Raw genomic sequence first — 57,671 nt, 5'->3', positions numbered from 1 at the left:
TTCGGCCTTGATGTCCACTTCGCTAAAATATTCATGGTTATTTTTAGCTGTAATTTTGAGTCGGTCCACTTGCTCCATATGTCGAATTATTATCTCACCGGCTTGCCGTGCTGCGTTAACTGCTATATTTAAAAGTGGTTCCATGAATATACTCTTTAATCTACAAAACCGGTGATTCTATCATATTTTTTTTGTGCAAATAGAGTTAAATATGAAAAAAGCAAAAATCGTAAAAAACGAAGTTCAATGATATGATATAGAGATCTCAATGTATTAATGAAAGTTTTGTATATGAAGTTAAGTTCAATTCGCATTATATTAGTTGCAACATCTCATCCCGGGAATATAGGTTCTACAGCAAGAGCGATGAAAACGATGGGATTAAATTCACTTTATCTGGTCAATCCCAAATCGTTTCCTGATTATAAAGCAAAAGAAATGGCGGCTGGTGCCGATGATCTTTTAGAGCGTGCGGTGGTAACAGAGACTTTAGATGAAGCCTTGATCGGTTGTCAGCTAATTTTAGGAACGAGCGCGAGACCTAGAGGTCTGTCTTTGCCTGGCTTAATTCCTGCCTCCTGTGCCGATTTGATAAGTCAGCAAACAGAAGATACACAAATTGCAATCGTTTTTGGGCGAGAACATGCAGGTCTTACTAATGAAGAGCTGCTAAAATGTCATTATCATATCCATATTCCTAGCAACCCTGAATATGGCTCGCTCAACCTGGCACAAGCAGTACAGATTGTTGCTTATGAATTGCGAATGAAATTATTAGCGCCCAAAGCAGAAGTTTCATTACGCCAGGATGAATATGCTACGGCAGATGAGATTGAGCAATTTTATGAACATCTAAGAGATGTTTTTATTGAGATTCAATTTTTAAAAGCGTCAAATCCTCGTCGTTTAATGCAACGCGTACGACGATTATTTAATCGCGTAAATTTGGAAAAAATGGAAGTTAATTTATTACGTGGGATGTTAAGCCAGGTACAGAAATCACTGGAATGGGCAAGCAAAAGGGGCGGGAGTGAGCGAGATAATTAAAATACCAATCTATTTTGATTATATGGCGACTACACCGGTAGATCCGCGTGTAGTAGATCACATGATTCGTTACTTGGGCCCAGATGGGGACTACGGTAATCCTTCTTCAGTAACTCACGAATACGGTCGAGTTGCAGCTCTTGCAGTAGAGCATGCCCGTTTGCAAATTGCAGATTCAATTCATGCCTCGACTCAAGATATCGTATTTACTTCAGGAGCTACAGAAGCGAATAATTTAGCAATAATAGGCGCCGCTCACTTTTATAAAAATAAAGGGAAGCATGTAATTACTATGAGCACAGAACATAAGGCTGTGCTCGATAGTTTTAGCCGCTTGGAAAAAGATGGCTTCGAAATAACTTATTTACCCCCTGAAGCAAATGGTTTGCTTGATATTGAAAAACTAAACCTAGCATTAAGACCCGATACTATTTTGGTATCCGTCATGCATGTGAACAATGAAATTGGAGTAATCCAGGATATTGAAAGCATTGGTACTTTATTACGTGATAAAGGAATTATTTTTCATGTTGACGCAGCGCAAAGTGCTGGAAAAATTCCTATTGACCTCACTCGTCTTTCTGTAGATTTAATGGCATTATCAGCACATAAAAACTATGGCCCCAAGGGTATGGGTGCACTTTATGTGAGGCATAAACCCCGCATCCGTCTTCAACCTCAAAGCTTTGGCGGAGGACATGAAGGAGGTTTACGCTCGGGAACATTGCCAACTCATCAAATTGTGGGAATGGGCGAAGCCTTTGCATTAGCTGAACTTTTGCGAGAAGAGGAGCAAGCACGACTTTTAATGTACCGCCAGCGTTTATGGAATGGCATTAAGCATTTGCCTGGGATACAGATTAACGGAGACGAACAAAAACGCATCGCGGGTAATCTGAATATAAGCTTTGCCGGTTTAGATGGGGACTCATTACTGCTGGCACTAAGTGATTTAGCTGTATCTACTACGTCGGCCTGCAGTTCAGCTAGTATCCAACCCTCTTACGTATTAAAAGCTTTAGGATTAAGTGACGAATTAGCACAAAGCACCATTAGATTATCCCTTGGGCGTTTTACTAAGGAAGCAGAAGTGGAGCATGCGATAAGTGTTATTTGTACCCAAGTAACTCGGCTGCATGAAATATCACCATGATGTATAATAAAATTGTACGAGAATATTTCTTTTCTCCGAAACATGTGGGGGTACTCGACTTAAATGATCATTTTGCAGTAGGTGTTAAAAACAATCAAAAAGGTCAGGGGATTATTGAGCTCTATATGCAGTATATTCCAGATGGTACAATGGTTCGAGCTTGTTTTAAAACTAATGGTAATCCTTATGTAATAGCTAGCCTGGAATGGTTATGCAGACAGCTGGAAGGTAAGACTATTGATGCTGCACCACAAATTGATTATCAGTTCATTGTGAAAGAATTAGATATCCCTGTCGCCCAGTATCCTATAGCATTAAGGATTGTTGATGTCTATAGAGAAGTATTGCTTTTATTGAAGAAGATAAATCGAATTGAGAGGTAACAAATGAGTGTAGTAGTGCATCATGTAGAAGGTACAGTGCCTGAAATCAATTTTACAGAAGCAGCAATAAAACACTTGGTGTCTTATTTGCAGAAAAATTCTGAGTATACTGGGATTCGTTTATCAGTAAAGAAAACTGGATGTTCGGGTTTATCTTATGTAGTGGATTATGTGCTGGCTCCTCAGGAAGGTGATTTAGTGCTCGCTTTGACGGATAACTATAAGGTATGCATTGATAAATCCAGTTATCCTTTCTTAAAAAATATGAATGTTGATTATGTAAAACAGGGATTAAATTATAAATTTATTTTCAATAATCCCAATCAAACCGGACAATGTGGATGTGGAGAAAGTTTTACAGTAGATTAGGATGTAACCCCGGTCGAAGTGAAACCGGGAACCCATATAATTGACTGATCATCCCTTGCAACGTTCTGGAGGAGAGCGTCAATTATTAGAAAAACGAAAGCTGGACTGGTGTTCTTTAAGTTGCTTTCTACTTAATTGCTCCTTATTTGCAAAAAAACTGAGTAATCGATTAAATTCATCTTTGACAGAACCATCAAAAATTAGCTCATCATCCGTCCCCAGAACTATTGGCTCGCTTAGATCTTGATAAATCGATGTAGCCGGATGAGGCTCTTTTTCGAGATGCCAATTCAGTTTGCTGTGGCAGCTGGGACATACTTCAATAGGTATTCCCAGCTTTTTGATACGATCTTTTTGTTCCTGGGTAAGAAAAATACAATGACCTAAGCGTACTTTACCATGCAATGGATTCTTGTCTTCAATAGAATGCAGAGATTTCCACTGTTCTAACGCAGTTAAAACTGCATCGGTGTCTTGCCGCTCTCGAGCACTATCAGATTCCCCTACATGGATGGCAATAGCAATTCCTTTATCTAAAGCCAGATGAACCAACTTAGTTAGATCTTCGCCTGCGAGCGTTCTATTGGCTACGGGGTTTCCTGAAACATCCAAGCCTACTAATACTTTATTAGGACTTTTTAATATACGATCGATAAAGTAATTTGCATCCTCTAGAGTATGAATGGTTCTGTCCAGACTCAATAATCCAACTGCTTTTTTATGAGTTATCTGTTGGTTTGCTTGAGTTAGCCCCGAGACGAATGCATCGATATATTTATCTCGTGTTTGATGTTCCATTTCTTTGGGTGTTGTTCTTATTTCTAGGTACTTAGCTTTTGAGCTCCTTACTACATCAACTACACCATCAGAAATATCAGCAAGTGTCTGGATAATTTTATGAACGAGACCAAATTGTTTCCAAATGACGGCGATTAACTCATTAGAATAACCACTTTCTGGCTGTTGAATGGTATTTTTTAGGTATTCTGAGCGTACACGAATTAATTCTTCATAGAGTTCAACGCAATTATTTTTTTTGGCTATATGTTCTAGAAAAGCCAAACTAAAACTACCATTAAGATGACAATGTAAGTCACCTGTATGTTTATTTGTCATATTTTGCCCTTAATAATCAAATCCTGTCTTTCGAATCATTCTAAAGCAAAAGAAAATTACAACTTTTACAGGAAAAAATACACAAATTTCGAGAATATTTTAGTCATACAGTCAAGAAACTGCTGAGATAAGCCAATTAATTAATAAAATCGCCTTGTCGATATAACTTGTAAAGTGGTAAAATTTTTTTTCTTAATATTTCCTTAAGAAATGAATATCATTAAAACAATATTTACACTCTTTGAGATGTTTGATACTATATAGGCCATAGTGTTCGGTGAGTGTAAGTACTGGGCATAATTTTATTTAATTTATTTGTACTAGGAGACTTAAATGAGCACAGATACAATGGTGCAAAGCAGCGAAGCACTTACTCATCAAGTAATTCATGCTGTTAAGGGTTATTTAAGCAGTGTCAATAATAAAGATTCTAACTTAAACTTATATCAATTAATCGTTGAAGAAGTTGAAGCGCCGTTATTTCGTACAGTAATGGAGTTAACTCGTTACAACCAATCAAAAGCTGCACGTGTTCTTGGTGTAAGTCGTGGTACTTTACGTACTAAACTAAAGCGTTATTTCGATGACGAATTTATAGGAACTCGTGATTTCTAATTGATAAAAGCAATCTTTTTTCACTGTTTTTCATATTAAATTCTCAATATAGTGGTCTTTGACTAGGCACTCTGCTACTATTGATAACAGAGTTGGTCAGACAATCGCTCTTTGTTTTACAAAGGGAGGAAAGTCCGGGCTCCAAAGGGTAGAGTGCCAGGTAACGCCTGGGAGGTGTGAACCTACGGAAAGTGCCACAGAAAATATACCGCCTCTTAGAGGTAAGGGTGAAATGGTGCGGTAAGAGCGCACCGCGCGTTTGGTAACAGACGTGGCAGGGAAAACCCCACTCGGAGCAAGACCAAATAGGAGTCCATTTGACTGAAAAGTCATGACGTGTGACCCGCACGGGACTCGGGTAGGTCGCTTGAGGTATGCGGTGACGCATGTCCCAGATGAATGATTGTCCGTGACAGAACCCGGCTTATCGACTGACTCTTTTACCTCTTCTTTATCTAATCTTTAATCCGAAATTTCATCTTTTCTTTTAATCAATTTTCACAACCCGCAGCTTTAGCGTACCCATAGTAGCTTATTTAGCGGGATGATCTTTTATTAATTTTAGTGGTAAATAAACACCCATTCAGATTAAATGCTGTATAAATTATTGACACATTAGTTTATAATATAATCATATTGCTTTATCTATGATGCTAATATGACAACCCAACTACGAGCCATTTATACTGAACCTAGTAAAATATCTCCTAAGCAACCGCTTTTGAGACAAATTAAGGAATTCTCTGAAATAGGGTTTAATAAAAAATTTGAAACATTCATTAAATCGAATGAAAATAATCTTCTCTTATACATGGATCTCAATTCTGAAGATTCAGAATATACTGAAAATCATTGGAATTTTCTGAATGACCTTATTAGAGCCTTGTCATTAGCTAAAAAAGATATCAATACCGTGATTATCCGTCAGAAACGTGATGATATTTTATTCTTATCGAGACAAGGCGGAGCTAAAAACAGATTTAAGAAAATTGATCCCATAGACGATTCGGAGCTTGGTAGAAACGTTATCAAACGAGTGGACGCATTTCAACAGGTGCTAATAAGTCAAAAGCTTCTCCTCGAAGCCAAGTCTCTAGTCTCATGGGCGAAGAAGGATATCGTTGACAAACAAAACCTTTATGTTCAGTTGATTACTGATTCGAACTATTCTCTTAATTCAATTGCTGAGTTTGATGAGAATCTTCAGCTTTGGTTTGATAAGCTTTCCTCCGTACCCGCACAACTTGAGGAAAAAAAACGTAGCATGGATGAAATCATAAAAAAACATGGAGTCAGCCCTACGATAGAAAAAATTCAGAAGGAGCTATCGGAGCAAGAAATAAATTTTGAATCGATTAAGAAACAAGCAGAAGAATTAATGAGATTAACGACACTGCTTAAAAAAATACAAACTATTGAGGCTTTGGTCATAGAAAAAGCTGAAGAGTTACTAATCCCTTCAGATGCGGATAAACTTCAAGAGTTGCTTAAGTTTATTTCAGAAAAAGAAGAGGAAATAGTGCTTTTAAAGCAAGAGGTTAATGGTACTTCCAAAACTCATACGCAAACGCTCCTGGTAATTGAGAAAATAGAGCAATCCATTGGGGACAAAAAAAAACAAGCAGAGTCTTTGCAACAAGATTTAGTTCGAAATCAACAATTGGTTCTGAAAGCAAAGTCTATAGTAAAATCAGCACATGAAAATTTAGATGCTAATCAAAGACAATTCGATTTAATACGAAAAATTTACTCTAATCTGCTGGAAGTTCCGGACTATTCACAAGAAAAATTTAACGAGTTCGATCGGAATTTTGATTCTTGGTTTGACGATAAATCTATTTCAACATTGAACATGATTTTTAATGAAAAATGGGCCCTGAAGGAAATCTTGGAGGGTTGTGAAACCTCTGATGTAAAAGAGATTAAAAAGGAGCTAAACGAACTTAAAGGCCTACAAGACAATGTTGAATCGATTAAGGAGCAAGCACAGGATCTAAAGAGCTTAAGGAGACTTCTTGAAAAAATAAAAATTATTGCACAAGACGTAAATAAAAAAGAGGGCGAGCTAATTACTGATAATGCTGATAATCTTCAAGCTTTTATTCAATTTATTGCTGAAAAGAAAGAAAAACTTCATGAGATTAAAAAAGCTATTGATGGCAAGTCAAAAATGCATCAACAAACTGTTCATGCTATTGAGCGACTCGAAGAGACCTTTATGCAAAAACAAGTAGAAGCCGAGTTTCGTTTACAGCAAATTAAAATGAAAAACATTGAATCTCAACCTAAAATTGAAGATTACTCTGGTAATGATTCCGGTGATAACAAGGAGAAAAAAAAGGCTCAGGATGAACCAAGTAAGCCCGAAGGTGAAGCGCAGCAAAATAGGGGAACAAATCCTCCAGACCAAGGCTCCAATAGAGAAGAAGAGAAAAAAAGTGAAGAAGACAAACTCGCAGAGGACAAAAAAGAGAGACTAACAAGTAAACTGCGTGAAGCAATCTCATTGATACAAATATATAAAAACACACTCTCTGAGGAACAGCAAAAATGTTCGTTCCTATTTTTCTATAAATTACGCAATCAAGCGAAGCTTGACTATTGCCAGAAATTAGAAGATAAACTTAAATCAGAAATTAGAAACATTGATGGTAAACGTACGGTACACGATATTATTAATAAGGCGCATGATAGTGTGCTCACCCATATGAACGATAAGGCTAAGGTGGAAGTCACCAAAGGCGGTAGTTATTTGGGTACAAGTCGCATGCTTAGCTTACAACGACTTTTGGGTATTGATGAGGCCTGGAAGAAAGGACATTCCAAAATATTTGGAGATGATTATCATGGGCTTAAAAAATCCGGTGTAGTGGGTGAGAAAGCACAAGAGATCGTAAATGAATTCTATCGGGCAGCAAATAATAAGAATGATAAAGAATTTCAAGATCTAAAAAATAAAACGTTTCCTTCTGAAGTCACTAGTAAGAAACAATCGAGTCCTTAATTTTATTTAAACTCATGAGCAATTGTTAATGCCTAAAGCATAGCTCTAGGGCTATTCACCGAGATTAGCAAAAATTATTTTCACAATGTGGATCCTGGATGAAGTCGTAGCTATAATCCGGGTTGCTTGCCGTTATCTCGAGTACAACAAGAGATTTCTCTATCCTAACACGGTGCTATAACGTGGATATCCCACCTTGTACATGGGTTGACGAGGGTTCCTGAATAGTAACTAAAATCCTTCTAATGTAAATTATCCATTTCCTGCTAGATGTTTTTTTAGTAGGGAATTGATTTGTTCAGGATTAGCTTGTCCTTTGGTTTGCTTCATGATCTGCCCTACGAAGAATGCGAGCAATTTCTCTTTTCCTGCCCTGTAATCAGCGGTTTGTTCAGGATATTGTTGAATTAATTGAATAATCATGTCTTCCCAAAGAGCGCTATCATCTACTTGTCCGTATCCTTCACGTGCTATTATGGCTTCAATATCTTTTTCTCCAGTCCATAATAAAGCGAAAATAGATCGTGCGTTATTTAAAGAAATCACTGAGTCATGTAATTTATTAAGAAGATCAGCCATGAGCTCTGCGGATACACGTGGAGTCTCAAACGTTAAACCCTCTTCATTTAAAGCGGCAGCATATTGACCTTTTAACCAATTAATAATCATTTTCTCAGAAGCGCGACATTGAGCTTTAATTGATTTAAAAAACTGATAAGTTGCTGGAGAAGAAAGAATAAAATGAATGTCTCCTTCATTGAGAGAAGGTATGTTTTTCAACTCAGCATGAATCTTATCCGGTAAGTCTGGTAACTTATTCTTTACTTCAGCAATGAAGAATCGGGTAATTTGTATGGGTAATAAATCCGGATCCGGAAAGTATCGGTAATCGTTTTCATTTTCTTTACTGCGCATCGGCTGTGTTGTATGCGTGTCAGGGTTATAAAGTCGTGTTTCTTGGACTATTTGCTGCCCTCTTTCAAGGATATCCTGATGTCGTGCTTGTTCATATGCTATAGCTTTTTCGATAAAACGGAATGAATTTAAATTTTTCAATTCAGTCCGTGTGCCTAAAACAGAAGAACCTTTGGGCTTTAAGGATAGATTCACATCACAACGGAAACTACCTTCTTGCATATTACCATCACAGATACCTAGGAATTGGACTAATTGATGCAATTTTTTAAGGTAACTTACTGCTTCATGGCTCGAAAACAAACAAGGAGCGGTAACTATTTCCAAAAGAGGTGTTCCTGCACGGTTAAGATCAATTCCACTAAAGCCAGAATGTATTCCATGTAATGATTTACCGGCATCTTCTTCCAAATGGGCGCGTACGATCAAAATCTCTTTTTCACTGTCGTCATTCAAAGTAATTGTTAATTTACCATTACTCACTATAGGTTTTTGAAATTGGCTGATTTGATATCCTTTGGGTAAATCCGGATAAAAATAATTTTTGCGCTCAAAAACAGATTGATCATTAATGTCAGCTTGAATAGCCAAACCAAACTGAATTGCCATAAGCACTGCTTCCTGATTCAACACCGGCAAAACACCAGGAAATCCTGCATCGATAAAGCAGGTTTGAGAATTAGGATCAGAACCGAACGCAGTAGATGCGCCAGAAAAGAGCTTTGATTTTGTTTTTAGCTGAGCATGTACCTCAAGGCCAATGACTGTATCCCATTCCATAATTCACCTTTATTGCTTTGGACTGGCTAAATGCCAGTTGGTCTGTTGTTGATATTGATGGGCAATCTGGAGTAAACGACTTTCACCAAAATGTTTGCCCATGAGTTGCATACCTATAGGTAACCCTTTAGCAAAGCCTGCGGGTATGGAAATTGCCGGAAGTCCAGCAAGATTAGCAGCAACCGTAAAAACGTCAGCCAAGTAATTTTGAATTGGATCAGTAACTTTCTCATCCAATTTAAACGCACAGGTTGGGGTTGTTGGTCCGAGAATAACATCAACGGATTTCAGTGTAGTAACTAACTCTTCTTGAATAAGTCGACGAATCTTTTGTGCTTGCAAATAATATGCATCAAAATAACCCGATGAAAGTACGTGAGTTCCTGTCAAAATTCGGCGTTTTACTTCGATCCCAAAACCTTCACTGCGTGAATTACGAATCAGTTCGGTTAATGTGGTTGCATTATCACTACGATAGCCAAAACGTATGCCATCATAACGTGATAAGTTGGAGGAGGCTTCAGCGCACGCAACTACATAGTAACATGGTACCCATAAAGGCTGGAGCTCCAAATTTAAATGAATAATTTCAGCTCCCATATGTTCAAAAACTGTGACTGCTTCCCGAATCGCTTCCTGTATTTCTTGCTCTACCTCAGGTTGAAAAAAGCACGAAGGCAAACCAATTTTTATTTTAGACAAAGGTTTATTCAGGTCCCCATAATAATCCGGAATTGATGTCTCCACAGAGGTAGAGTCTTGGGAATCAAAACCCGCAATAGCTTGCAGTACTAAAGCAAGATCTTCAGCGCTTCGAGCTAATGGTCCCGCTTGATCCAAGCTGGAGGCATAAGCAATCATGCCGTAGCGAGAAATGAGGCCATAAGTGGGTTTAATTCCACTAATCCCACATAAGGCAGCAGGTTGTCGAATTGAACCACCCGTGTCAGAACCTATAGCGAAAGGAACTAGACCAGCCGCTACAGCAGCTGCTGACCCTCCAGACGAACCACCTGGAACCCGTGTTCTATCCCATGGATTTTTTACAGGACCAAAGTAACTATTCTCATTGGAGGAGCCCATTGCAAATTCGTCCATATTGGTTTTACCAATCAGAATGGATCCATGCTCGCGTAATTTACCCACTAAGGTTGCTTCATACGGGGATTGGAAATGCTCCAATATTTTTGAAGCACAGGTCGTAGGCATACGTTTGGTACAAAATAAATCTTTCAACGCCATAGGTATCCCAGTAAACGTTTTTCCATGCCCTTTTTTTAATTCTTGATCGGCTTGTTGCGCTTCAAGAAGAGCATGTTCTTCATCTAAACTGATGAATGCATTTAAATCATTATACTTTTGGATTTGCATTAGATAATGTTGGGTTAATTCCACACTTGAAAGTTTGCCCTGATGTAAAGCCTGCGATAATTGTTTTAAGGATAAATTTTCCATGTCACTTACTCTGGTCTATAACTTGAGGTACTAAATAAAGATCCTGTTCAAATTTTGGTGCAAGAATTTCTAGTTCCGAAAGATATGTTCCTTCAGTAACCACATCAGTTCTTAAGCGTTGACTTAATTCAAGCGGGTGAAAAAGTGGTTCAACATCTTGAGTATTAACCGAGCCCAGCTGATCGACAAAATCCATTATTGCATTAATATCTTTAATGAGTTGTGGAGAGTGTTCTAAATCTAGATAGGCTAGTTGAGAAATCTTCTCTAAATCTTTTACCGAGATGGTCATAAAAGCTACCTCAAAGTGTTAACATTTTTATTATACCGAGGATGTGATAACTAAAAAATATAAATTATAACTGAAGTATAAATATAAATAGATTCTATTGGAGCAATACTCCTCATCTCATGGTAATTATTTACTAGGAAAAATATTTTTGCATTGATCAAGGGACTCTTTTTTAGCGTGAGTTTTGGCTTTAAAAAAATCACTCACTAAAGCTTTGACCAGTGGAGTAGGCGAGGTAGGTGATTTTACAAGAAACCCATGCCCCTTTATAGGAAGAATTCCATCTTTAACCGTTCTTAACTCGCGATCGTTGATCTGCATTGCTCCAAAATGAAACAATTCATTTTTGTTACCGACATAAACAGTATGATGATCTGCCGCATCGAAAAAACTCACCTCGGAAGCAATGCGAGTAAATCCTTTGCTGGTTTTATTGGGACCTAATTGTCCTTTCGTGTTTAAACCACAAGCAATTAATGAATTATCATGGGTCAGTATCAAACAACCTAAAGTAGTGGCTTTAACTTGTATTGCTCTAACATCTGGCAATTTAGTCCAAGTATTAATAAATAAATTTTCAGGGGGTAATTCCAATAATCCGGATTCATTATCTCCGCATACATAGACCTCTCCTTGAGTAGTTAAAAGAAGTGCATGGTTACCAGCTACTGAAATTTGTGCAACGTCCAATTCAGTCGGAGGAATGGGAGTCCATTCAGGTAAAAAACTTATGGTGCATCCAAATTGATAACATTTTAATTGATTCCCCATTATTTGAGGTTTAACGGATGAATCACTATAAATTAAAGCGCTTGTATGATTTACAGCAAAAATATTTTTTACTGTTGATTGCACTTCTATTGGCATGGGTATGTTAAAACTTGAGGTATTAGAGTCAGGTTTTATTTGCTGTTCGTCATTTCTACCCATAGCAAAAACTTTACCCGATCTACTTAATAGCAGTGAGTGTGAGAATCCACATGAAATATGATTAATACGTTCATTAAGAGGAATCTCGGTTAATACAGAGGCTTGTTTTATTTCTAAACCAAGCCCAAGTTGTCCCCGTGAATTATCTCCTACAGCTAAAACACGTCCTCGACTTAAAAGAACCAGAGTGAAGTCTTGACCACAACTTATTTCTTTTACGGTTAATTCATCGTTTAAATAATTTGAGGCCAAATTGCTAAAGGCTTTTGACACATTTTTTAGTTTTAGTATGTCAACTAATGTGAGTTGATCAAGAATTTGAAATAAAATTTCCCTTGGAAGAGTCATGATGTCCATGTACTGCAATAGATTTACATTTAAACTAGGTATACCCATAAAATTTACTCCAAATATTTTGTTACAGGTATGCCATATTCAAAGCTAAATTTTATAAGTTTTTTGGCTATCTGCAGAAAATGAATGTTCCTCATTTCCGTCTAAAAAATCAACAATTTTTTTCAAAAAATCCACGTCAATTGTATTGAGGGTCTCATTAGAGCTCATAACACCATGTTTTTTTAAATAAGAGGTCCAAAATCCTATGGATTTATCAAATGCAGGTAATAGAGAAGATAAGGATTGCTCACTTTTATTGAATACAACACCTTTCCAGAGGAAGTTGTTGGTATTTCGCTCAATAGAGCGTGCAAACATTGATTGAGTCGCTACTTTCATTGCTATTTCAGGAGTAATCTCGTTTTGTTTTACTTGAGTAGTCAATAGATCAATTAAATCGAGTTTTAAATGGTTTTTTGAAGTAGTTTTTATAAATTCTTTTGCATAATCTAAAAATGTGACAGCTACTTGTTGTTTTCGATTCAGTTTTTCATTTTGATTTGTGTGCGAAGTGGAAAAGAAATTTCCTTTGGTAGAAGATGCTTTAGCCAGTTGCTGAATAAATGAAAGACTCGAAGTAGCGGTTTCTTCGGATTTGTTGACGTTGACTTGCTGCGAGTCATAACAACAAACCAAATTAGTTGTCATATCGGGGTATGGGTAATTACTCATTAAAAATGCACCATAACCTTGCTTGGTATAACCCATAACCACAGCCCAAAGATCAACAATGGTGCATTGAGATAAATCGGTTAAGTCATCAGAATTATGATCGAGAAGAAGATAGGTATGAGAACCTAAATCGTTTTGATGACTTACCATCTTAATATGTGCTGGAGGTAATAATCCTTTTTCTATTGCAACTAATAAATGATCTGCTGCCAACTGAGCAAATGTATGACAAGCTCCCATACCCATATGTTTTACCATCTCGGCTGTTTTAGCAATGGAGCTTCGATCATAACTTACAAGGGCCCCTGCTAATCCAATAACAGGTGGACCCTTTATGTTTTGTCTTGATTTTGCCAAAACAAATTCTCTTGCAGATGGTTCAATGCATTGATCAAATCGAGCTGCATCCAGGGAACCATATTGGCTAATATTTAATTGCCATAATTGAGTAGTTAAGGGCGAAGAAATAAAAACGCTTGGGTTGTGTTGGCGGTTAATTGAAGGCAATTGACTAAAAGCTGGATCATTGATCACTATTTCCAGAACTTGTAATTCAAAAGAAGATAATTTTCTATTGTTATCGTTAATGTATTTTTGTGGATTGCTTAAAAATGCATTCAACTGTTCGTCAGTGTCTATTATTTTAAAAAAGTCAGGCATTGTGGATGAGAACGTAGAATATTCAAACGTTTCGCTTGAAATAATTTTTATTAATTCCATTATTAAATTTTCAACGGTTCTATCTTTGTTTTTTAAAAGATTTAACAAATTGGTTTGGGATTCTTCGTATTTAAGACCTTCATAAACCTCTAAAACCAGTTCTTTTACTTTTTCTGAATCATATTCGCCCTTTACCCAGCATCGTTTTTTTATTTTTTGAAGAATCGCCTCATTATAATCGCTTAACTCCTTCATTTTTACTGATAGAAATTCGGCTCTCAATTTAAGGATTTTTGAATTGGAGTTTTTTGTTACGGTGACCGTTTCAGATTTTGTTTTCATGCTAAATTAGTCCAAGATAAATAAGACTTCAGACTCCACTATAAAGGGTATTTATTAAGGAAAAATTACTGATTTATTAAGGATTTATTAACAAAAAAGGAAATTTCAATAGTTACAATGGCTTGCGCTAAAATATACAAAGTGAGAAAAATATATTCAGCGCCTTTTATTGTTTTCAAGGTTTGCCGTTTGAAGAAATCTATAAGAAAAAAACAGGGCTGTTTTAGATAAGATGTGCCGTTTTTAGGGAGTAAAAAAGAACCGAACCCAGAAAAAATCTGGGAGGTTAAGGTTTCTAACTTAATTACTTCTTTAAATAAGGAAATTCATCATTTAAGAGTTGAACTACATTAAATAATTGCTCCTTACTTTTTACGATAAGAAGTACAGTATCATCGCCAGCAATTGTGCCTAAAATGCCTGAGTTTTGTGTGCCCTGAGGCGAGTAAGAGACAAATTTACGGTCAATAAAAAACGCGAGACTATTCGCATTTCCAGGGTGGGTATGAAGTACAATAAGTCCATAATCTGAAATTTGCATGTTCAATACTAAAGGTAGATTGGGCATACTGAAATCCACAACTTGGTACGTACCGCCAATTTTGGCAATTTTTAGTTTTTTTAATCTTCGCGATAGAGTGGCTTGGGGAATGGTATAACCTCGTTCTTTCAAGCTATTTTGTAAATCAACTTGTTCTGCAATGTTCTCTGTTTGCACAATGTTTAATATATGCCCATCTAGAGCAGCATCTTGACTCATGCCTACCTCCGCTTATTTTATGATTAAGTGAATACAAAACCACTTCAAGTGAAATTATATTCAAAATATCTTGACAGGGCAAGTTGAGATTGTTAAATTTAATAAACGCATAAAAACTGGATGTATATTCAAATGAAACATATTTTTTATATTTTTTTAGCAAGTCTAGCTCTGTTGGTTTCTCTTTGTTATGCCAAGGTGTCTAATGAAAACATTCAATATATTCATTTTGCTGTAGCGGCAGAATATCCACCATTTGAATATAATGATCATGGGGAAATCAAAGGTTTTGATGTAGACCTAGCGCGGTTAATTGCAAAAAAACTTGGAAAGGACGCATTTTTTGACACCATGCAGTTTAGCAGTATTTTACCGGCTTTAAGTTCGGGACAAGTTGATGCAGCGATTTCTACGATTACCATTACCGAACAGAGAAAAAAGAATTTTGATTTTACTAATCCCTATTATTTCGAAAGTATGGCGGCTGTTTTCCCTGAGGCTAAGCCCATTAACGATGTGACGCAATTAGCTGATAAAAAAATTGCGGTGCAACTCGGGAGTACGATGGAAATTTGGTTAAAAAAGAATATCCCAAATGTCAATCTTCTGGTTATGGATAATAATAATCAAACAATCGCTGCTCTAAAAGCCGGCCATGTTGATTTAGTTCTAGTTGATGGCGTTCAAGGTGCAGTATTTAGTGAAAAAAATCCTGGGTTATCCTTTGCTGTGATTGCTAAATCCGCAGATGGTTATGGTTTGGCACTGAAAAAAGGTTCTAAGTTAACTCAAAAAATAAACCAGGTTTTAAACGAATTGGAACAAAATGGTGAGTTATCAGCACTTAAGAAGAAGTGGCTGGAGGGCACAAAATGGAAGAGTTAAAACAAAATGTACTGTACATAGGTGAAGGTACTTTAGTGACTTTGACATTATTACTTGGTGGTTTATTGATAGGGACTTTACTAGGAACTCTAATGGCCTTACTAAGATACCAAGGAATTATGAATCCTATGATAAATGGATTTATTTCGGTGATGCGAGGAACCCCAGTAATTTTGCAGCTTAGCTTCATATATTTTGCTGTCCCAGCCTTAATCGGGGTCAAAGCAAATATTTTAGTGGCAGGACTTTTAACTTTTGGATTGAATAGCTCAGCCTATATTGCAGAAATCCTAAGATCAGGAATAGAGCATCTGCCCAAAGGCCAGTTTGAAGCAGCAAAAACGTTACAAATTCCTAGTTTTTATTTGTGGAAAGATATTGTATTGCCACAAGTAATTAAAAATATTTTCCCTGCGTTTATTAATGAAATGATTGCATTACTGAAAGAAACTGCATTGATCGCGACCATAGGGGGAATGGATTTGATGCGCAGGGCACAATCGGTTGCAGCAGAACAGTTTACCTATTTTGTTCCTTTATGTATTGCAGGTTGTTTTTACTACGGCATGGTTCTCTTGATTGAGTACCTGGGCAAAAAATTGGAACAAAGGAGGCTTTATGTTAGTAATTAACCAAGCCAGTAAATACTTCGGTTCGCTATCGGTATTAAATAATGTCAGCATAACGGTACAAGCCCATACGGTGCTGGGTTTAGCTGGACCATCGGGAGGCGGAAAATCGACGTTGTTGCGTTGCATACAACAACTCGAAACATTAGATTCAGGCACGATTCAGGTAGTCGGTCACAGTGGTTTTATGTTTCAGGATTTTCAGCTTTTTCCACACATGACTGTGATGCAAAATTTGGTTTATGCACCTCGTTTACAAAATAAAACAGTAAATTATGAAGAGCAAGCACAAACTTTACTGCTAAGTTTAGGAATTAGTGATAAAGCATCTGCTTATCCTCATCAGTTATCTGGTGGACAAAAACAACGCGTCGCTTTAGCGCGAAGTTTAATGATGAAACCAAATTTATTACTGTGTGATGAACCTACGTCAGGCCTTGATCTGGCAACAATTGATGAAGTGATTAGTTTATTAAATTCAGTTAAATCTTTAGGCGTTACAATGGTTATTGCGTCCCATGATCTAGATTTTCTCAGTAGAGTCTCAGATCGCTTGGTTGTTCTCAAAGGGGGCCAGTTAGTCGCAGACGTGATACCTAAGGAATTAGCGGAACCCATTTTACATTTAAAACAATACTATCAGGAGTAACCCATGACTGAATCGATTAAAAAAATTGTGCTAGCCTATTCCGGTGGCCTGGATACTTCAGTAATGATTCCATGGCTTAAAGAACATTACCAGCATGCAGAAATCGTCGCCATGGTGTGTGATTTAGGACAAGATGAGGATTTGGAGGCCATTAAAGAAAAAGCATTAAAAAGTGGTGCCTCAAAAGCATATGTGATGAATGTTCAAGATGAATTTGTTGATGATTATTTATGGCGATTAGTCAAAGCCGGAGCGCTTTATGAAAATCAATATGTTTTAGGTACTATTTCGCGACCTTTAATCGCTAAAAAATTGGTTGAAATTGCCATACTGGAAGAGGCTGATGCTATTGCTCATGGAGCTACCGGAAAAGGTAATGATCAGGTTCGTTTTGAATACACAATAAAAGCTTTAGCGCCTGAACTTAAAATTATCGCACCCTGGAGATCCTGGAAGATTAAGTCCAGACAAGAGGCAATTGAATATGCGAAATTGCATGGAATCGAAGTACCAGTGACACCTAAATCACCTTATTCTCGAGATCATAATCTTTGGTATATTTCACATGAAGGAGGGGTTTTAGAAGATCCAACACAACCGCAACCCGATGATTTATTGCTGATGACTACCTCCTTGGAACACTCGCCAAACCATTCAGAATTAGTGAGTATTGAGTTTGAGAAGGGTGTTCCTGTTGGGCTGAATGCAAAAAAAATGAGCTCAGTAGAGTTACTTACAGAACTCAATAAGATAGCTGGCTCTCATGGAATTGGCGTGGCTGATATTGTTGAAAACCGATTAGTGGGAATGAAAATTAGAGGTGTATATGAAGCTCCTGCTGCTGCAGTGCTTTATAAAACACATCAGATGCTTGAAAGTTTATGCCTTGATCGAGCAACATTGCATCTAAAACAGTCCTTACAACAAACATATGCCAATCTTGTATATGAGGGGCGATGGTTTTCTCAAGCAAAGAATGCATTGGATGCTTTGATTGATGTGACCCAAGAGCATATGACTGGAACTGTCACAGTTCAGTTATATAAAGGGAACATAATCCCTCATGGAATGCATTCGCCATTCAGTTTACATGATCCTGCTTTGGCTACCTTTGAAGAAGATGGAGTTTATAATCAAAAGGATGCTGAAGGATTTATCAATTTATTTTCATTATCAGCACAAGTTTATGGCAAGGTACATAAAGGAGAGAAATAATGGCGCATAAAACCTGGGGAGGGCGGTTTAAAAAAGAACTCGACCCTAGAGTCATGCATTTTAATGCTTCTTTGGCTTTTGATAGAGTGCTCTATGTTCATGATATAGTGGGCAGTCAAGCGCATGCAAAAATGCTTGCTCGGCAAGGGCTGATTTCTGAGAGTGAAGCGAGTTTGATTTGTAAAGGATTAGAAGAACTAAACTTAGAAATCGAACAAGGTGTCCATGAGTTTGATGCGTCTTGTGAAGATATTCATATGTTTGTGGAACAATTATTGATTGCTAAAATTGGTGAAGTCGGTAAAAAACTGCATACAGGACGCAGTCGTAATGATCAAGTTGCCCTGGACTTAAGATTATATTCCCGTGATGCTGGTTTGCATATTAATACACTTTTACACAATTTAAATCAGGTATTAGAAAAGCTGTCTAAACTTCATGCCGATGATAAAATTCCAGGGTACACTCATTTGCAACAAGCTCAACCTATTTATTTAGGGCAATTTTTTGGTGCTTATTTAGCAATGTTCCAGCGTGACTTAGAACGGTTGTATGATTGGCAAGTGCGAATGAATCGTTCTCCTTTGGGTGCCGGGGCATTAGCAGGAAGTGCCTTGCCATTGGATCGTAAGTGGGTGGCAGAAACTCTCGGTTTTACTGGAGTAATTGAAAATACTCTTGACGCAGTAAGTGATCGCGATTTTATCATTGAATTTTGTGCTGCGGCATCAATCATTATGATGCATTTATCACGTTTAGCTGAGGATTTAATTCTTTGGGCTACCCAGGAGTTTGGTTTTATTACTCTCGATGATTCTTTTGCAACAGGTTCATCTTTGATGCCTAATAAGAAAAATCCTGATGTTTTGGAGTTAATTAGAGGTAAGAGCGGTCGCGTTTTTGGACATTTAATGGGGATTCTAACAGTAATGAAAGCGCTACCCCTTGCTTACAACAAAGACATGCAAGAAGACAAAGAATGCTTATTTGATACCGTAAATACATTGTCCGTTTGTTTGGAAATTATCACTCCTTTTTTGGAGAGCGTGCAATTCAATACAAAGGTAATGGAACAAAAAGCCAATGGGGGCTATTTGAACGCTACAGCCATATTGGAATCTTTGGTATTGCAAGGAATGCCTTTTAGGGATGCGCATCATCAGGTTGGTTTATGGGTGCAGGCCGCCATTGATCAAAATTGTCCTCTTGATGAGATTATGAAAAGGAAACATGAATAATTTTGCCTTGGTGGCAGCGAAGCGTCCCGGGAGCTATGGCCTATTATTCCCGGGTTCCACTTCCTTCATCCTATTGCTACCAGAGAAACGAGATTCTTGCAGAACACCATTTTTAAAGTAGAATGGAGGACATCTTAATTATTCTATTGAGTTAGTTATTCATGTTGCATTACACAACCCAAGGGGGCGTTGAAATTGAGTGTTCTCAAATTACTCTAGATTATCAACAAGGCATAGAGAATCTTCTCGAGCATTTAGATTCACAAAGAGGAGCCTTATTTGCATCAAGTTTTGAATATCCAGGACGTTATACATGTTGGGATATAGGTTTTTATAATCCGCCTTTGGCTTTTATTTGTAAGCAGAATCTAGTTCAAATTGATGCTTTAAACCAACGTGGAAAAATCCTCTTAACGTTCATTATTCCATTATTGGAAGATGAACAGTTTTTAGAAGTTGTGTCGCAAAGTGATGCATTGCTGCAAATTAAAATTAAAACTTCTCGTGAAATTTTTAGTGAAGAAGAGCGTAGCCATCAACCCTCTGTATTCACAGTGATTCGTCTGATACTGGCTTTTTTTAAATTAGATGATGAGTCTTATTTGGGACTATATGGCGCTTTTGGTTTTGATTTGATTTTTCAATTTGAAGATTTACCGAAACATAAAAAAAGAGAACTGTCACAACGGGATATGGTTCTTTATTTACCTGACGAAATCTATGTAGTGAACCATCGCAAAGAAGAAGCATTTCTTCGCCGTTATGATTTTGATTTTCAAGGTCAATCAACGAAATCATTTACCAGAGAAGGTGTATCTGCAGAATACCAATCGCTTAATAAACCTGAAATAGTATGTGATCATTTACCCGGGGAATATGCTCAGGTTGTAAATAAAGCTAAGGAGCGTTTTGCGTGTGGTGATTTGTTTGAAGTGGTTCCAAGTCAGACTTTTTACACCCATTATGAGGATCGTCCTTCTGCTTTATTCAAACAAATGCGTCAATTAAATCCATCGCCCTATGGTTTTTTTATTAACTTAGGCGATGGAGAATATTTGGTTGGGGCCTCTCCAGAAATGTACGTACGGGTCCAAGGAAAAAGAGTAGAAACTTGTCCAATTTCCGGAACTATTAAGCGAGGTGCCGATGCGATTGAGGATGCGGAGAACATTCAGATTTTATTAGATTCAAAAAAAGAAGAATCTGAATTGACCATGTGTACTGATGTGGATAGGAATGATAAATCGCGGATTTGTGAAGCAGGCTCTGTAAAGGTAATAGGTCGCAGACAAATTGAAATGTATTCACGAGTGATTCATACCGTAGACCATGTTGAAGGCCTTTTAAGAGAACATTTTGATGCTGTAGATGCTTTTTTAACTCATATGTGGGTCGTTACAGTCACCGGAGCTCCTAAAATTTGGGCTCTTAACTTTATTGAAGAACATGAAAAATCCCCACGAAAGTGGTATGCCGGGGCTGTAGGTTGGTTTGGTTTTGATGGAAATTTAAATACTGGTTTGGTTTTAAGAACTGTACGTATTGAAAAAGGCGTTGCCGAAATTCGAGTTGGAGCCACCTTGCTTTATGATTCAGTTCCTGAATCTGAGGAACAAGAGACACGCTTAAAAGCCTCTGCTTTTTTAGATATGTTGCAAAAACGGGACCCTAACCCTCAACGCAAAATATTACAATTGCCATTAACAGGAAAAGGAAAGCACGTATTACTTATCGATCACCAGGATTCTTTTGTACATACTTTGGCTAATTACCTTCGACAAACCGGCGCCGAAGTAAGTACAGTTCGTTTTGATAAAGCCCTACAATATTTACAGAATCAAAAATATGATCTTGTAGTTTTATCTCCAGGCCCAGGCAAACCAAGTGATTTCAATTTATCCCAAACAATCGCAACGGTTATCTCTCTGGGTATTCCTTTGTTTGGAGTGTGTTTGGGCTTGCAGGGTATTGTGGAGCATTTTGGTGGAATTTTGGATATTCTAAATTATCCCATGCACGGGAAACCATCAATCATCAAAGTGGTAGACAATCCGGAACTATTTTCTGGTTTGGAAGCCAATTTTAAAGCAGGAAGATATCATTCACTTCATGCACGACTCAATGCGGTGCCAAAAGAATTAAAGGTTACTGCTCTAAGTGATGACGGTATTGTTATGGCCATTTCGCATCAACAACTACCCATTCATGCGGTTCAATTTCATCCCGAAACCATATTATCTCTAGTGAATCAAGCGGGGCTAAAAATTATTAATAATTTAATGAGGATGGTTTAAGACAATGCGCAATAAGATATTGACGCTATATGCTGTATCTTTTGTTTTGGGTATTGTAGTTGGTCTTGTAGGATCAACATTTCGATTATCAATCGATGTACTTGTTAATCTGTTGAATAATTTTTTTCGGTTGCTTAGTATCCATGGATGGCCATCCGGTTTGATTTCAGGATTGGTCTCTATGGTTATGGTTTATGCTGCTTATTTTGCTGTAAAGCATTATGCTCCTCAAGCATCGGGCAGCGGGGTTCCTGAAATTGAGGGTACTTTACTTCATTTAAAAACCATAGTTTGGCATCGATTATTACCTGTAAAATACTTCTTTGGAATTTTAGCTCTTTCTGCCCAGATGATTTTGGGTCGAGAGGGCCCCACAATTCACATAGGTGGTAGTTTGGGGGAAATGCTCGGGAGTTTATTTAACCTAACTCGCCGTAGAAAGGACAGTTTGATTGCTTCAGGAGCTGCTGCAGGATTGGCGGTTGCATTTAATGCCCCTTTAGCAGGGGTTATTTTTGTCATGGAAGAAATGCGCAATCAGTTCAATTATTCTTTTACTAGTTTTAGTATGGTAGTAATTTGTTGCCTTACAGCTACCGTTATTCTCGATTTGATCATTGGTCCACAACCCACGATACCCATGGATGTATTTGAGTTTCCTCATCTCGATTCTTTATGGTTGTTTGCTTTATTTGGCATCGTGGTAGGTTTTGTAGGCCTTTTATTTAATCTTTCTCTAATGAAAACCCTAGCCCTCCTGGATAAGTTTAATTCAAGACAGAAATCCTATTATGTTTTAATCGTAGGTTTTCTGATTGGTTTTTTGGCTGTATACCATCCGTCCGCAGTAGGGGGGGGAATGCACATTATCCACCAGGCCTTAACCTTATCACCTGGTTTTAGCTTTTTATGTTTTCTTCTAATTGTTCGATTCATAGGAACGATGGCGTGCTACGGGACATCTGTACCTGGAGGAATTTTTGCTCCAATTCTTTCGATAGGGACACTTCTTGGTTTGGCTATATTCCATGTTTTAGAAATGTTGCATATTGATTTCTTAACTCAGCCAGGAATGTTCGCAGTGGCCGGAATGGCTGCGTTGTTTGCTTCATCCACTCGTTCTCCAATAACTGGAGCAGTATTGGTTGTGGAAATGACGCATAATTATTATTTAATTTTTCCTGTAATGATGGCCTGTATTACTGCAACAATAGTGCTACAGCTTACTCCGAATGCGCCGATCTACGAGCAATTATTAAATCGTGCTCTTCGTTTGGATGCTGAGAAAGTTAAATCCAAGAAATAATGGTCCCATGATCTTTGCCATGCGCAGCTTAAACTATCCCCCTCTGGATGAGGGGGAGGAAAATCAATCGACATGCACAACAATTTTACCGAAATGAGTGCCTGATTCCATATGCTGGTGCGCCGCTTCAATTTGTTCCAGTTTAAACTCCGAATCGATAATAGGAGTTAATTTTTTTGTCCTAAGGTCTTCAATCCATGCTTTATGCACTTCGGTCCACAACTTGTTTTTCTCTTCAAGAGCTTGAGAGCGCAGCACAAAGCCAATAATTTGCAATCGTTTACGCATAATCAGAGCGAGGTTGCATTCCACGCTGCTTCCTTTGAGGCAGGCAATCTGGATGAGTTTACCTTGAGGTTTTAATAAATGCAGATGTTTATTGAAATAATCTCCACCCACAAAATCTATAATTAAATCAACACTATGATCTTCAATTAAGTCTTCAAAATCTTGCTTACGATAATGGATGACTTGATCTGCACCGAGCTTTCGCGCTTTTTCCAATTTATCATCAGTTCCTACTGTAGTGATCACGTGTGCCTGGCTTAATTTTGCCATTTGAATTGCCAAGGAGGAGATTCCACTTCCTGCACCATGAATCAGTAAGGTTTGGCCTGGTTTAAGCCTCCCTAGATCAAACAGAGTGGCATACACGGTGGTTAAGGATTCAGGAAGTGCTGCAGCGAGTGCATAATTCCAAGTATCTGGGATGTGCTGAGCTAGTGAAGCTTCTACAGGACAAAATTCAGCGTAGGCACCACTACCCACTAATCCATAAACCTTATCACCAGGTTTAAATTGGGTTACATTCGCACCCACCTCGACGATGTCTCCTGAAACTTCTAGGCCAAGAACTTCAGACTCTCCGGGTGGTGGTGGATATTTACCATATCGTTGCATAATATCAGCGCGATTGAGTGCAGTTGCTTTCACATGCACTAAAATTTGCGACTTACTGTATTCAGGTGTAGGGCCGTTTTCAATAATCAATCGATTGTGTGGTCCTGGATTTTCAATATGTACGTAGCGCAAAATATATTCCTTAATCAAGAATTAATTGGAGCTTGGTCCGGCGGAATGGAACTAAGGAATTTCAGTAACAAGCATACCTTAATTACCGTGCCCTCTACCTAGGCTATTTTTACTACTTTACTTAAACATCCATACCTATATAATGCTTATACAGACCCTCTTATATATTGGGCAATGGCTAAATTCAATCACCAACGTCTTTCTGCTTGGCTTTTTATAATTCCACAACTTGTTGTTACTCTGATGTTTTTTATTTGGCCTGCATGTAATGCATTATTGCAGTCTTTTTTTTATACGGATGCTTTTGGCCTCCATAAAAAATTCGCAGGATTTTCCAACTTTGTGGATCTCTTTCTCGATCCAGGTTACAGCAAAGCAATAGGGGTAACTTTTATTATCGCCTTTAGTGTGACTTTTTTCACGATGAGTTTAGGCCTCTTTATGGCCATATTAGTGAATAATAGAGGTAGGACGCAAGGGTTTTATAAATCTTTATTAATTTGGCCTTATGCTGTAGCGCCTGCAGTAGCAGCAATTTTATGGCGCTTTTTATGCCATCCAACTTTAGGATGGTTGACTCATATTTTGCAATCTGTTGGTATCAATTTTGATTATGTTAATAATGTAAACCAGGCATTTGGAGTGGTTATTCTCACAGCCAGTTGGCAGCAATTCAGTTATAATTTTTTATTTTATCTCGCTGCACTTAAAGCAATTCCTTCGTCTTTAATTGATGCAGCAATTATCGATGGGGCTTCGGGTTGGCAACGTTTTTGGCAAATTATTGTTCCACTTCTATCACCCACAACTTTTTTCTTACTCATTATGAATTTAATGTATGGTTTTTTTGATACTTTTGGCATTATTCAAGTGATGACGCATGGCGGGCCTGGTAATAGTACAACTAACCTAATTTATAAAGTCTATCAGGATGGGTTTGAAGGAATGGATTTGGGAAGTTCGTCAGCCCAATCTGTATTACTAATGCTTATTGTCATCCTTGTTTCTTTAGTGCAATTTAAATACCTCGAAAAAAAGGTTCATTACGCATGAAATCATATGTAGCTCGTATTTTATCACATGGATTTTTATGTTTTTTTGTTTTTTTGATGTTGTTGCCTGTGTATTTGGCATTGGTCGCTGCCAGTAATGAAGGCAGTGTTATGATGCAATCTCAAATACCTATAGTTCCAGGTCCATTGCTATTTAAAAATTTAAAGGCAGTGATGACTGAGGGTTTGTCAGTTACCGGTGGGGAACCTATTACCTCCATGTTATTAAACAGTTTTTTTATGGCCATGGCTATTGCTTTGGGAAAGATTGTTTTTGCCCTAGGTTCGGCTTTTGCATTAGTTTATTTCGACTTTCCTTTTAAAAAATTATGTTTTGCTTTGATCTTTACTACTATGATGTTGCCTATAGAAGTTAGGATCGTGCCTACATTTCAGGTGGTTGCTTCTTTTGGATTATTAAACTCTTTTACCGGCTTGACATTACCTCTATTCGTATCGGCCACAGGAACTTTTTTGTTCCGTCAATTTTTTAAAACCATACCCCCTGAACTTGTGGATGCAGCTAAATTAGATGGAGCAGGGGCTGTTCGTTTTTTCTTTCATATTGTTTTACCATTATCCAAAACTCAAATTGCATCATTATTTGTTATTTTGTTCGTGTACGGTTGGAATCAGTACCTTTGGCCATTAGTGATTACTACAGAAACAAAAATGGCTACAGTAGTTATGGGCATTCGATATTTAGCAGGAGTGGCGGATCAAGTTCCACAATGGCATTACATTATGGCTGTTGCATTGATCGCTTTGATTCCACCTTGTATGGTGGTGATGTTAATGCAGCGCTGGTTTGAAAAAGGGTTAAAATAAGCATGGCAACAGTCAGTCTCATTGAAGTTTCGAAGAATGTTGGATCAACCACGATTCTTGATAACATAAACGTGAGCATTAAAAAAGGTGAGTTTATGGTAATTGTTGGTCCGTCGGGATGCGGAAAAACCACCTTATTACGTTTAATTGCAGGGCTAGATGATATAAGTTCTGGATCTATTCTAATTAACAATCAATGCGTTAATGAGATACCTCCAGCAAAAAGAGATATGGCTATGGTTTTTCAAAACTATGCCCTTTATCCTCATATGACTGTATTTGATAATATGGCTTATGGATTAAAAATGAGGCGTTTTAAAAAAGCAGACATTAAACGTCGAGTACACGAAGCAGCCCAATTATTGCATTTAACTCCTTATTTAGAGCGAAAACCTCAAGCTCTTTCGGGAGGGCAAAAGCAACGAGTTTCTATGGGAAGGGCTATGGTACGCTCCCCGGCTGTTTTCTTATTCGATGAACCCTTATCGAACCTTGATGCAAAATTGCGTACAGAAATGCGCCATGAAATTCGCCGCCTACACCAACAACTAAATACTACCAGTTTATATGTAACCCATGATCAAACGGAAGCAATGACTATGGCGGAGCGGGTTATGGTCCTTAATCAAGGTATTGTTGAACAGATCGGAACACCCCAGGAGTTATATCAAAAACCAGCTACTTTATTTGTGGCAGGATTTACAGGACAATATCCTATGAACTTAATATCAGGGATCTACAATAAATCGAGCCACACTGTAGATACAGAGTACGGAGTTCGTTATCCTGTTCCACAGCTAAAGCAAATTCTTGAAGATAAGGATGAATTAGTTTTGGCGATTCGAGCGGAGCATGTTTTGCTTAGTTCTGAAAGTAATTCACAAGCCATTCCTATTGAGATTGAATTTGTAGATGATATGGGGGCAGATAAGCTCGTGCGCGCAAAATGTATTAAAAACGCTCCATCATTAAATTTGCGCATTTCAGCAGATCAATCGATCTCAAGTGGACAACTCTGGATAGAACTACCTAAAATTAAGTTACATCTTTTTCATAGTAAATCGGGAAAACGTATTGGAGAATGGAGTGAGTAAAGAAAAAAACAAACTAAAACCAATTGATACTCGAATTTACCGCTATTGGTCTGCATTGTATATGTCCTTCTATTCACGACTTCTTTACGTCGATGTTGGAAAACGATGGAAGGGACTTGGTATAATTTATTTCTTGTTAGCCATCGCTGTATTTTCTATTCCATTCTCTTTAAGACTGAGTTTCAGTTTAGATCAATCGTTTAGAGAACAGATTACTAATCCTTTGTCAAAAATCCCAGTTTTTTATATACAAAATGGCGAAGTATTTCTTAATAAGCCTATGCCTTATTTTGTTAAGAACGATAAAGGTGAAGTCGTTGTGATTATTGATACTACAGACAAAATCAATGATTTTACTACGGATTATCCTTACCTTACGATTTTGATCAACAAAAATAAAATTTCTTTGAAGGTGCCGAGCTTGACGTTGTTTAATATGCCCGAATCCAAGCCTAGCAGGGGGGCTCCAATCGTTCAATCCTTTGATAAAGGAACAAATGCCGTTTTTGATGGTAAAAAATACGCTGAAAATAGCTCAGTACAAAAATTGAAATTTTTTTCAGAACTATTGATTTACCCGATGGTTGTTGCAATGTTTTTTTCCATGTTTTTGGTTATTTACCTTGTCTTAGGATTTCTAGGACAAGTTTTTTCAAATGTATTCTTTTCTTTTAATGTAACCTTTGCGCAATCATGTAGACTTTTAGCTGTTGCCTCAACCCCTATGCTATGTTTCTTGTTCATTTTGTTAATTTTTAATTTTCTTTTCCCTGGTTCTGGATTCATTTTATCGGCATTACTTGTCATATATTACAGCTTCTCGCTGTATTCGTTACGAGCAGAAAGCCGAAGAATGGCTCGTGTATGAGAGTAACAATAGTTTGTAAGGCGAATTGAGGACATTATGAAAGAGTTGATTCATTTTGCACATGGAAATGGCTTTCCCGCTTTATGTTATAAGCAAATGCTAAATCATCTCGAGAAAGAATTTGATTATTGTTACATTGACCGAATTGGTCATGACCCTTTATTTCCCGTTTGTGAAAACTGGCACAATCTGATCTCTGAGGTATTAAGCAGTATTAAAAGACAGGCCAATCGTCCGGTTATTGCTGTTGGACACTCTTTAGGTGGTGTTTTAAGCCTGTTGGCGGCAATCGAACAACCTGAATTATTTAAAGCAGTTATTATGCTGGACTCCCCTTTAATTGGTACGTTTAAATCGAGTATGGTTCGCTTGGCGAAAGCGCTAGGTATTATTGATCGAATTACCCCGGCATTTAGAACCCGGGGTCGTAGAATGTATTGGAAAGATCATGATCAATTAATGGACTATTTAAAGACTCGCGATTTATTTAAGACCTTTACGGATGAGTGTTTAAATGATTACATTAATTATGGTCTAGAATATAAAGATGATGGTTATTATTTACGCTTTGATCGACATATTGAATATCAAATTTATCGCACCATTCCACATGTCATTCCAAATTTTGAAGGTAAGTTATTAATCCCCGCAGCATTAATTTATGGTGACAAAAGTACTGTGGTTGGTAAAATGGATGTGCGCTACATGAAAAAATACTTTAATGTAACAAGTATGAAAACCAAAGGGACCCATTTATTTCCCATGGAACACCCGTATGTCGTGGCAAAACAGATTATAAAAATTGTGTCTGGTTTAAACTGAAATAGTACTAGAGGTCAGAAGACCTAAAATAATTAAGGAGAATAATGTGCTAAATGCTATTTTAACGCTCATGGTCATTGGAGCTGCAGGGATATTGCTCACCAGGCAAGCCGCAATTTCAGTGTGGGCTATTAGCTTTGCTCTATTTACTGCTCTTGTCTTTACTTATGGTTCTCCAGGGTTGGTGACTCAAATAATACTTGTTTTGATTGAGTTGATTTTAATTGCTGGTGCAATAAAGCCTCTAAGACGAATATTATTATCCAAACATTTTTTTAAAACAGTAAGTAAAGCGATGCCCGCTATGTCTGCAACGGAGCGAGAGGCTCTGGAAGCAGGTACTGTAAGTTGGGAAGGGGATTTATTCAGTGGCGCACCAGATTTTTCAATATTAAGAAATGCTCCTACAGTTCGATTGACCGATGAAGAGCAAGCTTTTCTTGACGGCCCTGTAAATACTTTATGCTCCATGATCGATGACTGGGATGTAACTCATAACCTTACTGATTTGCCTCCAGAAATCTGGCAATTTATCAAAGAAAATCGATTCTTAGGTATGATTATTCCGAAGCGCTATGGCGGTCTTGAGTTTTCTGCTACAGCTCAAATGTCGATTTTAGTAAAAATCTATGGGCGTTCCATAACGGCGGCCACAACAATTTCTGTACCTAATTCATTAGGCCCAGGGGAGCTATTGCTTAAATATGGAACCGAAGACCAAAAAAATTATTATTTGCCACGATTGGCCGATGGCCGAGAAATTCCATGCTTTGCTTTGACTGGACCTAATGCAGGCTCTGATGCAGCATCTATCCCAGATAAAGGGGTAGTATGTCATCAAGAAATAAATGGTGAAAAAGTATTAGGCATCCGCTTAAATTGGGATAAACGTTATATTACTTTATGTCCTGCAGCAACAGTAATTGGATTGGCCTTCAGATTATTTGATCCAGACAACTTATTAGGTAAGGGTGAAGATGTTGGAATTAGTTGTGCGTTGATTCCCGCCAATACCCCAGGAGTTAAAAAAGGGCGTCGCCATTTTCCATTAAATACTGGATTTTTGAATGGTCCAACTCAAGGTAAAGATGTATTTATTCCTATGGACTATCTCATCGGGGGAGTCGCCATGGCTGGATGTGGCTGGCGCATGTTGATGGAGTGTTTAAGTGCTGGTAGAGCCATATCTTTACCTTCGAGCGCGAACGGGGGTGCCCAAGCTGCTGCTCTAGCATCTGGCGCTTATGCTCGCATTCGCAAACAATTCAATCAACCAATCGGTAAGTTTGAAGGGATTGAAGAACCTTTGGCCAGAATTGCAGCGAATACTTATATTATTGATGCGGCTTTAACAATGGCTGCAGCTGCTATTGACAATGGAGCCAAACCCTCTGTAGTGGGTGCTATATTAAAATACCATACCACTGAGCGTGCAAGACAAGTCTCCTGTGATTCTATGGATATCCATGGCGGGAAGGGTATTTGTCTTGGCCCTAATAATTATTTAGGTAGAGGTTATCAAGGATCGCCCATCGCAATTACCGTTGAAGGGGCGAATATATTAACTCGTAGTTTAATCATTTTTGGTCAGGGAGCAATTCGCTGCCACCCTTATGTATTTAAAGAACTTGAAAGTATTAGACATAATGATTTGGTCGAATTTGATAATGCGTTTTTTGCTCATGCTGGATTTATTCTTGCTAATTTTACCAAATCAGTCATTTTTGCATGGACAGACGCGCACCTATCCAAAGCCCCTGTGAGTAGTGTGAAGCGTTATTACCAACTCGTTCATAAATACAGCGCTAATTTAGCATTTCTTGCTGATTTTTCAATGACTGTTCTAGGTGGTGACTTAAAGCGAAAAGAGAAATTATCTTCACGACTAGGGGATATGTTGAGTGCCTTATATTTGGTTTCAGGAGTTTTGAAGCGTTTTCATGAAGATGGAGAGCCAAAAGTAGATTTACCCTTAGTTGAATGGAGTTGTCAGCAATTATTGTACGAATGTGAGACAGCAATGCACGGTGTCATTGTGAATTTTCCATCGGGTTGGGCACGAATCTTTTTACGCTTAATTATCAAACCTCTCGGTAATTTAAGAAACAAACCCAACGACCAATTAGGTCATAAATTGGCTCGAATTCTAATCGAACCTGGAGAGACCCGTACGCGTTTAACTCGTTTGGTTTATAGTAAGGCTGGAGACAATTGTCCTTTAGGACGTATGGAGGAGGCATTCCATAAAATCTGTGCTGTGGAGGAATTAGAAAGAAAAGTAATGCGAGCTGTCAAAGATAATGTTTTAAAATCGCTGACCTTGCTTGATCAAATCAACGAAGCGTTATCTTGTGGATTATTAACTGAGGTAGAGGCAAAGCAATTAAAAGAAGCCGAGTTGGCCCGACAAGATGTAATTAAGGTAGATGATTTCAATGATGAGGATCTGCGTCGACCTCACCCAATAAAATCTATCAAAGGCAAAAAAACTATAGTTAATAAAGACGATATAGAATCCGAGATGATTGATTCCTAATTTCTACGATGAGCGAGTAAATTAATTGCTGTAATTCATACCTATTCCTTGTGGGGGCCTTAGTGGCTCCTCTTTTTTTATAGAATATGCTAAAGACCTCCTACTCTTTTAATTATAAACATAGACTATACTTAGAAAAGGCTATTTATGCATCATAAATATGCTTGTCTGCAAGCTAAACTCCTTAAGTATTAGGGATAATATAAAGTACGGAGGTAGCATGAAACTAGGGTCGATGGATGACAATCTCATGGTAGCCTGGCTAGTGGGTTTATTTATGTTATTAATATCCACGTTGACCTTTGCAGATCCTCCAAATCAAGTCGCTCGATTAAGCTATATCAATGGAGCTGTGAGTTTTGTCCCTGCTGGGGAAACCGAGTGGGTTGAGGCCGCCCTTAATAGACCCCTTATCACAAACGATCAGATATGGTCAGATACTGGAGCTCTTGTTGAAATGCAATTGCCAGGAGCTGCTGTACGGATGGGGAGTCAAACGAATTTAAAGATTTTGAATCTAGATGATGAAACAGCACAATTTCAGATTACCCAAGGGACTCTTGTTTTAAGCATCAGACGTATCAATGGAAATCAAACTTATGAAGTTGATACTCCAAATTTAGCCTTCGTCATTACAGAACCTGGATATTATCTTTTCGATGTGACCACAGAAGATGATACGACTACAGTGAGTGTGAGAATGGGGCAAGGTGTAGCATATGGAGAAAATGCATCTAACACGGTAGGCGTTGGTTCCTCATGCAGTGCAACAGGAACTGATCTAGAAAATTTTCAGTGCACTACGCTTGCAGAAGCCGATGATTTTGAGCGTTGGAGTTTAGAGCGTGATAAAATGACAGGTACAGTATCAACTCAATACATTTCTCCAGACACCATTGGATATGAAGACTTGGGTAATTATGGATCTTGGACTGAAGATAAACAGTATGGACCAGTTTGGTATCCAAATAATATAGAAGAAAATTGGGCTCCTTATCAAGAAGGGCAGTGGATATGGTTAAGTTCTTGGGGATGGACTTGGGTAGATAATCAACCTTGGGGATTTGCGCCATTTCATTACGGCCGTTGGGCCTTTATTGAAAATAGATGGTGCTGGGTTCCAGGACCAATAGGGGCTCGTCCTATCTATGCACCTGCCTTGACTGTATTTATTGGGGGTAATAACTCAGAATTTATGCTGGATGGTGGATATGGCATTGGTTGGTTTCCTCTAGCACCAGGAGAGCCTTACATTCCTCCTTATTATGTTAGTCAAAATTATTTTAATCAGATCAATCTGAGTAATACAGTAATTAATATTGCTTACATCAATAATATTTATAGAAATCAACATATGAAAATCAATTACAAAAATGCAAAGATTGCTAATGCAGTTACTGTTGTACCCACTAAAGATTTCATCGATTCCAGGATGGTGAATAATCTTCGTTCACGTATTCCTCATCAACTACTTTTTAATGCAAAAAAATTAAATGTTCCTCCTGTAGTACCGCAACCTAATAGTATCTATGGAGGCAAAGGCTTGAGTAAGGCAATACCTCCTGCCCAAGTACTATCAAGGCCAATTATAGTTAAAACCCAACCTTCTTCGGCCCCACCTCCTTTCTCAAAAGTTCGACCTCTGCTTTTGAAAAATAAAGGTAAACCCCTTACTCCAGCTGAGATTCAGAATATAAAGCCCGGGAAAAATTTCCAAGCTGTTCAACCATCAGCCCCGGGTAAACCAGCTATTATTAAGCAATCACCACCCGTATTGGTTCATCCAGTTCCTGGAGCTTATCAAACTCCAGGAGGACAGCCAGGGACGAATGTACAACCTGGGACAATTCTTCATCATGGCAAAAAAATTCATCCATACCCTAATGTTCAACCAGGTACGAATATACAATCCGGCCCCAAAGTAAAACCAGGTACAAATGTACAACCTGGAACAATTATTCATCCTGGTAAAAAAGTGCATCCATATCCTAATGTACAGCCAGGACCGAATGTGCAACCCGGGTCTAATGTCCAGCCTAATCCAGTTATTCCTCAGACTAAAAAAGTACGTCCGTATCCTAATGTACAGCCAGGACCGAATGTGCAACCCGGGTCTAATGTCCAGCCTAATCCAGTTATTCCTCAGACTAAAAAAGTACATCCGTATCCTAATGTACAGCCAGGACCGAAGGTACAACCAGGCCCTAATATCCAACCGGGTCCAACTTTTCAAAAAGTGTATCCAAATTCTAATGTTCAACCTGGACCAAAGGTTCAATCTGGACCAAAAATTCAAATACAACCCGCGGTAAGCGCTCCACCTGCGCCAGTTGTTCACCCGAAACCTAAGGGTTCTACAAATCCAGGAATGCAAAATCAGCCATTGGAGAAGCCATAGAAATTGCATCAATCAACATTGAATAAAACTTTCAAAAGAGTGAGGGGCCTTGAATTGATCGCATTTGGAAGTGAGAACTCGATATTCAATGAAGTTAGGGGTTCAGAGAGCACAAGGAATATCGAGAATTTTCTCAAATGATTTGTAAAATCAGAATTTAACTTAAATAGAACCTTAGAAATTGTCAACGCATGAGCTATGAAAAGAAATGATTAAAATATTTAGCTCTTTGAAAATACCAGGGGAATTTAAAGGTTTTTATTAAAAATACTCTTAAAATAGGCGACTTGGCAAATTGATTTCGCGTAATATCCTTTATTCCAATATAAGTTTCAAAAAAAAGTCTAAGCGTTTTCCTTTACATCATCTGGCATAGTGATATTTAGTTCAAGCACCGAATTATCTCCCATACGTTCAAGGTTCACACTTACTTGATCACGCGTGACATGCACGTATTTAGCAATAACAGCGAGGATTTCTTCCTGAAGTTTAGGTAGATAGTCCGGAGTATTACGTTGAGAGCGTTCGTGAGAAATTATTATTTGCAAGCGTTCTTTAGCAACAGATGCGGTAGCACTTCTTCTACGTAAGTAATTGAAAATACTCATACTGTCACTTCCTCCTTGTTTTTGCTGAATAAGCGACGCAATAATCCTTTACGATCATTACTTATGAAGCGCATTGGTCTTTCTTCACCGAGAAAGCGAGCAATTGCATCTTGATAAGCAATACCGGCATCACTTGTTTCGTCAAGAACTACTGGTGTACCTGTATTTGAAGCTTTAAGTACTGATTTTGATTCGGGAATAACGCCTATTAATGGAATAGCTAATATTTCTTTTACGTCAGTAACCGAAAGCATATCACCACGCTCAACGCGCTCTGGGTCATAACGTGTTAACAATAGATGTTCTTGAATTGGTGTTTTATTCTCAATGGCTCTTTTAGTCTTGCTCGCAAGTATTCCGAGTATTCGATCAGAATCACGTACAGAGGAAACTTCTGGATTAGTGACTACAATTGCATGATCCGCGAAATACATAGCCATTAACGCGCCAGTTTCAATTCCAGCAGGGGAGTCACAAATAATAAAATCGAATTCTTTGGCAAGATCATTAAGTATCCTTTCTACCCCTTCGAGAGTCAATGCATCTTTGTCGCGAGTTTGTGATGCAGGAAGTATAGCAAGATTTGCAATTCGTTTATCTTTAATTAAAGCTTGGTTAAGATTGGCTTCGCCATTTATAACGTTAATAAAATCATAAACAACTCGACGTTCACAACCCATGATAATATCGAGGTTTCTTAAACCAATATCGAAGTCAATAACGACAGTTTTATGCCCTAATAAAGCAAGGCCCGAAGAAATAGCTGCAGAAGAAGTAGTTTTGCCCACTCCGCCTTTACCCGATGTAATCACGATTATTTTAGCCAACGCTGAACCCTTCCTATTATTTTTGATTCAACACAATATTTAACCAACAGTGTACACGTTTATTGATTAATAATTCAAGTGGTGCAACAGGGATCTTTGGAAAAACATTTTCCAACAATAATGAAGATCGTGGTATTTTTGATGGTTTGTAACAATTATTGATATTTTATTTTTTTAGAGTCGGAGATTATAATGATAGGAGTAATGTGAATCATAACATAAGAAGTTTTAAGAAAAAAACAAAAATATAATAAGTCTATAATTATACGATAAAATGTTGGGTTATTGTAAATTATCTGTTTAATTTGTCCACAATTTATAGTAAACTATTCGGTTAATTTAACTCCTCTAGTGAGAATGAAATGACTCTTTCTATTGTGCAGCAATCATTAACCTTCGATGATGTTCTCCTTGTTCCTGCACACTCTTTAATTCTTCCTAAAGATGTGTCTTTAACAACAAAATTAACTCGCGCTATTAGCCTAAATATTCCGCTCGTCTCCTCAGCCATGGATACTGTAACAGAAGCTCGTTTAGCCATTGCTCTGGCACAAGAGGGCGGTATAGGTATTATTCATAAAAATATGACGATCATGGCACAGGCTGATGAAGTCCGAAAAGTGAAAAAATTTGAAAGCGGTATGGTTCGGGATCCGATAACAGTAACTCCTAATATCACCGTTAAAGAATTACTAGATGTAATGACCAAATATAATTTTTCTGGTGTCCCGGTTGTGAACGGTGAAAATTTAGTAGGCATCGTAACCAGTCGTGATATTCGTTTCGAAACTAATCTATCCTTGAGCGTAGAACAAGTGATGACTCCTAAGTCAAAATTGGTAACCGTTAAAGAAGGTGCAAGTCGAGAAGAGGTGCGTAGCTTATTGCATAAACACCGTATTGAAAAATTGCTAGTAGTTAATGATGCCTTCCAATTACGCGGATTGATTACTGTGAAGGATATACAAAAAGCAAAGGAAAATCCTTTTGCATGTAAAGATGCTGCAGAACAGTTACGTGTAGGTGCAGCTGTTGGCGTGGGTGAGGGTACTGATGAACGCATTGAGTCATTAATTGAAGCGGGAGTTGATGTGCTTGTTGTTGATACAGCGCACGGGCACTCACAAGGTGTACTAGATCGCGTTAAATGGATTAAAAAACACCATCCAGATGTACAGGTAATTGGAGGAAATATTGCTACAGCTGCTGCTGCTCGTGATTTATACACTGCAGGTGCTGACGCTGTAAAAGTGGGTATAGGACCTGGCTCAATTTGTACAACACGAATTGTAACTGGTGTCGGTGTACCACAAATTACAGCCATTGCAAATGTGGCACAAGAACTTAAAGGTAAAATTCCAATAATCGCTGATGGTGGAATTCGTTTTTCTGGTGATGTGGGTAAAGCCCTTGCTGCGGGTGCCGATACAGTAATGCTTGGAAGTATGTTTGCAGGAACAGAAGAATCACCAGGTGAAATCGAGTTATATCAAGGTAGAACTTATAAAAGTTATCGAGGGATGGGGTCAATTGGGGCTATGGCTTCGTCACAAGGTTCTAGCGATCGTTATTTCCAAGATGCCTCATTAGGTTCTGAAAAGTTAGTTCCAGAAGGAATTGAAGGACGGGTTCCTTATAAAGGATCAGCGCAAACAATTATTCATCAATTGTTAGGTGGTTTGCGTTCTTGCATGGGATATACAGGATGTGAAAATATCGAACAACTACATACTAAGGCAGAATTTGTACAAGTGACTAACGCAGGAATGAGGGAGTCGCATGTTCATGATGTCAGTATTACAAAACAGGCACCAAACTACCAGGTAGATAATTAATAATGAGTGATTTAAAACAACATCCTTTGCTGATTCTTGATTTTGGTTCACAATACACCCAATTAATCGCACGCAGAGTGCGGGAGTTAGGTGTTTATTGTGAAATTCATCCCTTCAATCTAACAAAAGAACAATTTACTGCGCTCAATCCTTGTGGCGTTATTTTATCCGGTGGCCCATCCACTGTAACTCACCATGAAAACCCTCGAGCACCTCAGTGGTTATTTACTGCGGGTTTGCCAATTTTAGGGATTTGCTATGGAATGCAAACCATGGCGGTACAATTAGGCGGTGAAGTACAGTCTTCCTCTCTGAGAGAGTTTGGCTACGCAGAGTTGAAGTTGCATGGTCACAGTAAATTGTTTTCACAAATTGAAGACCGATTGAATACTGATGGTAATGCATTATTAGATGTCTGGATGAGTCATGGGGATAAAGTCACTAAGTTACCGCTTGGTTTTAAGGTAATTTGCGAAACCAAAAACGCTCCAATTGCTGGAATGGCTGATGAAAATCGCCATATGTATGGAGTTCAATTTCATCCAGAGGTAACGCATACACTACAAGGAATGCGTATCTTACATCGTTTTGTGGTAGATATTTGCAAGGCTGCGACTAATTGGACATCCACACTCATTATTGAAGAAACAATTCATGCAATTCGTGAGCAAGTAGGTTCGGAACGGGTTTTGCTCGGCTTATCGGGTGGGGTAGATTCTTCTGTGGTTGCTGCTTTATTACATAAGGCAATTGGCAAACAATTGGTTTGTGTTTTTGTAGATACGGGCTTGTTGCGTTTTAATGAAGCAAGCGAGGTTATGGAGATGTTCGGAAGGCACATGGGTGTGGAAGTTATTTCAGTCCATGCGGAAGAGAAATTTTTTACCGCTTTAAAAGGGGTTACCTGTCCTGAAGAAAAAAGAAAAATTATTGGACGTACCTTTATTGAAGTATTTGATGAAGAAGCACTAAAAATTTCGGGTGTTGCTTGGTTGGCACAAGGAACGATTTATCCTGATGTGATTGAATCAGCTGCAACGAGCACAAATGGTGCCTCTGTGGTAATTAAATCTCATCATAATGTAGGTGGTTTGCCAGAGACATTGAATTTAAAATTATTAGAACCTATTCGCGAATTATTTAAGGACGAGGTTCGTAATGTGGGCCTTGAGTTAGGTTTGCCTCATGATATGGTCTATCGCCATCCATTTCCTGGACCAGGTTTGGGTGTGCGAATTTTAGCAGAAATCAAGAAGGAATATGCAGATATTTTGCGTCAAGCTGATGCTATTTTTATTGAGGAGCTAAGAAAAGCAGATCTTTACCATAAAGTTAGCCAGGCTTTTGCTGTATTTTTACCTGTAAAAAGTGTTGGCGTAATGGGTGATGGACGTAAATATGATTATGTGATTTGTCTTCGTGCTGTAGAGACGGTTGATTTTATGACAGCACATTGGTCGCAATTACCTTGGGATTTCTTAGGCCATGTTTCCAATCGAATTATCAATGAGGTGGAGGGTGTATCTCGTGTAACCTATGATATTTCAGGAAAACCACCAGCTACTATTGAATGGGAGTAATTTAGAGTAGTGGAATTAGCACTAAATCTCTACGTCCTAACCATATAATTAACATTTTTTCTATAATGAACGATCACTATTGGATGCAAAAAGCCTACGAACAGGCAATTCTCGCCCAAGCTGATGGAGAGGTTCCTGTAGGTGCTGTATTAGTAAGTAAAGACGATCAATTAATAAGCTCAGGACGAAATTGCATCCAAAAAAGTCACGATCCCTCGCAGCATGCAGAGGTATGTGCAATCAGGCATGCGTCACAACAGTTAAAAAATCATCGATTATTAGATACAACGCTTTATGTGACCCTTGAACCCTGCTCCATGTGTGCAGGACTAATTGTGCATGCACGTATTAGTCGGTTAGTTTTTGCAACCCGAGATTTTAAAGCAGGGGCTGCAGGCTCGGTTTATAACTTATTACAGGGATACCCTTTAAATCATAAAGTTCAGATTGATGAGGGAATTATGCAAGCGGAATGTTCTTTATTGCTTACCGATTTTTTTCAAATATTGCGATAGATTTATTTAAAGTTTTTTCTATTTCAGATAATAAAATTTACCCCAGTTTAGGTTGGTCTTTTTCCTGTACCTGGTGTTTTTCCACTTGCGTCTCCCCCTTGAAAAATCTTAATCTATCTTTTTCAACAGGTTCCATTTTTTTATCAAAGTCCAGGATGGCTTGATAAAATTGGGTAGTTTCTGGCTTTTGTAACTTTTTGGGGCTAAGAATTGCTTCCTCTGCAACTGTTTGGATTTTTATATATTTAGCGACCGAACTTAAAGTGGGGTCAGTTGCAATTTTATAAATACGGGCAACACGATGAGGAACAGTTTTCTCCTGTCCATCAATGATAATTGTCTTGCCTCCTCCTAATCCAAAAAAACCCGTTTTCCATACCCCATTTTTTATTTCTTTTTTGAGTAGATCAATTACAAAACTATTAAAAAATGCATGGTATCCGCTATGGGGATTATTTTTGGGCTTATAACTCCTAACAATTTCCGGATTTGACTCCCAAGGAGCTTCAACTTTTTTTAATTGGTCATTTTCGTTTAAAAAGTAAAAATTGATTTGCCCTCGTTCATAATGAGGTTTAAATTGCTCCCAATATCGATAAAGAAAACGAAGTTCGGCAAAAGTTATCTTGTCGAATTTTTTTTCAAAACACATTTTATAGTCGATTTTGTTTAAAACAAAATGTAACTTATGCTCATTATTAAGCGTCCAAAAAACTCCCATTTTTGACATTTTTTTTATGAATGGCATCTTGTGAGGTTGCTGTGTTAAGGGCGAAAGTTGTGCAATTTCATTGTCTAACAGACTCGCATAGGATTTAAAATCTTGTGCAGGTACATAAAAGGGATTGGTTGGTTTAGCAAAACTGGGATCAAGGTGAGGTTCAAGAAGTGGATCAATAGTTGCATTGAATAGTTCATCAACTCGGGTAGCAAAGACATCTTTCCCTTGTCCTCTCAAAAAATAAAATAGACTAATACGTGAACCGCTAATTCCATAAACGAGATCTCCCTCCTCAAACCCATCTAATAGTATATCTAAGTCTTCTTCTAGAACTGCTGGAATAAATTCTTTCAAATAAAAGGGATAATGGGGCTCAGAGGGATTGGTTATTACTTCTAAAACATGATGGTATTCTTCTTCAATTTCATCCGGAACTTCTTCTTCATCACCAAGATGGGACAATGTACTATAGCTTTTTTTCAACTCTTCAATTTCATCAATATTTGAGTTCTTATAGGTTCGTAAAAGCGAAGCCACCTGTCTTTTTTTCATAAAATATCAAAATTGATTATTTTTTTTTAATATAGTCAAATTAAGGCCGGTATGCAAATAAAATGAACAGCAGTGTTTATTCATTTCTTGTATATGATCTTAATTTCTTGAGATGTTACTTTGAACTGGCTAGTAATTCATGGATTAGTTTTTGTTTTAAAACTTCCTTTTCATCATTATCTAGTGATTGATTTTGTTGGTTTGTAATATAAAAAGTATCTTCTGCACGTTCCCCAGCAGTTACAATTTTTGCGTTATGCAAATGAATATTCAACATGGAAAATACTCTGCCTATTGTTGCAAGTAAACCAGGTCTATCTCCGGTCACTAAAAATAATCGAGTCTGATTATAAGATCGTTCATCGTAATAATGGATTTGAGTTTTGACTGTAAAATGAGCTAAAGCTCGAGAAAGTCTTTTTCGAACAACGACAGGTAGTTGATTCGTTTTGGCAAGATGGGTGCATAAATCGTGTTGAATATCTAAAGAGCGTTGTTTATCAAAAAATGCCCGATTTTGCTCATCTAAAATGATATAGGTGTCTAAATCATACTGATTATCGCAGGTAAGAATCATGGCTTCTTGAATCGTAACGTTATGATTACTCAAGACTGTAGTAGCAATAGCAAAGCGATCGTCCCGGTGAGGCATATAAATAAAAACTTCGGTTCCACCCTGGCTATGATGAGGCATAATCATGACTAAGGGGAATTTGGTGCAAGCAAGAATCGCTTTGGTATGGCGTGCGATCACTTCGGGTGATTCATGTAAAAAATATCTGTCTTTGAATTGTTTCCATAAATCGTCAACAGTTTTTTCTGCTACACCTTCTGTAAGTAGTATTGATAAAGCGTATTGCTTTCTGGCTTTAATAAGCGCAGTTTCATCCATTAATTCTTGTTCTCGATGTAACATATGTTTTGCAGCACGATACAACTCTTTAAGCAGAGAGTCTTTCCATGAGTTCCACAAAGTAGGGTTAGTCCCACAAATATCTGCGACAGTTAACAAATAGAGATAATCTAAATAGTGTGGCTGGGGTAAGAGTTTGCAGAAATTCTTTATAGTATTGGGATCATAAATATCTTGTCGTTGCGCTGTTTGTGACATAAGTAGATGGTTGCGTACAAGCCAAACCAATAAATCACAGTCATCTTGATCAAGCGCATGATTTTTTGCAAAATTAGATGCTTCGATTGCGCCTAACTCTGAATGATCACCGCCGCGTCCTTTAGCAATATCGTGAAATAAGGCGCTTAGGTAGAGCAGTTCGGGTTTGTTTAAATTGGGCATAATTTGTACGCAGAGAGGAAATTGTTCTGAATAGCTTTTTTCTTTGAAGCGGGATAGATTTCGAATGACGAATAATGTGTGTTGATCTACTGTATAGACATGGAATAAATCATATTGCATTTGTCCGGTGACCAAAGCAAAACATTCCAGATAATGAGCCAGAACACCGTATCGACTCATTCGATGCAATGCTTCGTAGGGTCCATCTTCGACTTTAAGAATACTCATAAACAACTCTGCTGTTTCTGAGGATGCTTTAAAACGTTTATTCATCAGATAAAGTGATTCTCTAATTAATCGGATAGTATTTGCCCTCACTCCTTCAATATCTGGGCGCTTAGCTATCCAAAGGAATAATTTTAGTAGTGCTTGTGGATGATGAATGAACACGCGAGTGTTTTTTACTTCAATGTAATTATTGGATAATTGAAATTCATTATCTAGGGGATACAACTTTTGCTTAGGAGAATGAGCAATGGTTTCATCAAACCATTGTAATAGCATCTCATTGAGTTCCCTGTTTCGTTTAATTACTTTGAAGTAATCTTTCATGAATTGTTCTATGGCTAATGAATGAGGTTTATCTTTATAGCCAAGAAACTGAGCTAATTTAATTTGATAATCAAAGGACAAGCGTTCTTCCGCTTTTTCAGCTAATACATGTAAGGCAAAACGCACCCGCCAAAGAAAATGTTGGCAATATGTAAGCTTTTCGTATTCTTTATCAGTAATGAAACCATAATTGATGCCATCTGCCAGTTTTTTAATGTTGAAATGTCGTTTTCCAATGCTGAGCAGAATCTGCAAATCACGCAGGCCACCAGGGCCATATTTGACATTAGGCTCCAGGTTATAAGCTGTTTCCCCATATTTAGCATCACGTTTTTTTTGCTCTTGAAGTTTAGCTAAAAAGAAATCCTGGCTAATCCACATATGTAGTGGATGAATCTGATAGATTAACTCCTCCATTAGCGGACCGCGACCGCATAATAGAAACATATCCAGGAGACTGGAAATAACCGTGACATCTTGACTCGCAAGTTCGGCACATGAAGAAACGCTGGTGATTTGATGGCTGAGATTTAAACCAACATCCCAACAATCTTGGATAAAATTTTGGGCATGGTTTAATTGGGCTTTAGAAACTTTATCAGAATGTAAGAGCAATATATCTACATCAGAATAGAGTATTAGTTCTCTTCGTCCATAACTACCCAGTGCAAGAAGACAAAAAACGTCATGATCCAGCTGATTTTTAATAAATAAATTAATAACCAGCTCATCGACAAAGGTTACTAATTTACGAATGATGGTGGTGATATTTGTTTTATAATCGAATTCTTCGCGTAGTTTTTCTTTAAATTGTTTTAGGTTATTTTTAAGGTCGTGTAATTCTGGAGTCATCCCTTGTTTCTCTGCATCCAGTGCTTGCGAAAAGGGATGAGTCTTTAAGTGTTTATTTTCGTTCTTCATCGCGCAAAGTCAAAATTTCTACACCGTTATCGGTTACCAACAAGGTATGTTCCCATTGGGCTGAAAGACTATGATCTTTGGTGACTACAGTCCATTGATCGGGCAATAATCGAGTATGATATTTTCCAACATTAATCATTGGCTCTATGGTGAAGGTCATACCTGGTTCTAACTTCATTCCTGTTCCAGGTAACCCATAGTGCAATACTTGCGGATCTTCATGGAAAATACGACCTATCCCATGACCGCAATAATCACGCACCACAGAGCAACGATTTTTTTCAGCATGCTGTTGGATAGCGTGACCAATATCACCTAAATGAACTCCTGGTTTTACCATTTCAATTCCAATAAACAAACACTCATGCGCTACTTGTACTACATGTTTTGCCTTGACTGAGGGGGAACCAATAATGAACATTTTGCTGGTATCGCCATGATACTCGTTTTTAATTACAGTAACGTCAATATTAATAATATCCCCATCTTTTAAAACTTTTTTACCTGGGATTCCGTGACATACTACATGGTTGACTGAAGTACAAATTGACTTAGGGAAGCCATTATAATTCAAAGGAGCAGGAATTGCTTTTTGTGTGTTCACAATGTAATCATGACAAATGGTATTAAGTTCATCGGTAGTGATACCTTCTTGTACATGTGGACCAATCATTTCAAGAACTTCTGCAGCGAGTTTGCCAGCAATGCGCATTTTTTCGATTTCATCAGGGGTCTTTATAGTAACTGCCATAGAGTGCGAATCCAAAAGTGTTATTTGATTGTTCAATATTTTTTGTTCCAATATATATAGTGTAGGCTAAACAATGTTATACGTATCGAACGATTTGGAACGAACGTCATATTAGCATAACCGATGATGTATGTCATCGAATCCTAATTAGAGCCACTTTTATGGAATTCTAGAATTCATAGATATGACTTTATTGATCAAATAAGTATTAATTTAGTTTAAGTAGAATTTAATATGGCCACAATGTATACTCTTTGATTTTTTAATCGGAACCTGTGTATGCCCAAAAAATCAAAAGCAACCCTTGTAAAAAAACAAGAAGAACGAAGGGATGCTTCACTTTCAGTCAAGTTAAAGTCAAATCAAGTACAGCCGAATTCATTTTTTTCAAAAGATTCTAAAAAAGAAGCCAATCGATTGAAAAAGATAAAGAAATTAATTGAAAGTATTGGTATCGAAAATATGGAAGCCCAAAATTATATACCATCTACTGTGGACAAACCGCAATTAGTTCAAGTTATGCCTGTTAATTTGTTAAAGGAGTTTGGAGGCCTGGGTTTATATACTCATGCCAATATTCCAGCTCACACTTGTTTGGGAGCATATACCGGTGAACTGTACCCGACAGTAACTTCATTTAAAAAATATGTAAAGAAAATCCCAGGTGCGGATTGGAGTTATGCAATGACTCTGGGGCATACCGTTATCGATGGGAAAGATAAAGGAAACTTTACCCGATATATTAATTTCTCTGATAGTCAAGCCAATGTTGAGTTTCGAGAAACTGAAGTAAATGGTTTAAAATGTGTCATTGTAGTGACTACAAAAGATGTTCCAAAAGGGAAACAGTTACTGGTTGATTATAATTGCTACGATGAACGGGCTTCTAAAGAATATTTTTTTCTTAGTCCAGAAGATAATTGGCTATCCTCACAGGAAGTGCTTGACTCAAATTCAGGAGGGTATCAACTCCATGTTATGGAAACCGATTTTAAGCTGCTAAATTTAAGTGAAAAAGAAAGGATATATCTCACAAAAATTGGAGAATTGATTTTTTCTGGAAAATTATTATCACACAACTCCCACAAGGTTAACCTCGATGAAATCAATCTTCCTTTTCTTAAAGCAAATTTAAAAGGGTCGGTTCTGGACTTTAATCAGGCGGATTCATTTAATGCCTTGATGTTAGCCAGTTATTTAGGGCAAGTTGCAAATATCAGATGGCTTGTTAAGAATCATGCCAACGTAGATCAACAACAAAATCACTCTGGAAATTGTGCTTTATTTTTTGCACTAGCAGGTTATGCGGACTCTGAGACAAAAAAACAACGACTGTCCTATTTGGATGCCTTGTGTCTTCTTGTTGACTCGCAAGCAAACATTTTAGTTCATGACCGGGAAGATAGAACTTTTTTGCATAAAGCAATTAAAACTCTATCTTTAAATGATTTTAAAGTACTAATGACTCATATCATCGATCAACAGCAATTCACTCCTGAAGAAATTTTAAACTATATAGATAAAAATAATCAGGATATTTTCTTATATTGTCTTGCTAATAGAGCTTTTGATAAAGCTGCTCTTTTAATCCACCACTATTCTGATTTTTTCAGAAACGAGTATTTTAAATATAATAGTAAATATGAAGAAAAAATGGGAAGAGGAGCATTAGTAGAATTAATAAATGAATTTGATCAGGACGAAAAAAGGGCTCTATTTGAACTTTTAACGACTCCTAAACTTGATTTGGATGCTAACTTTATTACTTCGCTGAAATTAAGCAAAGACGAGCAATTTTCGTTCTCTAAATAGACATGTATCAACCCCTGGGTATATCGCTACCCGGGGTATATGCTAATAAGGATTCACTCGTATCTGGAGGAGTATTTAAATAGATAGTAATATCTTTTAATTTGATACAATTTTTACGCCCTGTATTGGTGCGTAAGGCTTCTTTAACTAGATTTTACAAATCTATTATAGTTTCTTGATTTGCAAAACAATCGCTTAGTTTTTCCACCCCATTAAGATCATTTTTTTCAAGGGTCACTCTTTTAAAAACCATTCCAGGGGGAATTGTTATATAAATCATAGCATCTCCAAAAGCGTAAATAATCACTGGAGTGTATCATAAACATTCAAAAATCCTATTTCTATGTCAGAAATTTTATTGCGCTTACTTTCATTTCGAGTACTATACTTTATTAAAATCTAGTGCTTAACGCTCAAGGAAAGAAAATGAAACTCAATGCGTGTACTTTTATGTCTGCTTTAAGTTTCCTGATAAGTACTTCTGCCTTTACATTTGAAGGCCATGGAGTAGGAGGCTATCATAGTGCTCCTCCACCGAATCCTGGATATCACGATAATGGAAATTATAATAACTATCATAATAATGAATGGTACGGTGGAAGTGTAAATGTAAACACTTCGGGGGATGGTGTTTGGTATGATGATAGTTTGGATGATAATACTGATGAGGTTATCGGGGTGCCTGATGGAGGGTATTATGATCCTTCGTGTCAAACTATAGATAATTGTAGTACAGGTACTTGTACGTTAGTGAATACATGTGATCAAGAATAAAGTATGAATAAAAAAACATATCAATGGGCAGTAATAGGAGGAGGTCCTTCGGGGATCGCCGCAGTGGGAAAATTATTAGACAGTGGAATTTTGCCAGATCATATTTTATGGTGTGATCCTCATTTTAAAGTTGGAGATTTTGGTCTGTACTGGCGAAATGTTTCGAGTAATACCAAAGTAAAATTCTTTAAAGATTTTTTATCGGCTGTCCAATCCTTTCGATATCAAGAGGCTCCAGACTTTCCCTTAAATCATCTACCCATCGGAGAAACATGTACTTTGAGTTACATGGCTGAGCCTCTCCAGTGGATTACAGATCATTTTTTGCAAAAAGTCCAAGCAGTAAAAACAACCATCCATAATATGTTTTTATCGAAGCGTGTATGGTCTTTATGTTCAGATTCAGAAACCTACCAAGCTAAAAATGTAATATTGGCTACCGGAGCCTTGCCTTCTGCATTAAATTATCCTGGCGTTAATGTAATTCCTTTTGAGGTAGCCATTGATAAGGAAAAACTTGCTTCAGTAGTTCAACGAGATGAGACTTATGGTGTATTTGGCTCCTCTCATTCTGCAATTATTATTCTAAAACATCTCGTAGAGCTTGATGTTAAAAAAATCATTAATTTTTACCGCTCACCTTGCTGTTATGCGATTGAAATTAATGATTGGATTCTTTTTGATAACACTGGATTAAAAGGACAGAGCGCTGCATGGGCTCGAGAACACATCGATGGTGTTTTACCACCTAATTTAGTTCGTTATAATGTCAGTGAACCAAACATTGTACGTTTTTTATCTGAATGTGACCAAGTCGTTTATGCAGTAGGGTTTGAACAACGTAAAAGCATTGTTATCGGTGATTATGAATATTCTCGTCATAATCCTTATGTTGGAATTATTGGGCCAGGGTTATTTGGTCTTGGTATTGCATATCCAGAAACTAGAGCTGACATGTACGGGAACGTAGAGTCTCAAGTCGGTTTATGGAAATTTATGGTCTACCTAAATAAAGTGATGCCCATTTGGCTGAAGTATCCCACTTAAATTTAGTCGAAACCCCTAGATACAGATCCCGGGAACTTACAGGGATCTGTTAGAATTTGATTTAACTTTTAGACTTTTAAAACCATTTTCCTTACTAAGATACTTTTCAATCCGCGAAACACCTACTAATATAGATCGTTTTATAATTAAGAAAACAATAATCATGCAAAGAATAGCTCTATTATTCTTTTTTTTAGTAGGAATATTTATTTGGCCTAGAAATGCAGAATGTGCGCTCGAGCGTGATTTTCAATCTTGGTTTAATATCACAGCTATTGGAAAAACTTATAGTGATGATAAAATAATAGGACGTGTACGATATTGGTTAGAAGGACAACAGCGTTTTGGTGATGACAGTAGCCGTTTCACACAGACATTGTTTCGTCCAGGATTAGGTTTTGCATTAACCGATAATCTTAGTATATGGCTTGGCTATGCTTGGGTATATACCGGTATACCGTTTACCCCTAATCCATTTGAAGAAGATCGAATTTGGCAACAACTTTTATGGACCAAAACCTATCAACATTTGACTTTGACCAGTCGAACGCGCACAGAACAACGATTTTTAGAAAATAACCCTAAAACTGCTTACCGATTAAGACAACTTATTAAAATTTCGGCTCCGCTCAAACAATATCCAAATTTTAGTTTCGTCACAAGCGATGAACTGTTTCTTCATAAGAATAATTTTGTGGGTACAAACAGTAGGGGTTTTGATCAAAATCGATTTTTTATAGGTTTGGGCTATAAATTAAATCCTAAAGCTACTACGGAAATTGGCTATATGAATCAATACATTCGCCGTTTCGGGGTTCCCAACTTTCTAACTAATATTGTATCAATCAACTTTTTATTGAGTTTGTAAGATGAAATTTAAGAAGTTTCAATTTATTAAAATTTCAGAATGAAGTTCAAATAACACTCGTAAGTTTTATTTCAAACGTCATCCTGATAGTGGGTTACTTAATGACCGCCACCAGGTCCCCCAGTGCCGCCGGTTCCGCCTGCACCCCCAATGCCCCCAAATCCTGTCGGTTTGGTATGAGCAGCTTCTTCGGTTTGTTGCGTCTGACATCCAAATAACAAGGTAGATAAAAATATTAATAATGTAATTCGTTTCATGAATGTCCCTATTGCGTCAAAGTTTTAGTAATTTTACTTAAGCATTATAACTATTTTTGTGATTGGAAAATAGAGGTGTGAGCCACGCGAACCTTCAATAAGAAAATAGCTCATTGAAAAAAATGGGAAATCTCTGTGTTTTAAAGTTAAGATCCAAACTACACATCTTTGGTATCTGATTGATGTGAGCGATAGTGCCAAAATTTTGGAAAAGCTAAACAACAAGTGGCTACTCCTATAACACATAATATTCCACCTGATATTAATGCAGCGGGAATGCTAAAACTCGAAGCGATAAATCCTGCGCGCGTATCACCCAATTTAGGCCCGCTTAAATAACTGATCATTTCAATTCCTGCTAACCGGCCCCGATATTCTGTGGGAATAGTGTTATTCCATAAGGTAGTTCGAAATATTCCACTTATCGCATCAAAAGCTCCTGAGAGTGCTAAGAAAAACAAAACCAACCAAAGTGAATATGATAAACCAAATCCGATGATGGCAGCGCCCCACAATGCTGCGGCAATCGCAATGGCTCTACCATCATGATTTATTTTCGACGTCCAGCCACTGAAAAATGAAATAATCAATGCCCCTACAGCTGGAGCAGAATAAAGTAAACCTAAAGTTTTTGCCCCCCCTAGAGATTGAGCTATGGCAGGAAGCAAGGAATTAGGCCAGGCAAAAACCATCGCAATAAAATCGATAATGTAGCTTCCCATTAGTTCTTGCCGATTAAAAGCAAAGAAAATTCCTTGTTTTAGAGAAGATAGAATGGAAGGGTGTTTCTCCACGAGAGGTTTAGGTATGTTATGAATTAGGATTAAAGCAATTAATGATAAAAAAAATGTCATTAAGTCTATTAAGAACGTGATCACAATGCCGTAGTGAGCGATAATAACTCCGGAAATAGCCGGGGCAATAATCATACAAAAACTGAATTTAAATGTAGCGAGTGCTCCTACTTTTTTGTAATCCTTCGGGTTAACGATTTGTTGCATAACACTATCATATGCAGGACGATGTAAGCCGGTGATTGCGGACATAGAAGCTGAAACAATAAAAATGAGGCTCAGCGAAGGAGAGGTTTGATAGGAGTTAAGGGCCAGCATGCAGCATCCTATTGCAAGAAGTAACTCACTGATAATCAATAACCCTCGGCGATTGTAGCGATCAGCAAATACCCCACCAATTAATGCGGTGATTAATAGAGGTAATAACTGAGCTAAACTTAATAATCCAACAGCGAAAGTCGATTGTGTAATTTGATAAATCTGATAGGGCAGTGCAACATTGCTTATCATCGTACCGATAAACGAAATGAATTGCCCCAAATACAGTAACCTGAAATCACGATTTGTTTTAAGCAGGGAAAGATCTAAGAAGGAGCTCATTTCAGAATATCCAAATGTTTAAACAGCAGAATATGGAGATTATAAAAGAAGATTTTATGCTTTTTAATTGATTCAGTACAGTACAGGGGGCGAAACGATAAGTCTACACCTTCTTCAGGAGCTTAATTTTCTCGCTCTCTTTTTATAATTAATATAGGATTAAAATGAGTTAATCTATTGTTATATATGGAATTATGACAAAAATACGACAAGACCCCAAGTCAAAAGCTTCTAGAAGAATATCTCTTGCTAGTTTTGTGGGAACCACAATTGAATGGTATGATTTTTATCTTTTTGGAACTGCCTCGGCTTTATTTTTTAATATTCTTTTTTTCCCTAAAATTAGTCCTATTGCTGGAATCATGGCGGCTTATGCGACTTATGCAGTCGGTTTTTTTGCGAGACCACTTGGAGGGCTTATCTTTGGTCACTTTGGAGACAGGGTAAGTAGAAAAAAAATGCTTATTTTCACTCTATGTTTGATGGGAGGGTCTACATTCTTAATTGGATTACTACCCACTTATGAACAAATTGGAGTATTTGCACCGCTTTTACTAGTGATTTTACGTTGTATTCAAGGAATAGCAGTTGGAGGTGAGTGGGCTGGAGCAGTTGTGATGTCTGCTGAGGTGAGTCGAGAAAAAGAAAGAGGTTTTTATTCAAGCTGGCCAAATTCAGGTGCTCCTTTTGGCTTAGTAATTTCCATCGCAATATTTCTCGTATTTTCCGCACTCCCTCAAGAACAATTTTTATCCTGGGGATGGCGTATTCCTTTTTTACTGAGTTTCTTCGTTGTGCTTGTTGGTCTGTATATTCGTTTGCAGATTATGGAAAGTAAGATTTTTGTTGAAGCAACAAAAAACAAACGTCCATCAAAAAGGCCGGCTTTGGAAATGCTTCATTCTCACTTTAGAAATTTTCTGTTGGCAATAGGCGCTCGTCTAATTGAAAGTGCATCATTTTATGTTCTCACTGTGTTTATCTTAAGTTATGGAACTTTTGAATTGCATATTTCAAAAACAATTCTCCTTTATGCTGTGATGGTAGGGGCAATTTTTGAAACTTTATTGATTCCTTATTTTGGTTCGCTTTCGGATAGAATTGGTAGGCGTCCGGTTTATATTACTGGGGCTTTATTAATGGCTTTATTTGCATTTCCATTCTTTTGGTTATTGCAAACAAAAAATACAGCATTGATTTTTTTGGCTGTAATTTTCGGGATGTGTATCCCTCATGCCATGATGCATGGTGCTCAAGGAGCCTTCTATTCAGAGCTTTTCAAAACACGAATTCGTTATAGTGGAACTGCAATCGCTTATCATTTATCTGCTGCATTCTCTGGTGGATTAGCTCCTTTAATTGCTACTGGTCTCGTAGAATGGGCTCATGGATATACTTGGCCTGTATCGATCTATCTGATTATTATGGCTGTGATTACTATAGTCAGTGTGTATTTATCTGTAGAAAGGGCACAAAAAGATATTTCCGCTTAATGTACGATTAAAATGGTTTTTGTCTTACCGAATATTCAATATTCATTTTTTATTGTATCTTTAGAAGCCATTACATCGCTCCATAGATCACGAATAAAGTCTGAATCTTGTAACTCATGGATTGTAACAGCTGGGGGCAGAAGAGAATTAACTTCTGCAAAATGATTTTTTACAACCTCTCCTTGTAAAAAGTCTTTTAGATCCGTTATATAAGCAATAATACGTTCTTCAGGTAAACCCTCGATAATGGCTTCATGTTTTTTTACAAAATGAGAAACTTTTTTAGGTGATTCTTCAGGATTTAAATCGGTCAAATGATCCACTAGAGGCTCATACAAAGAAGATAACTCTATAACTCGTTCTGCTACTCCAACAACAAGACCATTCGTTCCATTTTCAACTTCTTTGTCTTTTAAAAAACTAGTGAATAAAACATCGAGAACAACGGTCCCTCCATAAGTAATAAGGGGCTTGTGTTCTGAGATGTATTTTGCAAGTGCCTCAATAGTGACCCTATCAAAATTACCTCTCATCGGCAAACCATTATCCGGGAAAGTATCGTGAATTCTATAATAGGGGACGTCATGGTCTATGGTTGAGGCTAATTTACTAATAACCTGGGATTTGGTTTTAAAGAAACCAAGGAATTGTTTTCCAATACTCATACCAACCATCCAAATACATAGAATACTTCAAAAAATCGAAATTGATTAAAGTAGAGTGTGTATGTTTGATGACACATGTATTAATTATAGACATTATTTGGATTTAAAATAAAATAGAAAACACCCTGGAAGTTTTCTATCATCCAATATTATTCCATTTGATCCCTAGATTGTAACAAATCTTGTATTGGTTGAGGTAATATCGAACGCATCTTATATGTTATCTTTGCCTCATTTCTTTGCCAAATAATACCTAAATAAATAATAGCAAAGCCAATAGCGGTCAAAACGACCGGGAATAAGTAACTGAAATTAAATACTCGAAATGCTAAATATCCTAGGTAAAAACACGTTCCTAAAGCGCCAAATAGTACAAATACTTTTCTATTTAAAATAACTCCAACTAATATCAGTAAAAGATTAATGCACAGATAAATAAATTTAGAAAGTTCACTATCTGAATGTTGCGCACTCAGTCCTCCCCAAAAGGTCATAACTCCGAATATATAAAGCCAAAATGCATAGTCTGCTGATTGACTTGAGCGAACATCAACCCAGAATGCAATTAATACGGTAATTATTCCAAAATACATAGAAACCATAGCACTTAACTCATAGGTATACGTATCTGGTTCAATCATGTATGTAAGATCCATAGACATGTACCAAAGAGTGACTGCAATGGGCATAATCATAAAGGGATAGCGGTACAGCCATGCCATTATAATTCCTACGATAAGAGTTCCAAGCTCCATAAAGATCCAGTTCCATTTAACGTAGATATGATAGTCCTGATACACCGTATTATCTGGTGGCCACCAACCCATGCCTTGTTGTAAACCATAGATAGCAAGCGGAGTAAGACAGATGACAAAGGTCGCGCATATTCCTGCGGGTATTTTATGACCCGTATCATCTAACCTATGAGTAAGCGCTATACCTAAAATGGAATAGCACAAGGAGAGAAATAAGATCCCCCAGCCTCCATACATTTCCCAACCTAAGTTCATGAACAATGTCATGGCCCCTATAGCTATAAGGCCACCAAAATAATAAAGAACGTTCGTTAAATTAAATCCTGCGCTTTGTTCGGGGAGGTTTTTTATGAATTCAATTAAATCATTTGCTTGTTTTTCTGTGATAATATTAGCTTCAATGGCTTTATTCATCATATGCCGGGAAATTTTCATCATATCTCCATAGCTGTGGAATGTGCTCCAATAATAAAAGTATAGCTAGATGAATGAAAATAAGATGCTTTTTTATATTTATTTAATGTTGGAACGTTAATTTTATTTCTTTGGCTCCAATCAAGAGGAACTAAATAAAAGGTATTTTAGCAAGAAATTACACGGCGGGATTCTTTCTGCATAACATAATCGATTTATCAAATCTTAATAAAGCAGGAATAATTTGACTGCTATTTTCACATTGAAGTTTTTTTCTTATATGTTCAAAATTCTTATCCACCGTCCGTTTTGAAACTTCGAGAATGCTGGCGATTCGAGGCAAACTGAAGCCATAATAATATAAATAAATGATTTCTTTCTCTTTATGAGTAAGTTTTTTACATGCCAAAAAGCTAAATGGCAACTGTGTAAAATCAAAGGTTTTATCAAAAAATTCAGCTACTGTTTGTGATTTATTCGCGTAATTTAAAATTTTATTGTGGAACGTTGGGGTAGGGTTTTTTTTATTAGCAAAAATTTCATTCACTTTTATTGTGAGTTCTTTGGGTAATATTAATAAATTTTCTTTATTCAAGAGCTTACGACATTTATTTGCTATGTCTTCACACACTTTATCTAATATACCTAAATTATTTAATATAAAATTATTGGATTTAATTGGATCAGAAGTCGAAGCCAGAGTAATTATTTCAGTAGAGAAGGTATTTGGAGTATGATTTCTTTTTATAAAGTCATAAAAAAAAGTATAACCGCGATTAGTTACAACTCCTTTCAGTTTATCATCTAATAAATTATCCCCGACAATACTTGAGACATAATATTCATGATCTAATATTTCAATATCACTGAGTATTTGCTCTGCATAGAGTTCATCATGAAAAAAGTCACTTAATAAATACTGCTCCGACATAAGCTGGAAATAGTTACCATTTAAGTCATAATACATGTACCCCCAATTACAAATTGGGGATTCATCGAAAATATGTTGGTAGACCTGGTCAAGCCAACCGGTATACATTTTCATTTTAGAAAATTGCAGCATAGTAATCTCTCTACTCTTTGATCAAATTATAGTCTAATAAAATTGGTGTTTACTTCAATTAGCTAGAATACTCCCTGAGCCAAAGAGCTTATTACTTATTAAATGAGCACTTAATAGACATTGCATCGATTAACACTCAAATTTAATAAAAATGGCCGGCTTATTACTCAGAATGAAACAATCCAGTTTGTTCAATTTAAGAGCATAAAATTAGGCTAAAATGAAAAGTAAATGGATAAGGAAGTTACATGCACATAAAAGCATTTCTAGCTTGCCTCTTATGCTCTATGCATTTGTTTGCGCAATCCGTTCTTATTGGGACCTCAGACTCTGGTCCACCATTTAAAATGTTATTGAAAGATAAGGCCCACTTTTATGGTTTTGAAATTGATCTTATGGGTGAGATCTGCCAACGTGCTCAACTAGACTGTCATTTTACGAGCATCCCTTTCAAGGATTTATTTAATCAATTAGAACAGGGGCAAATTGATCTAGCCATAGGTTCGATTGTGATTACCCCAGAGAGAGAAAAAAAGTTTATCTTCAGTCTACCTTATCTTATTGGTGGAGGCCAATATGCAACTAAATCATCGAGCGCAGTAAAAGAAATTAATGACATTGTGGGTAAAATCGTGGGAATAGAAAGGGGAACCATTTTCAAAGCCTGGATCGCCTCACAATTTGGTGATGCAGCTCAAATACAGGAATATAATACTTTGAATGAGGCATTACAGGCGCTAAACAACGAGGAGGTTGATGTAGTTATGTTCGATAAGGGGGTAGTTGAATTTTGGCTTGCTAATAGCAGTGGTCAGCTTAGGGTGGTCGGTGCCCCAATGGGTGCTGGTTATGGAATTATGGCTAATAAGAATCATGAGGCGCTCATTGATACAATTAACAAATATCTTATTGAATTAGAAAATGATGGCACTTATTTAAAGTTGTACCGGCGTTATTTTTAACACTCTATTCTAAAAATTCGGTTGGTCTCAATTAGAGTGAGTATTTCATTCTCTTATTCAAATGATCCCAACCTACCTGAAACCCAGTTATTGTATGGAACAATTTTTTTGAGATTCTTTTTCTTGTTCTAGTGTTTTATCCTGTTTAGGTTCTGCTTGTAACTGTTGTTTAAGCAAAACTAAGATTTTTAACAGATTGTTTTCTCGTGTTGATTTTAATTGCTCTGGACTTATATTGCTCTGAGATTGATCTGCAGTTAAGTTATTACAGACTATAAACCCATCTCCTTTTTTTTGAATTTGGATCCCTGGAGTGTGGGGTCCGGTATTTATAGCTAAAGTATTTTCATTGATTTTATACATTCCATAATCCGTGTTAAGAGGAATATGTTCTCGTATCGGAAGTTCAGAAAACCAGTTCTGAAAAGGCTCGTAGACTGTTAATGGCACATGTGTCCCTGTGTTTTGGGAAAAGACGATATTATTTACATCAAACGTAAAAAATCGAATTTGATCAAAAAAAGTTTGAGCTTTTTGCAATTCCTCGTTTAATTTTTTAGAGGCATCCACAAAAGAGAGTTGCGGCTCAAGAAAATTTGCTATTAGATTAAGCAAATCTGACGGTAATTTTCCAAAAAAACTACTTGAAGTGCGTTGGGCTTGGGCAAGAAGGGGTGCAAATTTCTTTATTTCTGGTTTCAAGAGGCAACCTTTTTTTTTCAATTCCTCCATAAATTCCACAAATTTAGGATGTTTTGACGCTTCGAGTTTGGATTTTTCCCATTCATAACCATAGGCAGCTCTTAGCTCAAAGTGATATTTGTTAACAAGTGTTATAAAGTCTTGGTTTACTTTAATAGATAGATGCTCCGGACAATTATTTTCTAAAGTCTCAATGAGTAAGATTCCATAAAATTTATTTTGGAATGCATGGCGTCCTGAACGATCTTCTTCCAGCTTTTTTATATATTGTTTTTTCCAAACTTCATAACTCATGTTAATTTCTAAATTGCTTTGCATGATATTGCTCCTCTGGTAGAGATATTGAATTAATTAGTCTCTAAGATAGCAGCCTATTATTAAACTATGCTTAAGGCATTTAAGTAAAACTTGAAGATGACATTTGAATCTTGAGCCGAATAAATATTTTTATTGGCTTGAATGATGAGCCGAATATGTCTATTATTAAACTCATATAATGAGCCGAATAAGATGATTAATTGGCTCACAAGAGGATAAAATGAATAACACCAATATCGAATGGATCTGGCAATTGCTAGATTGGCCAAAATTTCATTGGCAAGATCAACTCATACAACCTTTACTGCGCGAAGTACGATTAAAGCAAGGGATTCTTATAGGTAAAACTGGAGCTATAGCAGCAGATATCTCTTTAGAATCGGCCCTGGATACTTTATTACAAAATATAATTGCCTCTTCAGCAATTGAAGGGGAACAATTGAATGTACAATCCGTTCGCTCTTCACTTGCAAAACGCATTGGATTGCATTTAAAGCAACCTTATCCAACCACTGAGCGTTCGGAAGGTTTAGCACAAATGATGTTGGATGCCATTTATAATTTAAAATCCCCTTTATCCCTAGAGCGCTTGATGCAATGGCATAAATGGTTATTTCCCAATAATACACAGTCCATGTTATATCCAATTCAAGCTGGCCAATTACGGGGTGACGAGCCCATGCAAGTTGTTTCTGGGCGAATTGACAATCCAACGGTGCATTATGAAGCGCCGCCAAAAGCTCGATTGGAGCATGAATTGAACAGGTTTATTGATTGGTTTAACCAAAGCTTAAAGGACACAACACTTGATCCTTTATTACGGGCAGCGATTACCCATTTCTGGTTTATAACAATCCATCCATTCGAAGATGGTAACGGCCGCATCACACGTGCTCTAACTGACTTGGCTTTAGCACAGGAGGATAAGCAGAGCATCCGCTTATACGCTATGTCGGCAACCATTCTTGCCCACCGAAATGATTATTATCAAATTTTGGAACAAAGTCAGCGGCAAACTACAGACATAACCTTATGGTTGTCTTGGTTTTTAAAAACTTTAGAAAATAGCATCCAAACTGCAATTGATAAGATTGATCAAACGCTTGCTAAAAGTCGTTTTTGGCAAGTTTTCCAAGAGTGTGAACTCTCCAAAGAGCAAATAAAGATTATTAATCTGATGTTTGATAATGGGGATGAAACATTCGAACATGGAATAAGCGCAGCACAATATAAGAAAATAACTAAAGTAAGTAAGG

Annotated in this window: 51 protein-coding genes and 1 other RNA gene (2 of these 52 cut by a window edge); 31 read left to right on the top strand and 21 right to left on the bottom strand. The window is 37.3% G+C overall.

The genetic code is table 11. From position 1 onward, the window contains the following. Positions 1-144: the beginning of an inositol monophosphatase family protein gene (locus ACWTE2_RS13710; RefSeq protein ID WP_182393417.1), read on the bottom strand. 642 nt of this gene lie to the left of the window's left edge; the window shows 144 of its 786 coding nt (coding positions 1-144); the start codon lies at positions 142-144; its stop codon lies beyond the left edge, outside the window. A gap of 147 nt (positions 145-291) precedes the next feature. Between ACWTE2_RS13710 and trmJ the strand changes: the two genes are divergently transcribed. Genes trmJ through ACWTE2_RS13690 form a run of 4 tightly spaced genes read left to right on the top strand, consistent with a single transcriptional unit; the run spans position 292 to position 2,952 of the window. After that, positions 292-1,047, top strand: a complete 756-nt coding sequence (gene trmJ / locus ACWTE2_RS13705) for a tRNA (cytosine(32)/uridine(32)-2'-O)-methyltransferase TrmJ (RefSeq protein ID WP_454785787.1) — start codon at positions 292-294, stop codon at positions 1,045-1,047. Then, positions 1,031-2,200 (top strand): IscS subfamily cysteine desulfurase, encoded by a 1,170-nt coding sequence (locus tag ACWTE2_RS13700; protein WP_454785786.1) that lies wholly within the window; start codon positions 1,031-1,033, stop codon positions 2,198-2,200. Before trmJ ends, ACWTE2_RS13700 begins: the two co-directional genes overlap by 17 nt. Continuing rightward, a complete protein-coding gene (locus ACWTE2_RS13695) occupies positions 2,197-2,583 on the top strand; it encodes an iron-sulfur cluster assembly scaffold protein (protein ID WP_454785785.1) in 387 nt (128 codons plus the stop codon). Before ACWTE2_RS13700 ends, ACWTE2_RS13695 begins: the two co-directional genes overlap by 4 nt. 3 nt (positions 2,584-2,586) lie before the next feature. Then, a complete protein-coding gene (locus tag ACWTE2_RS13690) occupies positions 2,587-2,952 on the top strand; it encodes a HesB/IscA family protein (RefSeq protein ID WP_182393422.1) in 366 nt (121 codons plus the stop codon). A 78-nt stretch (positions 2,953-3,030) separates the two neighbouring features. Here ACWTE2_RS13690 and ACWTE2_RS13685 read toward each other — a convergent pair whose 3' ends face one another. After that, positions 3,031-4,068, bottom strand: coding sequence for an amidohydrolase family protein (locus tag ACWTE2_RS13685; protein WP_182393424.1), 1,038 nt, complete (start codon positions 4,066-4,068; stop codon positions 3,031-3,033). 333 nt (positions 4,069-4,401) lie between these two features. On the opposite strand from ACWTE2_RS13685, the gene ACWTE2_RS13680 reads away from it, so the two are divergent. The 3 genes from ACWTE2_RS13680 (at position 4,402) to ACWTE2_RS13670 (ending at position 7,687) form a co-directional block, all read left to right on the top strand. Further along, positions 4,402-4,683 (top strand): helix-turn-helix domain-containing protein, encoded by a 282-nt coding sequence (locus tag ACWTE2_RS13680; RefSeq protein ID WP_182393426.1) that lies wholly within the window; start codon positions 4,402-4,404, stop codon positions 4,681-4,683. A gap of 88 nt (positions 4,684-4,771) precedes the next feature. Then, positions 4,772-5,126: RNase P RNA component class A (gene rnpB, locus ACWTE2_RS13675), an RNA gene on the top strand. A gap of 215 nt (positions 5,127-5,341) precedes the next feature. Then, on the top strand, positions 5,342-7,687 hold the full coding sequence (locus tag ACWTE2_RS13670) for a hypothetical protein (RefSeq protein ID WP_454785784.1): 2,346 nt from the start codon (positions 5,342-5,344) through the stop codon (positions 7,685-7,687). A 252-nt stretch (positions 7,688-7,939) separates the two neighbouring features. Here the strand turns inward: ACWTE2_RS13670 and gatB are convergent, their stop codons facing one another. The 6 genes from gatB to ACWTE2_RS13640 form a co-directional block, all read right to left on the bottom strand. Beyond that, a complete protein-coding gene (gene gatB / locus ACWTE2_RS13665; protein ID WP_454785783.1) occupies positions 7,940-9,382 on the bottom strand; it encodes an Asp-tRNA(Asn)/Glu-tRNA(Gln) amidotransferase subunit GatB in 1,443 nt (480 codons plus the stop codon). Positions 9,383-9,391: 9 nt separating this feature from the next. After that, positions 9,392-10,837, bottom strand: a complete 1,446-nt coding sequence (gene gatA / locus ACWTE2_RS13660) for an Asp-tRNA(Asn)/Glu-tRNA(Gln) amidotransferase subunit GatA (RefSeq protein WP_454785782.1) — start codon at positions 10,835-10,837, stop codon at positions 9,392-9,394. A gap of 1 nt (position 10,838) precedes the next feature. Beyond that, positions 10,839-11,129 carry an Asp-tRNA(Asn)/Glu-tRNA(Gln) amidotransferase subunit GatC gene (gene gatC, locus ACWTE2_RS13655; protein ID WP_454785781.1) on the bottom strand — a complete coding sequence of 97 codons (291 nt, stop codon included), beginning with the start codon at positions 11,127-11,129 and terminating at the stop codon, positions 10,839-10,841. Between the two features lie 126 nt (positions 11,130-11,255). Further along, positions 11,256-12,455 carry an F-box-like domain-containing protein gene (locus ACWTE2_RS13650; RefSeq protein WP_454785780.1) on the bottom strand — a complete coding sequence of 400 codons (1,200 nt, stop codon included), beginning with the start codon at positions 12,453-12,455 and terminating at the stop codon, positions 11,256-11,258. A gap of 45 nt (positions 12,456-12,500) precedes the next feature. After that, a complete protein-coding gene (locus ACWTE2_RS13645; RefSeq protein WP_454785779.1) occupies positions 12,501-14,129 on the bottom strand; it encodes a hypothetical protein in 1,629 nt (542 codons plus the stop codon). 304 nt (positions 14,130-14,433) lie between these two features. Continuing rightward, the gene (locus ACWTE2_RS13640) at positions 14,434-14,889 is read right to left on the bottom strand and encodes an arginine repressor (RefSeq protein ID WP_182393432.1); all 456 of its coding nucleotides are present in this window, start codon (positions 14,887-14,889) and stop codon (positions 14,434-14,436) included. 132 nt (positions 14,890-15,021) lie between these two features. Here ACWTE2_RS13640 and ACWTE2_RS13635 point away from each other — a divergent pair, with 132 nt between their 5' ends. The 7 genes from ACWTE2_RS13635 to clcA all read left to right on the top strand — a co-directional run bounded on the left by ACWTE2_RS13635 (position 15,022) and on the right by clcA (position 23,105). After that, positions 15,022-15,774: a substrate-binding periplasmic protein gene (locus tag ACWTE2_RS13635; protein WP_454785778.1), complete on the top strand. Its 753-nt coding sequence runs from the start codon at positions 15,022-15,024 to the stop codon at positions 15,772-15,774. After that, a complete protein-coding gene (locus tag ACWTE2_RS13630) occupies positions 15,762-16,406 on the top strand; it encodes an amino acid ABC transporter permease (protein ID WP_454785777.1) in 645 nt (214 codons plus the stop codon). Before ACWTE2_RS13635 ends, ACWTE2_RS13630 begins: the two co-directional genes overlap by 13 nt. After that, on the top strand, positions 16,393-17,052 hold the full coding sequence (locus tag ACWTE2_RS13625) for an amino acid ABC transporter ATP-binding protein (RefSeq protein WP_182393435.1): 660 nt from the start codon (positions 16,393-16,395) through the stop codon (positions 17,050-17,052). Before ACWTE2_RS13630 ends, ACWTE2_RS13625 begins: the two co-directional genes overlap by 14 nt. A 3-nt stretch (positions 17,053-17,055) precedes the next feature. Continuing rightward, complete coding sequence (locus ACWTE2_RS13620; protein WP_454785776.1) at positions 17,056-18,267, top strand: argininosuccinate synthase; 1,212 nt, start codon at positions 17,056-17,058, stop codon at positions 18,265-18,267. Then, positions 18,267-19,505 carry an argininosuccinate lyase gene (gene argH, locus ACWTE2_RS13615; protein WP_454785775.1) on the top strand — a complete coding sequence of 413 codons (1,239 nt, stop codon included), beginning with the start codon at positions 18,267-18,269 and terminating at the stop codon, positions 19,503-19,505. The genes ACWTE2_RS13620 and argH overlap by 1 nt, the downstream gene beginning before the upstream one ends. 161 nt (positions 19,506-19,666) lie before the next feature. After that, entirely contained in the window at positions 19,667-21,799 is a 2,133-nt protein-coding gene (locus ACWTE2_RS13610) for an anthranilate synthase component I (RefSeq protein WP_454785774.1), read from the top strand. A gap of 4 nt (positions 21,800-21,803) precedes the next feature. After that, positions 21,804-23,105 carry a H(+)/Cl(-) exchange transporter ClcA gene (clcA, locus tag ACWTE2_RS13605; protein ID WP_182393440.1) on the top strand — a complete coding sequence of 434 codons (1,302 nt, stop codon included), beginning with the start codon at positions 21,804-21,806 and terminating at the stop codon, positions 23,103-23,105. A gap of 63 nt (positions 23,106-23,168) precedes the next feature. On the opposite strand, the gene ACWTE2_RS13600 is transcribed toward clcA, so the two are convergent. Continuing rightward, on the bottom strand, positions 23,169-24,137 hold the full coding sequence (locus tag ACWTE2_RS13600) for an NAD(P)H-quinone oxidoreductase (RefSeq protein WP_454785773.1): 969 nt from the start codon (positions 24,135-24,137) through the stop codon (positions 23,169-23,171). Between the two features lie 174 nt (positions 24,138-24,311). On the opposite strand from ACWTE2_RS13600, the gene ACWTE2_RS13595 reads away from it, so the two are divergent. The 7 genes from ACWTE2_RS13595 to ACWTE2_RS13565 all read left to right on the top strand — a co-directional run bounded on the left by ACWTE2_RS13595 (position 24,312) and on the right by ACWTE2_RS13565 (position 33,735). Next, positions 24,312-25,190: a carbohydrate ABC transporter permease gene (locus ACWTE2_RS13595; protein WP_182393442.1), complete on the top strand. Its 879-nt coding sequence runs from the start codon at positions 24,312-24,314 to the stop codon at positions 25,188-25,190. Beyond that, positions 25,187-26,017, top strand: a complete 831-nt coding sequence (gene ugpE / locus ACWTE2_RS13590; protein ID WP_454785772.1) for a sn-glycerol-3-phosphate ABC transporter permease UgpE — start codon at positions 25,187-25,189, stop codon at positions 26,015-26,017. The genes ACWTE2_RS13595 and ugpE overlap by 4 nt, the downstream gene beginning before the upstream one ends. 2 nt (positions 26,018-26,019) lie before the next feature. Then, positions 26,020-27,111 carry an ABC transporter ATP-binding protein gene (locus ACWTE2_RS13585; protein ID WP_454785771.1) on the top strand — a complete coding sequence of 364 codons (1,092 nt, stop codon included), beginning with the start codon at positions 26,020-26,022 and terminating at the stop codon, positions 27,109-27,111. Further along, a complete protein-coding gene (locus tag ACWTE2_RS13580; protein WP_454785770.1) occupies positions 27,104-27,979 on the top strand; it encodes a DUF1189 family protein in 876 nt (291 codons plus the stop codon). The genes ACWTE2_RS13585 and ACWTE2_RS13580 overlap by 8 nt, the downstream gene beginning before the upstream one ends. Positions 27,980-28,015: 36 nt before the next feature. After that, positions 28,016-28,801 (top strand): alpha/beta fold hydrolase, encoded by a 786-nt coding sequence (locus tag ACWTE2_RS13575; protein WP_454785769.1) that lies wholly within the window; start codon positions 28,016-28,018, stop codon positions 28,799-28,801. A 70-nt stretch (positions 28,802-28,871) separates the two neighbouring features. Further along, positions 28,872-31,337, top strand: coding sequence for an acyl-CoA dehydrogenase (locus ACWTE2_RS13570; protein ID WP_454785987.1), 2,466 nt, complete (start codon positions 28,872-28,874; stop codon positions 31,335-31,337). 220 nt (positions 31,338-31,557) lie between these two features. Continuing rightward, positions 31,558-33,735, top strand: coding sequence for a DUF6600 domain-containing protein (locus tag ACWTE2_RS13565; protein ID WP_454785768.1), 2,178 nt, complete (start codon positions 31,558-31,560; stop codon positions 33,733-33,735). 344 nt (positions 33,736-34,079) lie between these two features. Here the strand turns inward: ACWTE2_RS13565 and minE are convergent, their stop codons facing one another. Further along, positions 34,080-34,343, bottom strand: coding sequence for a cell division topological specificity factor MinE (minE, locus tag ACWTE2_RS13560; RefSeq protein ID WP_182393448.1), 264 nt, complete (start codon positions 34,341-34,343; stop codon positions 34,080-34,082). Next, complete coding sequence (minD, locus tag ACWTE2_RS13555; protein ID WP_182393449.1) at positions 34,340-35,170, bottom strand: septum site-determining protein MinD; 831 nt, start codon at positions 35,168-35,170, stop codon at positions 34,340-34,342. Before minD ends, minE begins: the two co-directional genes overlap by 4 nt. 362 nt (positions 35,171-35,532) lie before the next feature. Here minD and guaB point away from each other — a divergent pair, with 362 nt between their 5' ends. The 3 genes from guaB to tadA all read left to right on the top strand — a co-directional run bounded on the left by guaB (position 35,533) and on the right by tadA (position 39,100). Continuing rightward, entirely contained in the window at positions 35,533-37,005 is a 1,473-nt protein-coding gene (gene guaB, locus ACWTE2_RS13550; protein WP_454785767.1) for an IMP dehydrogenase, read from the top strand. Between the two features lie 2 nt (positions 37,006-37,007). After that, positions 37,008-38,585 carry a glutamine-hydrolyzing GMP synthase gene (guaA, locus tag ACWTE2_RS13545; RefSeq protein WP_454785766.1) on the top strand — a complete coding sequence of 526 codons (1,578 nt, stop codon included), beginning with the start codon at positions 37,008-37,010 and terminating at the stop codon, positions 38,583-38,585. 65 nt (positions 38,586-38,650) lie between these two features. Further along, on the top strand, positions 38,651-39,100 hold the full coding sequence (tadA, locus tag ACWTE2_RS13540; protein ID WP_454785765.1) for a tRNA adenosine(34) deaminase TadA: 450 nt from the start codon (positions 38,651-38,653) through the stop codon (positions 39,098-39,100). Between the two features lie 37 nt (positions 39,101-39,137). On the opposite strand, the gene ACWTE2_RS13535 is transcribed toward tadA, so the two are convergent. From ACWTE2_RS13535 to map, 3 genes are all read right to left on the bottom strand, one after another. Then, positions 39,138-40,373: a hypothetical protein gene (locus ACWTE2_RS13535; RefSeq protein WP_454785764.1), complete on the bottom strand. Its 1,236-nt coding sequence runs from the start codon at positions 40,371-40,373 to the stop codon at positions 39,138-39,140. Positions 40,374-40,488: 115 nt separating this feature from the next. After that, complete coding sequence (gene glnD / locus ACWTE2_RS13530; protein WP_454785986.1) at positions 40,489-43,071, bottom strand: [protein-PII] uridylyltransferase; 2,583 nt, start codon at positions 43,069-43,071, stop codon at positions 40,489-40,491. A 52-nt stretch (positions 43,072-43,123) separates the two neighbouring features. Next, positions 43,124-43,891, bottom strand: coding sequence for a type I methionyl aminopeptidase (map, locus tag ACWTE2_RS13525; RefSeq protein WP_454785763.1), 768 nt, complete (start codon positions 43,889-43,891; stop codon positions 43,124-43,126). Positions 43,892-44,170: 279 nt separating this feature from the next. On the opposite strand from map, the gene ankI reads away from it, so the two are divergent. Next, positions 44,171-45,703: a Dot/Icm T4SS effector AnkI/LegAS4 gene (gene ankI / locus ACWTE2_RS13520; RefSeq protein WP_454785762.1), complete on the top strand. Its 1,533-nt coding sequence runs from the start codon at positions 44,171-44,173 to the stop codon at positions 45,701-45,703. 154 nt (positions 45,704-45,857) lie between these two features. Here the strand turns inward: ankI and ACWTE2_RS13515 are convergent, their stop codons facing one another. Continuing rightward, a complete protein-coding gene (locus tag ACWTE2_RS13515) occupies positions 45,858-45,983 on the bottom strand; it encodes a hypothetical protein (RefSeq protein ID WP_454785761.1) in 126 nt (41 codons plus the stop codon). Positions 45,984-46,129: 146 nt separating this feature from the next. Between ACWTE2_RS13515 and ACWTE2_RS13510 the strand changes: the two genes are divergently transcribed. From ACWTE2_RS13510 to ACWTE2_RS13500, 3 genes are all read left to right on the top strand, one after another. After that, the gene (locus tag ACWTE2_RS13510; protein ID WP_454785760.1) at positions 46,130-46,477 is read left to right on the top strand and encodes a hypothetical protein; all 348 of its coding nucleotides are present in this window, start codon (positions 46,130-46,132) and stop codon (positions 46,475-46,477) included. 3 nt (positions 46,478-46,480) lie between these two features. Next, the gene (locus tag ACWTE2_RS13505) at positions 46,481-47,524 is read left to right on the top strand and encodes an FAD-dependent oxidoreductase (protein WP_454785759.1); all 1,044 of its coding nucleotides are present in this window, start codon (positions 46,481-46,483) and stop codon (positions 47,522-47,524) included. A gap of 163 nt (positions 47,525-47,687) precedes the next feature. After that, the gene (locus ACWTE2_RS13500) at positions 47,688-48,392 is read left to right on the top strand and encodes a DUF2490 domain-containing protein (protein WP_454785758.1); all 705 of its coding nucleotides are present in this window, start codon (positions 47,688-47,690) and stop codon (positions 48,390-48,392) included. A 98-nt stretch (positions 48,393-48,490) separates the two neighbouring features. Here ACWTE2_RS13500 and ACWTE2_RS13495 read toward each other — a convergent pair whose 3' ends face one another. Together ACWTE2_RS13495 and ACWTE2_RS13490 are read right to left on the bottom strand one after the other, a co-directional pair. Next, a complete protein-coding gene (locus ACWTE2_RS13495; RefSeq protein WP_182393460.1) occupies positions 48,491-48,649 on the bottom strand; it encodes a hypothetical protein in 159 nt (52 codons plus the stop codon). A gap of 158 nt (positions 48,650-48,807) precedes the next feature. Then, a complete protein-coding gene (locus ACWTE2_RS13490; RefSeq protein WP_454785757.1) occupies positions 48,808-50,043 on the bottom strand; it encodes an MFS transporter in 1,236 nt (411 codons plus the stop codon). A gap of 194 nt (positions 50,044-50,237) precedes the next feature. Between ACWTE2_RS13490 and ACWTE2_RS13485 the strand changes: the two genes are divergently transcribed. Continuing rightward, a complete protein-coding gene (locus tag ACWTE2_RS13485; protein ID WP_454785756.1) occupies positions 50,238-51,536 on the top strand; it encodes an MFS transporter in 1,299 nt (432 codons plus the stop codon). A gap of 35 nt (positions 51,537-51,571) precedes the next feature. Here ACWTE2_RS13485 and ACWTE2_RS13480 read toward each other — a convergent pair whose 3' ends face one another. The 3 genes from ACWTE2_RS13480 to ACWTE2_RS13470 form a co-directional block, all read right to left on the bottom strand. Beyond that, positions 51,572-52,201, bottom strand: coding sequence for a hypothetical protein (locus ACWTE2_RS13480; RefSeq protein WP_182393463.1), 630 nt, complete (start codon positions 52,199-52,201; stop codon positions 51,572-51,574). A gap of 149 nt (positions 52,202-52,350) precedes the next feature. After that, entirely contained in the window at positions 52,351-53,391 is a 1,041-nt protein-coding gene (locus tag ACWTE2_RS13475; protein ID WP_182393642.1) for a DUF2157 domain-containing protein, read from the bottom strand. 157 nt (positions 53,392-53,548) lie between these two features. Then, the gene (locus ACWTE2_RS13470) at positions 53,549-54,433 is read right to left on the bottom strand and encodes a helix-turn-helix transcriptional regulator (RefSeq protein WP_454785755.1); all 885 of its coding nucleotides are present in this window, start codon (positions 54,431-54,433) and stop codon (positions 53,549-53,551) included. A 248-nt stretch (positions 54,434-54,681) separates the two neighbouring features. On the opposite strand from ACWTE2_RS13470, the gene ACWTE2_RS13465 reads away from it, so the two are divergent. Beyond that, entirely contained in the window at positions 54,682-55,395 is a 714-nt protein-coding gene (locus ACWTE2_RS13465) for a transporter substrate-binding domain-containing protein (protein WP_454785754.1), read from the top strand. Between the two features lie 87 nt (positions 55,396-55,482). Here ACWTE2_RS13465 and ACWTE2_RS13460 read toward each other — a convergent pair whose 3' ends face one another. Next, on the bottom strand, positions 55,483-56,415 hold the full coding sequence (locus ACWTE2_RS13460) for a hypothetical protein (RefSeq protein WP_454785753.1): 933 nt from the start codon (positions 56,413-56,415) through the stop codon (positions 55,483-55,485). 220 nt (positions 56,416-56,635) lie between these two features. Here ACWTE2_RS13460 and ACWTE2_RS13455 point away from each other — a divergent pair, with 220 nt between their 5' ends. Continuing rightward, positions 56,636-57,671 carry the 5' portion of a Fic family protein gene (locus ACWTE2_RS13455; protein ID WP_454785752.1) on the top strand. Its footprint extends 158 nt past the window's final position, so only the first 1,036 of its 1,194 coding nucleotides appear in the window; it begins with the start codon at positions 56,636-56,638; the stop codon falls past the right edge of the window.

It is taken from the genome of Legionella nigrisilvae (genome assembly GCF_977063395.2).
This window is presented reverse-complemented; position numbering and strand designations above follow the sequence as displayed.

Excerpts from the sequence above, each read along its gene's own strand:
- ugpE (WP_454785772.1), top strand. The coding sequence starts at position 25,187 with ATGAAATCATATGTAGCTCGTATTTTATCACATGGATTTTTATGTTTT.
- ACWTE2_RS13610 (WP_454785774.1), top strand. The coding sequence starts at position 19,667 with ATGTTGCATTACACAACCCAAGGGGGCGTTGAAATTGAGTGTTCTCAA.
- ACWTE2_RS13475 (WP_182393642.1), bottom strand. The coding sequence starts at position 53,391 with ATGAAAATTTCCCGGCATATGATGAATAAAGCCATTGAAGCTAATATT.
- ankI (WP_454785762.1), top strand. The coding sequence starts at position 44,171 with ATGCCCAAAAAATCAAAAGCAACCCTTGTAAAAAAACAAGAAGAACGA.
- ACWTE2_RS13595 (WP_182393442.1), top strand. The coding sequence starts at position 24,312 with ATGGCTAAATTCAATCACCAACGTCTTTCTGCTTGGCTTTTTATAATT.
- ACWTE2_RS13635 (WP_454785778.1), top strand. The coding sequence starts at position 15,022 with ATGAAACATATTTTTTATATTTTTTTAGCAAGTCTAGCTCTGTTGGTT.
- ACWTE2_RS13510 (WP_454785760.1), top strand. The coding sequence starts at position 46,130 with ATGAAACTCAATGCGTGTACTTTTATGTCTGCTTTAAGTTTCCTGATA.
- glnD (WP_454785986.1), bottom strand. The coding sequence starts at position 43,071 with ATGACTCCAGAATTACACGACCTTAAAAATAACCTAAAACAATTTAAA.
- map (WP_454785763.1), bottom strand. The coding sequence starts at position 43,891 with ATGGCAGTTACTATAAAGACCCCTGATGAAATCGAAAAAATGCGCATT.
- ACWTE2_RS13630 (WP_454785777.1), top strand. The coding sequence starts at position 15,762 with ATGGAAGAGTTAAAACAAAATGTACTGTACATAGGTGAAGGTACTTTA.
- ACWTE2_RS13565 (WP_454785768.1), top strand. The coding sequence starts at position 31,558 with ATGAAACTAGGGTCGATGGATGACAATCTCATGGTAGCCTGGCTAGTG.
- ACWTE2_RS13500 (WP_454785758.1), top strand. The coding sequence starts at position 47,688 with ATGCAAAGAATAGCTCTATTATTCTTTTTTTTAGTAGGAATATTTATT.
- tadA (WP_454785765.1), top strand. The coding sequence starts at position 38,651 with ATGAACGATCACTATTGGATGCAAAAAGCCTACGAACAGGCAATTCTC.
- ACWTE2_RS13575 (WP_454785769.1), top strand. The coding sequence starts at position 28,016 with ATGAAAGAGTTGATTCATTTTGCACATGGAAATGGCTTTCCCGCTTTA.
- ACWTE2_RS13685 (WP_182393424.1), bottom strand. The coding sequence starts at position 4,068 with ATGACAAATAAACATACAGGTGACTTACATTGTCATCTTAATGGTAGT.
- ACWTE2_RS13495 (WP_182393460.1), bottom strand. The coding sequence starts at position 48,649 with ATGAAACGAATTACATTATTAATATTTTTATCTACCTTGTTATTTGGA.
- ACWTE2_RS13620 (WP_454785776.1), top strand. The coding sequence starts at position 17,056 with ATGACTGAATCGATTAAAAAAATTGTGCTAGCCTATTCCGGTGGCCTG.
- argH (WP_454785775.1), top strand. The coding sequence starts at position 18,267 with ATGGCGCATAAAACCTGGGGAGGGCGGTTTAAAAAAGAACTCGACCCT.
- trmJ (WP_454785787.1), top strand. The coding sequence starts at position 292 with ATGAAGTTAAGTTCAATTCGCATTATATTAGTTGCAACATCTCATCCC.
- gatC (WP_454785781.1), bottom strand. The coding sequence starts at position 11,129 with ATGACCATCTCGGTAAAAGATTTAGAGAAGATTTCTCAACTAGCCTAT.
- ACWTE2_RS13460 (WP_454785753.1), bottom strand. The coding sequence starts at position 56,415 with ATGCAAAGCAATTTAGAAATTAACATGAGTTATGAAGTTTGGAAAAAA.
- ACWTE2_RS13650 (WP_454785780.1), bottom strand. The coding sequence starts at position 12,455 with ATGGGTATACCTAGTTTAAATGTAAATCTATTGCAGTACATGGACATC.
- guaB (WP_454785767.1), top strand. The coding sequence starts at position 35,533 with ATGACTCTTTCTATTGTGCAGCAATCATTAACCTTCGATGATGTTCTC.
- minE (WP_182393448.1), bottom strand. The coding sequence starts at position 34,343 with ATGAGTATTTTCAATTACTTACGTAGAAGAAGTGCTACCGCATCTGTT.
- ACWTE2_RS13480 (WP_182393463.1), bottom strand. The coding sequence starts at position 52,201 with ATGAGTATTGGAAAACAATTCCTTGGTTTCTTTAAAACCAAATCCCAG.
- ACWTE2_RS13640 (WP_182393432.1), bottom strand. The coding sequence starts at position 14,889 with ATGAGTCAAGATGCTGCTCTAGATGGGCATATATTAAACATTGTGCAA.
- guaA (WP_454785766.1), top strand. The coding sequence starts at position 37,008 with ATGAGTGATTTAAAACAACATCCTTTGCTGATTCTTGATTTTGGTTCA.
- ACWTE2_RS13680 (WP_182393426.1), top strand. The coding sequence starts at position 4,402 with ATGAGCACAGATACAATGGTGCAAAGCAGCGAAGCACTTACTCATCAA.
- ACWTE2_RS13465 (WP_454785754.1), top strand. The coding sequence starts at position 54,682 with ATGCACATAAAAGCATTTCTAGCTTGCCTCTTATGCTCTATGCATTTG.
- ACWTE2_RS13695 (WP_454785785.1), top strand. The coding sequence starts at position 2,197 with ATGATGTATAATAAAATTGTACGAGAATATTTCTTTTCTCCGAAACAT.
- ACWTE2_RS13670 (WP_454785784.1), top strand. The coding sequence starts at position 5,342 with ATGACAACCCAACTACGAGCCATTTATACTGAACCTAGTAAAATATCT.
- ACWTE2_RS13515 (WP_454785761.1), bottom strand. The coding sequence starts at position 45,983 with ATGATTTATATAACAATTCCCCCTGGAATGGTTTTTAAAAGAGTGACC.
- ACWTE2_RS13485 (WP_454785756.1), top strand. The coding sequence starts at position 50,238 with ATGACAAAAATACGACAAGACCCCAAGTCAAAAGCTTCTAGAAGAATA.
- ACWTE2_RS13645 (WP_454785779.1), bottom strand. The coding sequence starts at position 14,129 with ATGAAAACAAAATCTGAAACGGTCACCGTAACAAAAAACTCCAATTCA.
- gatB (WP_454785783.1), bottom strand. The coding sequence starts at position 9,382 with ATGGAATGGGATACAGTCATTGGCCTTGAGGTACATGCTCAGCTAAAA.
- ACWTE2_RS13585 (WP_454785771.1), top strand. The coding sequence starts at position 26,020 with ATGGCAACAGTCAGTCTCATTGAAGTTTCGAAGAATGTTGGATCAACC.
- ACWTE2_RS13690 (WP_182393422.1), top strand. The coding sequence starts at position 2,587 with ATGAGTGTAGTAGTGCATCATGTAGAAGGTACAGTGCCTGAAATCAAT.
- ACWTE2_RS13625 (WP_182393435.1), top strand. The coding sequence starts at position 16,393 with ATGTTAGTAATTAACCAAGCCAGTAAATACTTCGGTTCGCTATCGGTA.
- ACWTE2_RS13470 (WP_454785755.1), bottom strand. The coding sequence starts at position 54,433 with ATGCTGCAATTTTCTAAAATGAAAATGTATACCGGTTGGCTTGACCAG.
- ACWTE2_RS13570 (WP_454785987.1), top strand. The coding sequence starts at position 28,872 with ATGGTCATTGGAGCTGCAGGGATATTGCTCACCAGGCAAGCCGCAATT.
- ACWTE2_RS13505 (WP_454785759.1), top strand. The coding sequence starts at position 46,481 with ATGAATAAAAAAACATATCAATGGGCAGTAATAGGAGGAGGTCCTTCG.
- ACWTE2_RS13490 (WP_454785757.1), bottom strand. The coding sequence starts at position 50,043 with ATGAGCTCCTTCTTAGATCTTTCCCTGCTTAAAACAAATCGTGATTTC.
- gatA (WP_454785782.1), bottom strand. The coding sequence starts at position 10,837 with ATGGAAAATTTATCCTTAAAACAATTATCGCAGGCTTTACATCAGGGC.
- ACWTE2_RS13535 (WP_454785764.1), bottom strand. The coding sequence starts at position 40,373 with ATGAAAAAAAGACAGGTGGCTTCGCTTTTACGAACCTATAAGAACTCA.
- clcA (WP_182393440.1), top strand. The coding sequence starts at position 21,804 with ATGCGCAATAAGATATTGACGCTATATGCTGTATCTTTTGTTTTGGGT.